This is a genomic window from Streptomyces sp. NRRL S-31, from assembly GCF_000718775.1.
GTDB lineage: Bacteria > Actinomycetota > Actinomycetes > Streptomycetales > Streptomycetaceae > Streptomyces.
On the sequence record NZ_JOCB01000109.1, the window covers coordinates 1 to 51059 of the forward strand.

43 protein-coding genes and 1 pseudogene are annotated in these 51059 nt (G+C 72.8%); 13 read left to right on the plus strand and 31 right to left on the minus strand.

Annotation, left to right across the window (positions count from 1 at the left end):
• From IF37_RS0132400 to IF37_RS0132425, 6 genes are all read right to left on the minus strand, one after another.
• On the minus strand, positions 1 to 696 hold a 696-nt coding region (locus tag IF37_RS0132400), incomplete at its 3' end, for an ATP-dependent metallopeptidase FtsH/Yme1/Tma family protein (protein ID WP_037857560.1).
• Positions 697 to 786: 90 nt separating this feature from the next.
• A complete protein-coding gene (ffh, locus tag IF37_RS0132405; RefSeq protein ID WP_030750852.1) occupies positions 787 to 2337 on the minus strand; it encodes a signal recognition particle protein in 1551 nt (516 codons plus the stop codon).
• An 84-nt stretch (positions 2338 to 2421) separates the two neighbouring features.
• Entirely contained in the window at positions 2422 to 4938 is a 2517-nt protein-coding gene (locus IF37_RS0132410; RefSeq protein WP_030750854.1) for a [protein-PII] uridylyltransferase, read from the minus strand.
• A 28-nt stretch (positions 4939 to 4966) separates the two neighbouring features.
• Positions 4967 to 5305, minus strand: a complete 339-nt coding sequence (locus IF37_RS0132415; RefSeq protein ID WP_030750857.1) for a P-II family nitrogen regulator — start codon at positions 5303 to 5305, stop codon at positions 4967 to 4969.
• Positions 5302 to 6639: an ammonium transporter gene (locus IF37_RS0132420; RefSeq protein WP_030750860.1), complete on the minus strand. Its 1338-nt coding sequence runs from the start codon at positions 6637 to 6639 to the stop codon at positions 5302 to 5304. Before IF37_RS0132420 ends, IF37_RS0132415 begins: the two co-directional genes overlap by 4 nt.
• 333 nt (positions 6640 to 6972) lie before the next feature.
• Positions 6973 to 8451 (minus strand): hypothetical protein, encoded by a 1479-nt coding sequence (locus IF37_RS0132425; protein WP_030750863.1) that lies wholly within the window; start codon positions 8449 to 8451, stop codon positions 6973 to 6975.
• Positions 8452 to 8907: 456 nt separating this feature from the next.
• Here IF37_RS0132425 and IF37_RS0132430 point away from each other — a divergent pair, with 456 nt between their 5' ends.
• A complete protein-coding gene (locus tag IF37_RS0132430; protein ID WP_030750866.1) occupies positions 8908 to 9564 on the plus strand; it encodes a bifunctional DNA primase/polymerase in 657 nt (218 codons plus the stop codon).
• 161 nt (positions 9565 to 9725) lie between these two features.
• On the opposite strand, the gene ftsY is transcribed toward IF37_RS0132430, so the two are convergent.
• A complete protein-coding gene (gene ftsY, locus IF37_RS0132435) occupies positions 9726 to 10928 on the minus strand; it encodes a signal recognition particle-docking protein FtsY (protein WP_030750869.1) in 1203 nt (400 codons plus the stop codon).
• Between the two features lie 170 nt (positions 10929 to 11098).
• Between ftsY and IF37_RS0132440 the strand changes: the two genes are divergently transcribed.
• Positions 11099 to 12544 carry a cytosine permease gene (locus IF37_RS0132440; RefSeq protein WP_030750872.1) on the plus strand — a complete coding sequence of 482 codons (1446 nt, stop codon included), beginning with the start codon at positions 11099 to 11101 and terminating at the stop codon, positions 12542 to 12544.
• Positions 12545 to 12641: 97 nt separating this feature from the next.
• Positions 12642 to 13614 (plus strand): annotated as a pseudogene (locus tag IF37_RS40000) (LLM class flavin-dependent oxidoreductase).
• A gap of 171 nt (positions 13615 to 13785) precedes the next feature.
• On the opposite strand, the gene IF37_RS0132450 reads toward IF37_RS40000, so the two are convergent.
• From IF37_RS0132450 to IF37_RS0132465, 4 genes are all read right to left on the minus strand, one after another.
• The gene (locus IF37_RS0132450) at positions 13786 to 15204 is read right to left on the minus strand and encodes a sugar porter family MFS transporter (protein ID WP_030750876.1); all 1419 of its coding nucleotides are present in this window, start codon (positions 15202 to 15204) and stop codon (positions 13786 to 13788) included.
• Positions 15205 to 15444: 240 nt separating this feature from the next.
• Positions 15445 to 19263 (minus strand): AAA family ATPase, encoded by a 3819-nt coding sequence (locus IF37_RS0132455; RefSeq protein ID WP_030750879.1) that lies wholly within the window; start codon positions 19261 to 19263, stop codon positions 15445 to 15447.
• A 245-nt stretch (positions 19264 to 19508) separates the two neighbouring features.
• On the minus strand, positions 19509 to 19712 hold the full coding sequence (locus IF37_RS0132460; RefSeq protein ID WP_030750882.1) for a hypothetical protein: 204 nt from the start codon (positions 19710 to 19712) through the stop codon (positions 19509 to 19511).
• Positions 19713 to 20092: 380 nt separating this feature from the next.
• A complete protein-coding gene (locus IF37_RS0132465) occupies positions 20093 to 20374 on the minus strand; it encodes an acylphosphatase (RefSeq protein WP_030750885.1) in 282 nt (93 codons plus the stop codon).
• A gap of 391 nt (positions 20375 to 20765) precedes the next feature.
• Between IF37_RS0132465 and IF37_RS0132470 the strand changes: the two genes are divergently transcribed.
• On the plus strand, positions 20766 to 21968 hold the full coding sequence (locus tag IF37_RS0132470; protein WP_253915915.1) for a CAP domain-containing protein: 1203 nt from the start codon (positions 20766 to 20768) through the stop codon (positions 21966 to 21968).
• Between the two features lie 77 nt (positions 21969 to 22045).
• Here the strand turns inward: IF37_RS0132470 and IF37_RS0132475 are convergent, their stop codons facing one another.
• Together IF37_RS0132475 and IF37_RS0132480 are read right to left on the minus strand one after the other, a co-directional pair.
• A complete protein-coding gene (locus IF37_RS0132475) occupies positions 22046 to 22909 on the minus strand; it encodes a hypothetical protein (protein ID WP_158727429.1) in 864 nt (287 codons plus the stop codon).
• Between the two features lie 296 nt (positions 22910 to 23205).
• A complete protein-coding gene (locus IF37_RS0132480; protein WP_030750894.1) occupies positions 23206 to 23790 on the minus strand; it encodes a flavodoxin family protein in 585 nt (194 codons plus the stop codon).
• Positions 23791 to 23958: 168 nt separating this feature from the next.
• Here IF37_RS0132480 and IF37_RS0132485 point away from each other — a divergent pair, with 168 nt between their 5' ends.
• Complete coding sequence (locus IF37_RS0132485; protein WP_030750897.1) at positions 23959 to 24354, plus strand: helix-turn-helix domain-containing protein; 396 nt, start codon at positions 23959 to 23961, stop codon at positions 24352 to 24354.
• On the opposite strand, the gene mutM is transcribed toward IF37_RS0132485, so the two are convergent.
• From mutM to recG, 8 genes are all read right to left on the minus strand, one after another.
• Positions 24327 to 25187 carry a bifunctional DNA-formamidopyrimidine glycosylase/DNA-(apurinic or apyrimidinic site) lyase gene (gene mutM / locus IF37_RS0132490; RefSeq protein WP_030750900.1) on the minus strand — a complete coding sequence of 287 codons (861 nt, stop codon included), beginning with the start codon at positions 25185 to 25187 and terminating at the stop codon, positions 24327 to 24329. The two genes, IF37_RS0132485 and mutM, sit on opposite strands and share 28 nt — an antisense overlap.
• A 92-nt stretch (positions 25188 to 25279) precedes the next feature.
• The gene (gene rnc / locus IF37_RS0132495; protein ID WP_253915916.1) at positions 25280 to 26101 is read right to left on the minus strand and encodes a ribonuclease III; all 822 of its coding nucleotides are present in this window, start codon (positions 26099 to 26101) and stop codon (positions 25280 to 25282) included.
• An 8-nt stretch (positions 26102 to 26109) separates the two neighbouring features.
• On the minus strand, positions 26110 to 26283 hold the full coding sequence (gene rpmF / locus IF37_RS0132500) for a 50S ribosomal protein L32 (protein ID WP_003951102.1): 174 nt from the start codon (positions 26281 to 26283) through the stop codon (positions 26110 to 26112).
• A gap of 2 nt (positions 26284 to 26285) precedes the next feature.
• The gene (locus tag IF37_RS0132505; RefSeq protein WP_030750909.1) at positions 26286 to 26939 is read right to left on the minus strand and encodes a DUF177 domain-containing protein; all 654 of its coding nucleotides are present in this window, start codon (positions 26937 to 26939) and stop codon (positions 26286 to 26288) included.
• 203 nt (positions 26940 to 27142) lie between these two features.
• Positions 27143 to 28201: an ATP synthase F0 subunit B gene (locus IF37_RS0132510; RefSeq protein ID WP_052845494.1), complete on the minus strand. Its 1059-nt coding sequence runs from the start codon at positions 28199 to 28201 to the stop codon at positions 27143 to 27145.
• A gap of 57 nt (positions 28202 to 28258) precedes the next feature.
• Positions 28259 to 28738, minus strand: a complete 480-nt coding sequence (coaD, locus tag IF37_RS0132515; protein WP_030750916.1) for a pantetheine-phosphate adenylyltransferase — start codon at positions 28736 to 28738, stop codon at positions 28259 to 28261.
• A gap of 26 nt (positions 28739 to 28764) precedes the next feature.
• Positions 28765 to 29352, minus strand: a complete 588-nt coding sequence (gene rsmD, locus IF37_RS0132520) for a 16S rRNA (guanine(966)-N(2))-methyltransferase RsmD (RefSeq protein WP_030750920.1) — start codon at positions 29350 to 29352, stop codon at positions 28765 to 28767.
• Positions 29353 to 29434: 82 nt separating this feature from the next.
• Positions 29435 to 31642 carry an ATP-dependent DNA helicase RecG gene (gene recG, locus IF37_RS0132525; protein WP_030750922.1) on the minus strand — a complete coding sequence of 736 codons (2208 nt, stop codon included), beginning with the start codon at positions 31640 to 31642 and terminating at the stop codon, positions 29435 to 29437.
• 196 nt (positions 31643 to 31838) lie between these two features.
• Here recG and IF37_RS0132530 point away from each other — a divergent pair, with 196 nt between their 5' ends.
• Together IF37_RS0132530 and IF37_RS46130 are read left to right on the plus strand one after the other, a co-directional pair.
• Positions 31839 to 33677 carry an HSP90 family protein gene (locus tag IF37_RS0132530; RefSeq protein ID WP_030750925.1) on the plus strand — a complete coding sequence of 613 codons (1839 nt, stop codon included), beginning with the start codon at positions 31839 to 31841 and terminating at the stop codon, positions 33675 to 33677.
• Positions 33674 to 36631: a hypothetical protein gene (locus tag IF37_RS46130; protein ID WP_030750928.1), complete on the plus strand. Its 2958-nt coding sequence runs from the start codon at positions 33674 to 33676 to the stop codon at positions 36629 to 36631. The genes IF37_RS0132530 and IF37_RS46130 overlap by 4 nt, the downstream gene beginning before the upstream one ends.
• A 669-nt stretch (positions 36632 to 37300) precedes the next feature.
• Here the strand turns inward: IF37_RS46130 and IF37_RS0132540 are convergent.
• The gene (locus IF37_RS0132540; RefSeq protein ID WP_030750931.1) at positions 37301 to 38983 is read right to left on the minus strand and encodes a DAK2 domain-containing protein; all 1683 of its coding nucleotides are present in this window, start codon (positions 38981 to 38983) and stop codon (positions 37301 to 37303) included.
• Positions 38984 to 39241: 258 nt separating this feature from the next.
• Here IF37_RS0132540 and rpmB point away from each other — a divergent pair, with 258 nt between their 5' ends.
• Positions 39242 to 39427 (plus strand): 50S ribosomal protein L28, encoded by a 186-nt coding sequence (gene rpmB, locus IF37_RS42910; RefSeq protein ID WP_003993230.1) that lies wholly within the window; start codon positions 39242 to 39244, stop codon positions 39425 to 39427.
• Between the two features lie 197 nt (positions 39428 to 39624).
• Here rpmB and thiD read toward each other — a convergent pair whose 3' ends face one another.
• Both thiD and IF37_RS0132555 read right to left on the minus strand, forming a co-directional pair.
• Entirely contained in the window at positions 39625 to 40419 is a 795-nt protein-coding gene (gene thiD, locus IF37_RS0132550) for a bifunctional hydroxymethylpyrimidine kinase/phosphomethylpyrimidine kinase (RefSeq protein WP_030750936.1), read from the minus strand.
• Positions 40416 to 41381, minus strand: coding sequence for a thiamine-phosphate kinase (locus IF37_RS0132555; protein WP_030750939.1), 966 nt, complete (start codon positions 41379 to 41381; stop codon positions 40416 to 40418). The genes thiD and IF37_RS0132555 overlap by 4 nt, the downstream gene beginning before the upstream one ends.
• A 263-nt stretch (positions 41382 to 41644) precedes the next feature.
• On the opposite strand from IF37_RS0132555, the gene IF37_RS0132560 reads away from it, so the two are divergent.
• Both IF37_RS0132560 and IF37_RS0132565 read left to right on the plus strand, forming a co-directional pair.
• Positions 41645 to 41878: an Lrp/AsnC family transcriptional regulator gene (locus IF37_RS0132560; protein ID WP_030750942.1), complete on the plus strand. Its 234-nt coding sequence runs from the start codon at positions 41645 to 41647 to the stop codon at positions 41876 to 41878.
• A gap of 20 nt (positions 41879 to 41898) precedes the next feature.
• Entirely contained in the window at positions 41899 to 42420 is a 522-nt protein-coding gene (locus tag IF37_RS0132565; protein WP_030750945.1) for a DUF3515 domain-containing protein, read from the plus strand.
• Between the two features lie 12 nt (positions 42421 to 42432).
• Here the strand turns inward: IF37_RS0132565 and IF37_RS0132570 are convergent, their stop codons facing one another.
• The 3 genes from IF37_RS0132570 to IF37_RS0132580 all read right to left on the minus strand — a co-directional run bounded on the left by IF37_RS0132570 (position 42433) and on the right by IF37_RS0132580 (position 45549).
• The gene (locus IF37_RS0132570) at positions 42433 to 43590 is read right to left on the minus strand and encodes a D-alanine--D-alanine ligase family protein (protein WP_030750948.1); all 1158 of its coding nucleotides are present in this window, start codon (positions 43588 to 43590) and stop codon (positions 42433 to 42435) included.
• Positions 43591 to 43717: 127 nt separating this feature from the next.
• Complete coding sequence (locus IF37_RS0132575) at positions 43718 to 44728, minus strand: NAD(P)H-dependent glycerol-3-phosphate dehydrogenase (protein ID WP_030750950.1); 1011 nt, start codon at positions 44726 to 44728, stop codon at positions 43718 to 43720.
• Complete coding sequence (locus IF37_RS0132580) at positions 44725 to 45549, minus strand: 1-acyl-sn-glycerol-3-phosphate acyltransferase (protein ID WP_030750954.1); 825 nt, start codon at positions 45547 to 45549, stop codon at positions 44725 to 44727. Before IF37_RS0132580 ends, IF37_RS0132575 begins: the two co-directional genes overlap by 4 nt.
• A gap of 153 nt (positions 45550 to 45702) precedes the next feature.
• On the opposite strand from IF37_RS0132580, the gene cofC reads away from it, so the two are divergent.
• Together cofC and IF37_RS0132590 are read left to right on the plus strand one after the other, a co-directional pair.
• On the plus strand, positions 45703 to 46341 hold the full coding sequence (gene cofC, locus IF37_RS0132585; RefSeq protein WP_030750957.1) for a 2-phospho-L-lactate guanylyltransferase: 639 nt from the start codon (positions 45703 to 45705) through the stop codon (positions 46339 to 46341).
• A gap of 43 nt (positions 46342 to 46384) precedes the next feature.
• Complete coding sequence (locus IF37_RS0132590; protein ID WP_030750960.1) at positions 46385 to 46588, plus strand: hypothetical protein; 204 nt, start codon at positions 46385 to 46387, stop codon at positions 46586 to 46588.
• Between the two features lie 68 nt (positions 46589 to 46656).
• Here the strand turns inward: IF37_RS0132590 and IF37_RS0132595 are convergent, their stop codons facing one another.
• The 4 genes from IF37_RS0132595 to leuC form a co-directional block, all read right to left on the minus strand.
• Entirely contained in the window at positions 46657 to 47328 is a 672-nt protein-coding gene (locus IF37_RS0132595) for an HU family DNA-binding protein (protein ID WP_030750962.1), read from the minus strand.
• A 136-nt stretch (positions 47329 to 47464) separates the two neighbouring features.
• Positions 47465 to 47695 (minus strand): hypothetical protein, encoded by a 231-nt coding sequence (locus tag IF37_RS0132600; protein WP_030750963.1) that lies wholly within the window; start codon positions 47693 to 47695, stop codon positions 47465 to 47467.
• Between the two features lie 273 nt (positions 47696 to 47968).
• Positions 47969 to 48562: a 3-isopropylmalate dehydratase small subunit gene (leuD, locus tag IF37_RS0132605; protein ID WP_030750964.1), complete on the minus strand. Its 594-nt coding sequence runs from the start codon at positions 48560 to 48562 to the stop codon at positions 47969 to 47971.
• 6 nt (positions 48563 to 48568) lie between these two features.
• Positions 48569 to 49996: a 3-isopropylmalate dehydratase large subunit gene (gene leuC / locus IF37_RS0132610; RefSeq protein ID WP_030750965.1), complete on the minus strand. Its 1428-nt coding sequence runs from the start codon at positions 49994 to 49996 to the stop codon at positions 48569 to 48571.
• Positions 49997 to 50203: 207 nt separating this feature from the next.
• Here leuC and ndgR point away from each other — a divergent pair, with 207 nt between their 5' ends.
• Positions 50204 to 50920, plus strand: a complete 717-nt coding sequence (gene ndgR / locus IF37_RS0132615; protein WP_009320373.1) for an IclR family transcriptional regulator NdgR — start codon at positions 50204 to 50206, stop codon at positions 50918 to 50920.
• Positions 50921 to 51059: the final 139 nt, after the last annotated feature.

Genomic DNA, 51059 nt, shown 5'->3' on the forward strand with positions numbered 1-51059 from the left:
GGCGCCCATCCGGCGGTAGGCGTCGGGGTTCTTCAGGAAGTCCACGACGTCGTTCAGCTCGCCCTCGACCTCGTCGATGCCGGCCACGTCGGCGAAGGTGGTGCGCTTCTGCCCCGGCACCAGCTCCACCGGTTTCGGCGGCGCCTTGCGGCCGAGCATGCCGCCCGGGCCGCCGAGCCCCGCCCGCATCCGCCGCGCGATGAGCACCCACACGGCGATCAGCAGCAGCATCGGGGCCAGCGAGAGCAGCAGGTTGGCGAGGAAGCTCCGGTGCTGGACGACGGGCTCGGCCGTGACGTTGACCTTGTGCTTGGTGAGGTTGGCCCACAGGTCGTCGTGGGCGAAGGACGGCCGCTCGGTGTTGAACTTGGTGTACCCGCCGCCGCCCTCGGGGTTCTTCCGCTCCTTCTTGAGCTGGCCCTGGATGGAGTCGCCCTTGGCGTAGATCTTGTCGACGTTGCCGTCGGTCACCTGTCTGCTGAACTCGGTGTACGAGATCGTCGGCTCGTTGGCCTGGTCGAAGTAGGACAGCACCAGGTTCGCGATCAGGTACACGATCAGCGCGGTGAGGATCAGCCGCCACCAGCCGCCCCCCATCCTCCCCCCGCCGGACGGCTGTCGCTGCGGCTCCTCCGGGGCGCCCTCGGTACGCCAGGGCTGGTCCGGCGACTTGCGCGGCGGAGCGGGGTTGGTCATACCCGGACGGTACGACACCGGCCCGGCCCCGGCACGCCCAGGGGCGCCCCTCCTGAAAGGGGCGCCCCTGGCACGGCGGAACGGGTCCGGTCAGCCCATGAACTTCTTGAACTCGTCGGGCAGCTCGAAGTCCTCGCCGGCCTGCTGCGGCAGCCCGAAGGCGTTGCCGCCCTGCGCGGCGGCCTCGCGGCGCTGGGCCGCCTCCAGCTCCTGCTGCCTGCGCTTCATCGGGTTGCCGGAACGCTGCTTGCCCTTGGCCTTCTTCTGCTGCTTCTTCTGCCGGCCGGGGCCGCCGCCCATGCCCGGGATGCCCGGCATACCCGGCATCCCGCCGCCCTGCGCCATGCGGGACATCATCTTGCGGGCCTCGAAGAACCGCTCGACCAGGTTCTTGACCGCGCTGACCTCGACACCGGAACCCTTGGCGATGCGGGCGCGGCGGGAGCCGTTGATGATCGTCGGGTCCTGGCGCTCGGCCGGGGTCATCGACTTGATGATCGCGGCGGTGCGGTCGACGTCCCGCTCGTCCAGGTTGGCGATCTGGTCCTTGATCTGGCCCATGCCCGGGAGCATGCCGAGCAGCTTGCTGATGCTGCCCATCTTCCTGACCTGCTCCATCTGGGACAGGAAGTCGTCCAGGGTGAAGTCCTGGCCCTTCTTGGACGCCAGCTTCGAGGCCATCTTGGCGGCCTCTTCCTGGCTGAAGGTCTTCTCCGCCTGCTCGATCAAGGTGAGCAGGTCACCCATGTCGAGGATGCGGGAGGCCATCCGGTCCGGGTGGAACGCGTCGAAGTCGTCCAGCTTCTCGCCGTTCGACGCGAACATGATCGGCTTGCCGGTGATCTGCCGGATCGACAGGGCCGCGCCACCGCGGGCGTCACCGTCGAGCTTGGAGAGGACCACGCCGTCGAAGCCGACGCCGTCGCGGAACGCCTCGGCGGTGTTGACGGCGTCCTGACCGATCATCGCGTCGACGACGAACAGGATCTCGTCGGGGCGCACGGCGTCCCGGATGTCCGCGGCCTGCTGCATCATCTCGGTGTCGATGCCGAGGCGGCCGGCGGTGTCCACGATCACGATGTCGTGGACCTTGGACTTGGCGAAGTCGATGGAGTCCTGGGCGACCTTCACCGGGTCGCCGACGCCGTTGCCCGGCTCGGGCGCGTACACCGCGACGCCGGCGCGCTCGGCGACGACGGTCAGCTGGTTGACGGCGTTCGGGCGCTGGAGGTCACAGGCGACCAGCAGCGGGGAGTGGCCCTGCTCCTTCAGCCACCGGCCGAGCTTGCCCGCGAGGGTGGTCTTGCCGGCGCCCTGGAGACCGGCCAGCATGATCACGGTCGGCGGCTGCTTGGCGAAACGCAGCCGCCGGGTCTCGCCGCCGAGGATGGTGACCAGCTCGTCGTTGACGATCTTGAGGACCTGCTGGGCCGGGTTGAGGGCCTTGGAGACCTCGGCGCCCAGCGCCCTTTCCTTGACGTTCTTGATGAACGTCCGGACGACGGGCAGGGCGACGTCCGCCTCGAGGAGCGCGATACGGATCTCGCGCGCCGTGGCGTCGATGTCCGCCTCGGAGAGCCGTCCCTTGCCGCGCAGGTTCTTGAAAGTCGCTGACAGGCGATCGGAGAGAGTGTCGAACACGGCGCTCGCGGTCCTCGGGGTCGGTGACGGTCTTGTAGGAATCGCCCTCCAGGGTATCCCGGCGCCGGAGGCACCGGGGCAGGGTCATCCCCGCAGCGTCTCCTCCAGGGCCCGGGCCGTCGCCACCGCGTCCCGCTCGGGCAGGGGCGCCCCGGCTCCCGTGGTGACGTAGAACGCGTCGACCGCGTTGGCGCCCAGCGTGCTCACGTGCATGCTCCGCACCCGCACCGCCGCCTTCTCCAGGGCCGCGCCGATGCGGTGCAGCAGGCCCGGGGCGTCCTGGGCGCGGACCTCGATGACCGTGGCGTGCCGGGAGGCGGCCGGGGCGACGGTGACGCGGGGCGGCGGAGCGGGCCAGCCGCGGCGGCGGGGGTAGGCCGCGTCCCGTTCGGCGAGGCGGCCGGCGATGTCCAGGGAGCCGTCCAGGGCGCGGGCCAGGTCGGCGCGGAGCCGCGTCGCCTGGGGCAGGGAGCCGTACTCGGCAGCGACCCGCCAGTCGAGCAGGAGGATCGTGCCCTCGTCGTCCACGTCCCGCGGCAGCTCCAGGGCGCGCAGTTCCGCGGTGCGGACGGTGAGGCGGTGCACCGCGAGGACGCCGGCGACCGCGGGCAGCACGCCCGGCCGGTCGGGGACGGCGATGAGCAGTTCGACGCCCAGGGGCTCCGGATCGCCGGGCTGTTCCCCGTCCGGCGCCGGTTCGCTCCGGGCGCGCAGGGCGAGGACCGGGCCGCCGGTGCGATGGGCCTCGATGGCCAGGCGTTCCTGTTCGGCGGAGGGCGCGGCGGGCTCGGGTTCGCCGGGGGTGTCGCCGGCCAGGACGGCGGAGACCCGCCGGACGAGGTCGGTGACGAGGGAACCGCGCCAGGCGGACCAGGCGGCCGGGCCGGTCGCGAGGGCGTCCGCCTCGGTGAGGGCGTGCAGCAGCTCCAGGGTGTTCTGGGTGCCGACCGCCTCGGCGACCGAGCGGACGGTGGCGGGGTCGTCCAGGTCGCGGCGGGTCGCCGTCTCGACGAGGAGCAGGTGGTGGCGGACGAGGGTGGTCAGCACGGTGACGTCGGCGCGGTCGAAGCCGATCCGGGCGGCGACGTCCTTGGCGATGATCTCGCCGGCCACCGAGTGGTCGCCGGGCCAGCCCTTGCCGATGTCGTGCAGCAGCGCGGCGACCAGGAGCAGGTCGGGGCGGCCGACCCGGCGGGTGAGCGCGGAGGCGCGGACGGCGGTCTCGATCAGGTGCCGGTCGACGGTCCAGAGGTGGACCGCGTTGCGCTGGGGGCGGCAGCGGACCCGTTCCCAGTCCGGGATCAGGCGGCTGACCAGGTCTTCCGCCTCCAGTGCCTCCCAGACGTCGATGGTGGGGCGGCCGGAGCCGAGCAGGGTGACCAGCTGTTCGCGGGCCTCGGCGGGCCAGGGGGTGGGCAGCGGGCGCGCGGTGGCGGCCAGGCGCCGTACGGCGTGCGGGGAGAGCGGCAGGCCGGCCTGGGCGGCGGCGGCCGCGGCGCGCAGCGGGAGCACGGGGTCGCGTTCGGGGCGGGCGGTGCGGGCGAGCACGACCTCGCCGTCCTGTTCCACCACCCCCTCGGCCAGCGGTGACCGTTCGGCGGTCGGCTTGCCGCCGCTCCACATGGCGCGCAGGCGCGGCCGGACGGCGCGGGAACGCAGCACGCGCCCCACTTCGCGCCAGGTGACGTCACTGGCGTACGAGATGACCCGCGCCGACTCGTAGACCTGCCGCAGCAGGGTGTCGGCGTCCAGCACCCCCAGCCCGGCGGCCACCTGGTCCTGTTCCTGGAGGGCGAGCCGGTCGGTGGCGCGGCCGGTGGCCAGGTGGAGGGCGTCCCGTACGTCGAGCAGCCGGCGGCGGGCGTCGTCCAGTCCCTCGCGCGGGGCGTCGGCGAGCCAGGAGGCGGCGACGGCGCGCAGGGCGGTGGCGTCGCGCAGGCCGCCGCGGGCCTCCTTGAGGTCGGGTTCCAGCAGGTAGCGGAGTTCTCCCTGGCGTGCGGCGCGCTCCGCGCACAGGTCCCGCAGTTCGGGCAGGCGCCTGGGGGCCTGGTTGCGCCAGTCGGCGAGGGCGGTGGTGCGCAGGCCGGCGGTGAGCCGGGGGTCGCCGGCGAGGTGGCGGGCGTCCAGCAGGCCGAGGTGGACCTTCAGGTCCTCGGCGGCCGTCCTGCGGGCCTCGGCGGGGGTGCGGACGGAGTGGTCCAGGGAGAGGCCGAGGTCCCAGACGGGGTACCAGAGCCGGTCGGCGAGGGCGGCGACCGCGCCGGGATCGGAGCCGTCGTGCAGCAGGACCAGGTCGAGGTCGCTGCGCGGGGACAGCTCCCCGCGGCCGTAGCCGCCGACGGCGACGAGCGAGACGCCGGACGGCGGGCCCTCCCCCCGCCCGTCGGCGCCCTCGCCCGGCGGGCGCTCCGTTCCTGCCCGTCCCTCCCGGCGCACCGCCGTGGTGAACAGCCCCGCGAGCCAGTCGTCGGTCAGTTCGGCGAGGGCCGTACGGCGCGACGGCCCGGACCGCGCCTCCTCGGTGAGGAGGCGCAGCCGGGCCGCCGCGTAGCCGCCGGGTCCCGAGCCTTCCGTCCCTGTGCGCGTTCCCGTACCCGTCACCGAGCGACTCCTGTCCTGTTGCCCCTGCTCAGAGTGCGTCCGGACCGCGTTCGCCGGTGCGCACCCGGACGGCCGTCTCCACCGGCAGCGACCACACCTTGCCGTCTCCGATCTTGCCGGTCCGGGCCGCCTTGACGATGACCTCGATGAGCTGTTCGGCGTCGTCGTCCTCGGCCAGCACCTCGATGCGGATCTTGGGGACGAGGTCGACCGTGTACTCGGCGCCCCGGTAGACCTCGGTGTGGCCGCGCTGCCGGCCGTAGCCGCTGGCCTCGGTGACCGTGAGTCCGTGGACCCCGAAGGCCTGGAGGGCCTCCTTGATCTCGTCGAGCCGGTGCGGCTTCACGACGGCGGTGATGAGCCTCATGCGTCGACCTTCCTGTTCTGCGCGGCGGCCGGGGACGGGGCGGCGGTCCCGATGATCCCGCCGCCGGCGCCGCTGAAGTCGTATGCGGTCTCGGCGTGCTCGGCCCGGTCGATGCCGGAGACCTCCTCGTCCTCGGTGACGCGCATGCCGAGGGTCTTGTCCAGCAGGAAGGCGAGGACGGCGGAGACGACCAGGGAGTAGGCGAGGACCGCGAAGACACCGGCGCACTGCTTCCACAGTTGGTCGAAGGAGTGGTCGCCGTAGAAGACGCCCGTGGCCGTGGACTGGCCCTTGCCGGTGGCGAAGAAGCCGATGAGCAGGGAGCCGATGATGCCGCCGACCATGTGGACGCCGACGACGTCGAGGGAGTCGTCGTAGCCGAACCGGAACTTCAGGCCGACGGCGGCGGCGCACGCGACACCGGCGATGGCGCCGACGGCGATCGCGCCGAGCGGGGAGACCGCGCCACCGGACGGGGTGATCGCGACGAGGCCGGCGACCGCGCCGGAGGCGGCGCCGAGCGTGGTGCACGCGCCGTGCCGGAACTTCTCGTAGGCGAGCCAGGCCAGCATGGCGGCGGCGGTGGCGACCTGCGTGTTGACGAACATCAGCGCGCCGACGCCGTCGTCGTTGCCGAGCCAGGAGCCGGCGTTGAAGCCGAACCAGCCGAACCAGAGCAGACCGGCGCCGAGCATGACCAGCGGGAGGCTGTGCGGGCGCATGGGGTCCCGCTTGAAGCCGACGCGCTTGCCGATGACCAGGATGACCCCGAGCGCCGCCGCGCCGGCGTTGATGTGGACCGCCGTACCGCCCGCGAAGTCGATCACACCGAGCTTGTAGGCCCAGCCGTCGGCGCCCCAGACCCAGTGCGCGACCGGGATGTAGACGAGGGTGACCCACAGGGTGACGAAGAGCGTCCAGGCGGAGAACTTGACGCGGTCGGCGAGGGCGCCGCTTATCAGGGCCGGGGTGATGACCGCGAACATCAGCTGGAAGACCATGAAGACGAAGACCGGGATGGTGTAGCCGTCCCAGAGGTCCGTCAGGCCGATGTTGCTGAGGCCGATCCAGTCGGCGTTCCAGCCGAGCAGGCTGCTGCCCGTGCCGAAGGCGAGGGAGAAGCCGTAGAGCACCCACAGGATCGTGACGATCCCGAGGCTGATGAAGCTCATCATCAGCATGTTCAGGGTGCTCTTGACGCGGACCATGCCTCCGTAGAAGAAGGCCAGGCCCGGGGTCATGAGCATCACCAGGGCGGAACAGATGAGCATGAAGCCCGTGTTGGCTGACGACAGTCTGGGTGCGTCCGCCGCGAGCATGATGGCTGGTGCCATCGGCGTCTCCTCGTCGGTTGGTACGGCGCCGTGCGGGCGGTGCCTGAGCGGTCCGGTCGGTTGAGGGGTGGGCCGGTTATGCGCCACGAGACTGGCGCAGCGCGGTTTCCGTGGAAGCCCCTCGATGTTTCGCCGGGGTGACGAAGACGCCGTGCGTGTTACGCGTCGGTGAAGTGCGAGATGTCCGGCCGCGCGCTCGTTATCGTGGCGCGACCTTCCCTTGGGGGACGGGGAACCGGCCGCGGCGGGCCTCTCGATGACCTGGCATGGGGGAGCCGAGTCGGGCAGTTCGGGAGGCCCGGCCGCGGCCGGGGCTGGTGGTGGCGGGAGTGGTCAGACCGCTTCGGCGGCCTCCGGAAGGTCGACTGTGAGCTTGTCGGAGAGGTCGACGACGACGGCGAGGTCGCCGTGGTCGCGTACGGCTGTGTCGACCGTCTTCCGGATACGGGTGTTCACCCGCTCGGAGCGGACCTTCTTGGCCACCTCCATGGCGCGGACCGCGTACTCCGTGCTGCGCTCGGGTTCCCGCTGGAGCAGTTGCACGGTGGCCATGCCGATCAGGTTGAGCGCGTAGGACCGCTGGTGCTCGGTGTCCTCGGCGAACAGCTCCACGGCCCGCCGCATCAGGGGCTCGGCGAGGGAGGCGTAGGTGGGGCTGCGGCCCGCGACGTAGGCGAGGTCGCGGAAGGAGTGGGAGTTCTCGCCGTACAGCTCGGCCTCGGAGAAGAAGCGGATCCAGTCGGGGTCCGGCTCGTCCCACTCGTCGGCCTCGGCGAAGGTGTCCTCGGCCATCCGGACCGCGCGCTTGGTCTTGCCGGGCTGGCCCATGTTGGCGTAGGCGCGGGCCTCCATCGCATACAGCATGGACTGGGTGCGCGGGCTCGCGCAGTCCCGGCTGCCGTACTGGGCGAGGTGGATCAACTCCAGGGCGTCCTCGGGCCGGCCCAGGTGGATCATCTGGCGGCTCATGCTGGACAGGATGTAGGAGCCGAGCGGCTTGTCGCCCGCCTCCTTGGCCGCGTGCAGGGCGAGCACGAAGTACTTCTGCGCGGTCGGCTGGAGACCGACGTCGTACGACATCCAGCCGGCCAGTTCCGCCAGCTCGGCGGCGATCTGGAAGAGCTTGCGGGTGGTGGCCTCAGGCTGGGGCTCCTGGAGCAGGTCGGTGACCTCGTGCAGCTGGCCGACGACCGCCTTGCGGCGCAGCCCGCCGCCGCACTGGGCGTCCCACTGCCGGAACATGCGGGTGGTGGACTCCAGCAGCTCCAGCTCGGGCCGGGACAGCCGGCCGGGGCGGCGCGCGTCCGGCTCGGGCACGGGCTCGGCCGGGGCTGCGGGGGCCGGGGTGGGCACGAGCCAGCGCTGCATGGGCTCGACGAGGGTGGGGCCGGCGGCCAGGCCGAGCGAGGTCCCGAGGAAGCCGCGCCGGGCGAGCATCAGGTCGCTGCGGGAGAACTCGCCGAGCAGGGCGACCGTCTGCGGTCCGGTCCACGGCAGGTCGACACCGGAGGCGGCGGGCGACTGCCGGGCGGCCCGCAGGCCGAGGTCCTCGATGGAGACCACACAGCCGAAGCGCTCGGAGAACAGCTCGGAGAGGATGCGCGGGATCGGCTCGCGCGGGTTCTCCCCGTCGAGCCAGCGGCGCACCCGCGAGGTGTCGGTGGAGATGTGGTTGGCACCCAACTGGCGTGCCCGGCGGTTCACTTGGCGGGCCAGCTCGCCCTTGGACCAGCCGCTGCGCACGAACCACGAGCCGAGCAGCTCGTTGGGGCGCTTGTCAGCGTTCGTCCCGCCACCGCCGTTGCCGCCCACTGGAACGCCCCCAATCCTGAGACCACTCGCCGTCGAGTGCGCCAAGCCCTATCAGAATGCCGGTAAATACGGTCTCCCGTCCGCCGGTTCTCACCCTTCGAACGAGACGACGGCTTGCCTCCGGCATACCCACGAGTGCGCCGCCTCCGGGGCCCGTGCACTCACAGTAATCCCACGATCACCCGTCCAGCCACGGGGATCCCAGAAACGCCACCATTCGCCACCCCTTCGAATGAACTCCCGGTCAGCCACCCACGGTTCACTTGACAGAGGGCGCGCGGAGGTCGGCGGAGCGATGCGCGCGGGGGCGCGTGATTCCCGGTATGCCACCCGGTGCGCTTCAAGGCGCCGCCTTGTCCGCATCGCCGCCCGGGCAGGCGGAGCCGTAGCGTTACGTTCCGCTTCCGTCTCGCTCCGTGTCGTAACCACCGGCGCGCAGGACCCGTTGGAGGGAGCATGGGTTTCACGATCGGCGGCATGCGCGAGATCCGTTCCGGCACGCGTCGGCGCGGACGCCTGGCGGAGTGCACCGCCGTGGCCGAGTTCACCGGGCTGTGGGGCTGGGACGTGGTGCCGGGGGCGCGGGCCGCCGGGGGCGCCTGTTCGTGCGGGCGGTCCGACTGCGCGGCGCCGGGCGCGCACCCGCTGGAGTTCGCGCCGCCCGTACCGGCCGGGGCCACGCTGGACGAGGTGAGCAAGACCTGGGCCGGGTTCCCGGGGGCGGCGGTGATGCTGCCGGTCGGGCGGGCCTTCGACGTCATCGAGGTCTCGGAGCCGGCCGGCCAGCGCGCCCTGGTCCGGCTGGAGCGCATGGGTCTCCCGCTCGGTCCGGTCATCGCCACCCCGGACGGCCGGGCCCACTTCCTCGTCGCGCCCGGCGCCGCCGCCGACCTCCCCCGGCTGCTCTACCGCATGGGCTGGGACGACCCGGCCGCGCTGGACCTGCGCGGTCTCGGCCCCGGCGCGCACATCACCGCGCCGCCCTCCGACCGGGGCGGTCTCGGCCCGGTGCGCTGGCTGCGCCCGCCCGCGCTGGACTCGGCGACCCGTCCGCCGGCGGCACGCCTGCTGCTGGGCACGCTGGCGTACCTGGCCCACCGGTCGCGCGCGTAGCCGGTCGCGGGGCCTCCAGGGCGGGCGCGACGCGGGGGCGCCCGGCGCGAAGAGGTGTGCGGCAGGCGTACGGCGGCGTGCGGTGGTGAAAAGGCGAAGCGCCCGCCCCCATTGCACCTGGGGGGCGGGCGCTCCTGGGCGGCCGCTGTGTCCAGTGACCGTCAGTCACCGATAAGGGCATCCACGAACGCCTCCGGCTCGAAGGGCGCGAGGTCGTCCGCGCCCTCGCCGAGCCCGATCAGCTTGACCGGCACGCCCAGCTCGCGCTGGACCGCGACCACGATGCCGCCCTTCGCCGTACCGTCCAGCTTGGTCAGCACGATGCCGGTGATGTCCACGACCTCGGCGAAGACCCGGGCCTGCACCAGGCCGTTCTGGCCGGTGGTGGCGTCGAGCACGAGCAGCACCTCGTCCAGCGGGGCGTGCTTCTCGACCACGCGCTTGACCTTGCCCAGCTCGTCCATGAGGCCGGTCTTGGTGTGCAGGCGGCCGGCGGTGTCGATGAGGACGACGTCGACCCCCATCTCCTTGCCCTCCTTGACCGCGTCGAAGGCGACGGAGGCGGGGTCGCCGGCCTCGGGGCCGCGCACGGTGTAGGCGCCGACGCGCTCGCCCCAGGTCTGGAGCTGGTCGGCGGCGGCGGCCCGGAAGGTGTCGGCGGCACCGAGCACGACGCTGCGGCCGTCGGCGACCAGGACCCGGGCGAGCTTGCCGGTGGTGGTGGTCTTGCCGGTGCCGTTGACGCCGACGACCATCACGATGCCGGGCTTGCGGTCCTCGGGCTCGGTCCTGACCGTGCGGTCGGCGTCGGTGCCGACCAGCTTGAGCAGTTCCTCGCGGAGCAGACCGCGCAGTTCCGCGGGGGTGCGGGTGCCGAGCACCTTGACGCGTTCGCGCAGGCGCTCGACCAGTTCCTGGGTGGGCTGCACGCCGACGTCCGCGGTGAGCAGCGTGTCCTCGATCTCCTCCCAGGTGTCCTCGTCCAGGTGCTCGCGCGAGAGCAGCGTGAGCAGTCCCTTGCCGAGGGCGTTCTGCGAGCGGGACAGGCGGGTGCGCAGGCGGACCAGCCGGCCTGCGGTGGGCTCCGGGATCTCGATCTCGGGAGCCTCGACAACGGGGGGCTCCTCGACGACGACCGGTGCGGGGCCGCCCGGGAGATCCACCTCCTCGATCGTCCGGCGCGGTTCGTCGCGCGGCGTCTCGGCCTCGTCGCCGACATGCGGCTCGGCCGGGGGCGCGGTGATGTCGGGCGTCCTGGGGGGCGGCGGGGGCAGCGGCTTCCGGCGCCGGCTGCCCACGATCAGCCCGCCGAGCGCACCGAGCACGACCACGGCGATGACTACAGCAAGGATGACGGTTTCCATAACCCGACCAGTATCGGACATGGGGTCCGCCGGAAGCCCGTATGTGGCTTCCTCCGAGAGACAAACGCCACTTAGCGTGCCGACTCGGAGCAAAGTACGATGGTGGGGGCGCCATCCACGCGCGTAGAGTCCCCACGTCACTCTGTCCCCCCACGTCTGGCACCTCTTCCATGAGCAAATCCGTCGAGACCGAAGGCGCTCTCGAGACGCGCGGTATCGAGCAGGTCCCCGACCACGAGCGCACCGGGAAGACCCGGGAGCTGTTCCCCACCTGGGTCGGCGCGAACATCAGCGTGCTGCTGCTGACCATGGGCGCGAGCCTGGTCGTGGCCTACCACCTCGACATCTGGCAGGCGCTGATCGTCGCCGTGGCGGCGCCGGTCGTGTCGTACGGCCTCGTCGGACTGATCGGCATCGCGGGCAAGCGGGGCGGAGCGCCCGGCATGGCGCTGTCGCGGGCGGTCTTCGGGCAGCGCGGCAACCTGCTGCCCGGCGCGCTGATCTGGGTCGCGCGCTGGGGCTGGGAGACGATCAACGCGGTCACCGGCGCCTACGCGATGCTCACCATCCTGGACATCCTGTTCGGGATCGGGGCGAACAGCGTGCTGGACATGGTGACGCTGCTGGTGTTCGTCGTCGCCACCTTCGCGATCTCCGGGCTCGGCATCAACGCCGTGCAGAAGTGCAACAAGTACGCGACCTACCTCTTCGGCGTCTTCTCGGTGCTGGTGCTGGCGTACCTGGTGGCGAACACCGACTGGTCGAAGGTGCTGGACCACGGCGCCGGCTCCACGGCCTCCGTGATCACCGGTGTCGGCATGATCGCGGCCGGCGGTGTCAGCTGGATCCCGACCGCGCCGGACTTCACCCGCTACCTGCCGCGGACGGCGTCCTCGAAGGCGATCGTGGGTACGGCGGTGGGCGGCGCCGGCGTGGTCGTGCTGCCGATGGTGCTGATGGGCGCGGTGATGGCGGTCTCCACGCCGGACCTGGCCTCGGCGACCGACCCGGTGTCCTTCCTGGGCGAGATCCTGCCGACCTGGATCGCCGTGCCGTACCTGTGCATCGCGCTGATCGGCATGCTGCTGATCAACTCGATGTCGATGTACTCGGCGGGCTTCACCGCGCAGACCCTGGGCTTCAAGGTGCCGCGGCACTGGGCGGTCTCGGTCAACGCCGTGATCTCGCTGGTCTTCGGCGGGGTGCTGATGCTGGTGGCGACGAGCTTCATGGGCTCCTTCATCGCCTTCCTGTCGCTGCTCGCGGTCGCCTTCTCGGCCTGGGTCGGCGTGTTCGGCGCGGACATGCTGCGCCGTACCGAGTACGACGGCGCGGCGATGGCCGACACCACCCGCGCCAGCGCCTACTGGTACAAGGGCGGCTTCTCCCCCGCGGCCGTCGCCGCCTGGGCCGTCGGCCTGGTGTCGGGTCTGATGTTCACCACCTCCGACTGGTTCACCGGCCCGCTCGCGGCGAACAACGTGATCGGCGAGTACGGCCTCGGCTGGGTCGCCACGATCGTGATCTCGGGCGTGCTGTACCTGGTGCTGCCGAAGCCCGCGGAGCGACGGGCCCCGGCCGAGCCGGCCGCGCGGTCGGCGGCCGTCGACGCCTGACCACCGCCGACCGGAGCCGCCCCGTTCCGCGTAGCCATCTGACGCTGCGTCAGCTACCGTCCCCCTCCACCGCACCGCACCGGAGGGGGACTTCTCCATGCCCGTCACGGTCGTCCGTTTCAACCTCGTCGCGCCCGGCGCCGGTCCCGCCGCCCTCTCCGCCCGGCACCGGGCCGCGCTGGAGATGGCCGCGTACGCGGACGAGCACGGGATCGACACCGTGCAGACCGAGGAGCGCCACGGCGCGGAGAACAACTGGCTGCCGTCGCCGTTCGTCTTCACGGGCGCGGTGTTCGGGGCGACCCGGCGGATCACGGTGACGGTGTCGGCGGCGATCGGCCCGCTGCACGACCCGCTGCGGCCGGCCGAGGACATCGCCGTACTGGACCTGCTGAGCGGCGGGCGCCTGGTGACCGTGGCCGGGATCGGGTACCGGCCCGAGGAGTACGCCCTGCTCGGCGTCGACTGGCACCGGCGCGGCCGGCTCCAGGACGAGCTGCTGCGGACGCTGCTGGCGGCGTGGACCGGCGAGGAGTTCACCTACCGGGGCCGCAGGGTGCGGCTGACTCCGCGGCCGTACACCGATCCGCACCCCCTGCTGCTGGTCGGCGGCTCCTCCAGGGCCGCCGCCCGCCGGGCCGCCCGGTTCGGCCTGCCGTTCTTCCCGAGCGCGCACCTGCCGGAGCTGGAGGCCGTACTACCAGGAGCGGCTCGGCGAGTACGGCACCGAGGGCTGGACGATGACGCCGGCCGCGGAGACCCCGCTGCTCCACCTCGCCGAGGACCCGGACCGGGCGTGGGCCGAGTACGGCGGGCACCTCCTGCACGAGGCCCGGACCTACGCCGCGTGGCAGTCGGGCGGGGTCCGCTCGGCGGTGCGGTCGGCGGCCACGACGGTGGCGGAGCTGCGCGCCGAGGGCGTGTACCGGATCGTCACGCCCGAGCAGTGCGTGGCGCGGGGCCTGGACGCCTTGGTGCTGCATCCGCCGGCGGGCGGGATGCCGGTGGCGGAGGGGTGGCGCAGCCTCCGGCTCCTCGCGGAGCGGGTGGTGCCGGCGCTGGGGCACTGAGCGGCGGCGTCCCGCGGTGCCCCGCGCACAGCGGACCGCTGTCCCCGGTCCGGTGCCCCACGTACAGCAGACCGCCGCCCCCGGTCCGGGCAGTGACCGGGCCGGGGGCGGCGGATGGTACGAGGAGAAGGGCAGCGGGGACTTGGCCCGACTCCTCGGGACTGGGGGGTGTCAGCCCATCTCTTCCAGGGACTTGCCCTTCGTCTCCTTGACGAACTTCAGGACGAACGGGATGGAGAGCGCGGCGAACACCGTGTAGATCACGTACGTGCCGGACAGGTTCCAGTCGGCCAGCGACGGGAAGCTCGCGGTGATGGCCCAGTTGGCGATCCACTGCGCGGACGCGGCGACACCGAGGGCGGCGGCGCGGATCTTGTTCGGGAACATCTCGCCGAGGAAGACCCAGACCACCACGCCCCAGGACAGGGCGAAGAAGAGGACGAACACGTGGGCGGCGATCAGGGCGACCCAGCCCTGGGTGCTCGGCAGCTTGCCGTCGACCAGGTGGTAGCTGAACGCCCAGGCCTCCAGCGCGAGACCCACGACCATGCCGACGGAGCCGATGAGGGCCAGCGGCTTGCGGCCGATGCGGTCCACGAAGATCATCGCGATCACGGTGCCGACGATGTTGATGATCGAGGTCGTGAAGGAGTAGAAGAACGAGTCCGACGGGTCGACGCCGACCGACTGCCACAGCGTCGAGGAGTAGTAGAACGCGACGTTGATGCCGACGAACTGCTGGAAGACCGACAGGCCGATACCGACCCAGACGATCGGCTTGAAGAAGAAGGAGCCGCCGAGCAGGTCCTTGAAGGACGACTTGTGCTCGCTCTTCATCGCGTGCTCGATGTCGGCGACGCGGCCGTCCAGGTCGGTGCCCTCACCCTCGACCTCGGCGAGGATCTCCTTGGCGCGCTCACGCTTGCCGACGGAGATCAGGAAGCGCGGGGACTCGGGGATCGCGAAGGACAGCAGGCCGTAGAGGACGGCCGGGACGACCATCACGCCGAGCATGACCTGCCAGGCCTCCAGGCCCATCAGCTTGCCGCGCTGGTCGCCGCCGGCGGCGTTGAGCAGGCCCCAGTTGACGAGCTGGGAGATGGCGATGCCGACGACGATCGCGGCCTGCTGGAAGGAGCCGAGCCGGCCGCGGTAGGCGGGCGGGGCGACCTCGGCGATGTAGGCGGGGCCGATGACGGAGGCCATGCCGATGGCGAAGCCGCCGACGATGCGCCAGAAGGCGAGGTCCCACAGTGCGAACGGCAGTGCGGAGCCGACGGCGCTGATGGTGAAGAGGGCGGCGGCGATCTGCATGCAGCGGATGCGGCCGATCCGGTCGGCTATGCGGCCGGCGGTGGCGGCACCGATGGCACAGCCGATCAGGGCGATGGCGATGACCTGCGCGAGGGCCGCGGAGCCGATGTCGTAGCGGTCGCGGATGGCCTCGACGGCGCCGTTGATGACGGAGCTGTCGTAACCGAAGAGGAAGCCGCCCATGGCGGCGGCCGCCGCGATGAAGATGACGTGCCCGAGATGCTCGGGATGAGTCGATCTGGCTCCTGACTGAGGCGCCTGCGCTGTGCTGGTCACGTGTATCTCCTCGGGCCGCGGCAACGCTGCCGGGTGGGGGGGCGAGCCCTTCCAGGTCTCCAGTGGCGCACATGATCACGCCGCTCACACCTGAAGGTAAAAGCAACGTTGCAGAGACTATGCCTTCAAGTTTCGAAGTCAATACTTCAACTGATGTGAGTTTTCAGATAGGCCCCGTCACTCCGCCTTCAAGAACTGAACACAGAGTGAGATGATCTTGTAGTTGATCTCCCGAAGGCGCTAGCGCAGCCGCTGGGAGATGACCTTCGACACGCCGTCGCCCTGCATGGACACGCCGTAGAGGGCGTCCGCCACCTCCATGGTGCGCTTCTGGTGCGTGATCACGATGAGCTGCGACGCCTCCTGGAGCTCCCGCATGATCCGGATCAGCCGCTGGAGGTTGGTGTCGTCCAGCGCGGCCTCCACCTCGTCCATGACGTAGAACGGGCTCGGCCGTGCCTTGAAGATCGACACCAGCAGCGCCACCGCGGTCAGCGAGCGCTCGCCGCCCGAGAGCAGGGAGAGCCGCTTGACCTTCTTGCCCGGCGGACGCGCCTCCACGTCCACACCCGTGGTCAGCATGTTGTCGGGGTCGGTCAGCACCAGGCGGCCCTCGCCGCCGGGGAACAGCCGTCCGAAGACGCCCTCGAACTCGCGGGCGGTGTCCCGGTACGCCTCCGTGAACACCTGCTCGACGCGCTCGTCGACCTCCTTCACCACCTGGAGCAGGTCGGCACGGGTCTTCTTCAGGTCCTCCAGCTGCTCGCTGAGGAACTTGTGCCGCTCCTCCAGCGCGGCGAACTCCTCCAGCGCCAGCGGGTTGACCTTGCCCAGCTGCTGGTACGCCCGCTCGGCCGCCTTGAGCCGCTTCTCCTGCTCGGCGCGCGCGTAGGGGCGGGGCCGGTTCCGCGGGTGCTCCGGGTCCGCCGGCAGCCGCTCGCCGTCGGCGGGGGGCGAGGGCGGCACGAGCTGGTGCGGTCCGTACTCCGACACCAGCCCCTCCGGTTCGACACCCAGTTCCTCCAGCGCCTTCGTCTCCAGCTGCTCGATGCGCAGCCGCTTCTCCGCTCCCAGTACCTCGCCCCGGTGCATCGAATCCGTCAACTTGTCGAGCTCGGCCTTCAGTTCGCGGCCGGCGAAACGGGCGGCGGCCAGCTCCCGCTCGCCGCGCGCCTTGCCGGCCTCGGCGGCGGAGCGCTCCCGCTCGGCGCGGGCGAGGGAGACCTCGACATGCGCGAGCAGCTGCCGGGCACCGGAGGCGACGGCCTCGGCGACGGCCGCCTCGTGCCGCAGCCGGGCCCTGCGCTGCTCGGCACGCGCGCGTGCCTCGCGTTCGGCGCGGGCCGCCCGGTCCAGCGAGTCGGCCCGTCCGGCGAGCCCCTTGACCCGCTCCTCGTGCGTACGGACCTGGAGGCGGGCCTCCATCTCGGTCTGCCGGGCGTTGGCCCCGTCGGCGGCGAGCCGGTCGCGCACGGAGGTGTCCGGTTCCTCCTCCACCGGCAGCTCCTCGGCCACGGCCAGCCGCTCGGCCAGCTCCTCGGCCTCCCGCACGGCCTTCTCCAGCGCCTCCTGCGCGCGGGCCGCCGCGGCGGCCGACCGCTCGGCCTCGCCGGCGGCGCCCCGCGCCTGTCCGGCCAGCCGGCCCAGCTGCTGCGCCACGGCCGACTTCTCCCGGTCGGCCGCCCGGCGCCGCTCCCCGACCTCCTCCACGAGGGCGGCGGCCTCCATACGCCGGCCGTCCGCCGCCCGCTGCTCCCGGGCCAGCTCCTCGCAGCGCACCGCCAGCTCGGCCAGCTCGGCGGCGGCCTCGTCGACGGAGGCCCGCACCTCCAGCAGGCTCGGGGCGCCGGCGGAGCCGCCGTGCGCGAAGTGCGCCCCGAGGAGATCGCCCTCGGCGGTCACGGCGGTCAGCTCCGGGTGGGCGTAGACCAGTGCCTCGGCGTCCTCCAGGGTGTCGACGACCACGATGTCGCGCAGCAGGCGGTGGACGGAGGAGAGGAGTTCGGCGGGGCCGCGGACGAGGTCGGCGGCGAAGAGGGGGGTGCCGGGGCCGGTGGGGCGGGGACGCGGGGTTCCCGGATGAGCGGGTCCGGGGTGGGGCGTGCCGGGGCGAGGGGTGCCGGGGTGCCGGTCTGCCACGGGTTCGTGGCGGCGGCCCACGGGTTCGTGGCGGCCGGCCACGCCGTTGCCCGCGTCCCCGCGGGGCACCGGCCCATGGTCGTCGGACACGGGTAGGGCGAGGGCGGGTACGTCGGTTCCCCCGCCCCTGCGGAACGCCGCCCCTCCCCCGTCGGACGCGGGGGCGGCGGGGGCTCCGGCGCCGGACAGGGGCTCGGCGGGGGCTCCGGCCAGGAGGAGGGTCGCTCGGCCGCCGTCCTGTTTGCGCAGCAGTCCGATCGCCTCGGCCGCCGCCGCGGGGGACGTCACGGCGATCGCGTCCGCCGCCGCGCCGAAGGCCGCCGCCAGCGGTGTCTCGTAGCCCGGGGCGACCGTCAGCAGTTCGGCGGCGGGGCCGAGGACGCCGGTGAGGCGGTCACGCGCGCCGAGCAGTATCCCGGTGCCGTCCTTGCGGCGCAGGCCCAGCGCCAGCGCCTCGTGGCGGGCCCGGGTCGCGGCGCGCCGGTGTTCGGCCGCGGTGGCCTCCTCGCGGGCCGCGGCCAGGGCGGCCTCGGCCTCGGCGAGCAGCCGCTTGGCCGTCTCGTGCTGTCCGGCCAGGTCGGCGTCGCCGGCGTCGAGGCCGTCGACCTCGGCCTTCAGCGCCTCGTACTCCTCCTGGGCGTGGACCGCGCGCTCCCGGGCCTCGTCGCGGGCCATGGCCAGCCGGTCGATCTCGGCCTGGGCGGCCGCGGCGCGCGAGCGGGCCGCGTTGACCTGTCCGCTCAGCCGGGCGAGGCCCTCCCGGCGGTCGGCGATGGCGCGGGCGGCGTCCTTCAGCCCGCGCTCCTCGGCGGCCAGCTCCCGCTCCAGTTCGGCGCGGTGGGCGACCAGGTCGTCCAGTGCCCGCCGGGACGCCTCCAGGGCGGCCTCCAGCTCGGCCTCCTGCTCCCGGACACGGGCGGCCTCGCGCTCCAGGTCCTCGGGGTTCCGGCCGCGCGGCTCCTCGGGGGGCGCCGAGGTGGCGCTCTTGACCCGGGCGTCGGCCAGCGAGATGGTGCCGCGCACGCGCTCGGCCAGCTGGGACAGCTCGTACCAGGTCTGCTGGGCGCGCTGGAGGCGCGGGGTGAGCCGGCGCACGTCGTCCTCCAGCAGAGCCTCGCGCTGGAGGGCCTGCCTCAGCTCCCGCTCGGTGGTCTCCTTGCGCTCCTTCAGGGCCGTCTCGTCGGCGATCTCGGCGCGCAGGGCCTCGCGCAGCCGGACGAGGTCGTCGGCGAGGAGGCGCAGGCGGGCGTCGCGCAGGTCGGCCTGGATGACGGCGGCCCGGCGCGCCACCGCGGCCTGCCGGCCCAGAGGCTTGAGCTGGCGGCGCAGCTCGTCGGTGAGGTCCTGCACCCGCGAGAGGTTGGCCTGCATCGAGTCCAGCTTGCGGAGCGCCTTCTCCTTGCGCTTGCGGTGCTTCAGGACTCCGGCCGCCTCCTCGATGAAGGCGCGGCGGCCCATGGGATCGGCGTGCAGCACGGAGTCGAGCTGGCCCTGGCCGACGATGACGTGCATCTCGCGGCCGATGCCGGAGTCGGAGAGGAGTTCCTGGATGTCCAGCAGACGGCAGGTGTCACCGTTGATCTGGTACTCGCTGCCGCCGTTGCGGAACATTATCCGCGTGAGGGTGACCTCGGCGTACTCGATGGGGAGCGCCCCGTCGGAGTTGTCGATGGTCAGGGACACCTCGGCCCGGCCGAGCGGCGGGCGGCCGGTGGTGCCGGCGAAGATGACGTCCTCCATCTTGCCGCCGCGCAGCGACTTGGCGCCCTGCTCGCCCATGACCCAGCTGAGCGCGTCCACGACATTGGACTTGCCGGAGCCGTTCGGGCCGACGACACAGGTGATCCCCGGTTCGAAACGGAGTGTGGTCGCGGAGGCGAACGACTTGAAGCCGCGCAGGGTCAGGGCCTTGAGGTGCACGCCGCTGGACTCTACCCGCCGCCGCTATCCCACTCCATGAACCCCCGCAAGCGCTCGGTTTCGCCATTGAACAGGCAGGGCACACCAGACGTTGAAGGAAGTGAAAGGATGTGGGGGAAAGAAAGAAGGGACGCCGAAGCGTCCCTTGCAATTCTGCCGACCGGGTTGCAGTCGGTTGGATCAACTGAGCGGTTGATACGGGCAGCCCGATTCACTGCGACTGCTGTTGTGGAGCGATGCAGTGATCAGGTGAGCGCAGGCTCCGCCTGGTGTGCGTCGATGCTCTCCATGATCCTCTCCTGAGAGGCGGCAGTCGACAGAGCTTCGTTCTCCGCCTGGATTCGCACCAGCTCCGATTCCAGGTCCTGGACACGCTGCTGCAACCGTCGCATCTCGGCGAGGAGTCGAGGGTCGGAGCCGCCGACGTAACCGAGAAGCGCCTTTGCCATGATGGATGGTCCTCCACAATGAGTGACCGACCGATGCGGTGTGGGTCGTGAGGGATTCGCACCCGCGGTGCTTGGCACATCCGGGTGGTGCTTAGGTGCTGCTCCATGCCAAACAGCTAAGGTGCGCGGGGCTTTCAGCGTCTCACCAAAAAGTTTGACGGTCAACACGATCACGCCCTGTATTGGGGGGCGAACCGGGGCGCGCGGCCTTCGAAACGGCTGCGCTGCGACTCCTCCGGGCCCTCAGGGCGTGGCGACCAGCAGTACCAGCGGAGCCTGCCATGCCGCGCCCGTCTTGGCAACCACCAGGGCGTTTCCGCTTTCCGCACATGCCCCTGGCAGCTCGCCGCCCCCCGGGCCGGGGAGCCGGGCGGGACGGATCAGCGGATGGCGAAGCCGTCGTACCCGCCGCGCGGTGTGTCCCAGATCTCGGTGACACCGTCTACACGCCCGGGCGTGTCGCTGCCCTGGAGCCAGTCCAGCAGTCCTTGGCAGCCCTCCCGCGCCCCCTCCGCGACCACCTGGACCCGGCCGTCGGCCAAATTGAGAGCAAAACCACTCAGTCCGCCGATCTCCAGCGCCTTGGCGCGTGTGAACCAGCGGAATCCCACGCCCTGCACGTGTCCGCGCACCCAGGCGATCAGTCGTACATCCTCACTCATGGCTGCAACCTAACCGGCCGGTGTTTCTTCGGACACGTCGCCCCACGGCGAATTCAGGTACGGTCCGGACCCGTCGAATCGCATAAAACCCACTCGATCGAGTGGGTCGGGTTGATCGATGGGAGTCACTCGGCGGCGAATCCCTCGCCGCACGGGCACCGGGTCGACCGCGCGCACGAGGAAGTACCAGGAAGAGGGCAAGGGCATGGGACGCCACCGACGCTCCGCCGCCGGCCGCGCCGCCACGGGCCGCGCCACGGAGGACACGCACACGCAGGGCTCCGGCGCCGGGGGCGACGCACCCGGGCACCCGTCCGCGGGGGAACGCCCGCTGTCCGGGGACGGCGGGCCGTCTCCCGAAGGCCCGCGACGGGCCAAAACCGCACGTCCGGTGCGTACGACCCTGCTCGGGGTCTCGGTCGCCGTCGCCGTCGGCGCGGCCGCGGTGGGCACGGGCGTGCTGCCGGGTCCGGGGCACCACCGGCTCGACGGCGCCACGCACGCCACCGGCGGGGAGCAGGTGCCGGCGACGGACGCCATCAGCGACACGGCGAGGCCGCAGGGCGGCACCTCGGGCAGCGCCGACACCGGTGTGGGCACCCCTACGGCGGGCTCCACCGGGTCCGCCCGTCCTTCGGCCCCCGCGTCCGCCTCCCCCTCCGCCCCCGCCCCCGCCCGGACCTCGGCGTCCGCCGCCCGGACTCCGTCGAGGAAGGCCGCGGAGAAGCCCGCACCGAAGACCGAGCGGCCGACACCGCGGACCCAGCGACCGACGCCCAAGACCCAGCGGCCCGCACCGAAGACCCAGCGGCCGGCACCGGCCGAGCCGGCCGAGCCGGCCGAGCCGAGCAGCTCCGCCAAGCCGACCAGGTCCGCCAAGCCGAGCACGTCCGCCGCGCCCGCGAAGCCCTCGGCGCCCTCGAAGACCCCGGCGCCCACCAAGCCGTCCGCTTCCACGTCCGCGAAGCCCTCGAAGCCCCCGAAGTCCTCGGCGCCCGCCAAGCCGCCCAAGCCGTCCCCCAAGCCGAGCGAGCCGAAGGCCACCGCGTCCCGCACGCCCGCCCCGTCCCGGACGGCCACGCCCCCTACCCCTTCCCCCACCCCCACCCCGTCCCGGTCGACGACTCCGACCCGAACGGCGACCCCCTCCCCCACCCCCTCCCGCACAGCCACCAAGGCGCCGGAGTCGGGCTCCGCGTCGGGGGCGGTGTCGCGGGAGGCCGTCGCCGGGGCCGAGGTGCTCAAGCTGGTCAACGACGAGCGCGCGAAGGCCGGGTGCAGCCCGCTCGCGGCGAACTCCTCGCTGACCGGGCTGGCCGGGGCGTTCAGCGACGACATGGCCGCGCGGGACTTCTTCGGTCACACCGATCCGGACGGCAGGACGCCGTGGGACCGGGCCGCCGAGGCCGGTGTCACCGGCCTCGGCGGCGAGAACATCGCCCGCGGCCAGTCCGGCGCGGCGGCGGTGACAGCGGCCTGGATGGGCAGCCCGGGCGATCGCGCCAACATCCTGAACTGCGGCTTCAAGACCCTGGGTGTCGGCGTCCACTTCGGCCCGGGCGGGCCTTGGTGGACGCAGGACTTCGGGTACTGAGGCCACCGCCGGGAGGGCGCCGGTTCCTGCCGTACGGGGTCTGCCGTACGGGGTCTGCCGTACGGGCTCGGCAGGGGTCAGCCCGTGCAGTTCAGGACGGGGACGTCGCTGCCTGCGCAGTTGGTCGGCGTGTTGCCGTTGACCCGGCTGCCGTTCAGCACGACGAGTCCGCCGGTGTTGAGGACACCGCCGGGGGCCACGTCGGCGACGTTGGAGTTGACGTTGCTGGACGTGATGACCGTCGTACCGCCGCCGAAGTTGGCGACGCCTCCGGCGCGGTGGGCCCGGTTCTCGTTCACGTTGGTGCTGGTGATCTGGAGGGTCCCGTCGTTGGCCGCGCCGCCGCCGGCGCCGTTGACGGCGGTGTTGCCGATGATCCGGCTGCCGAGGATGGTCATGACCCCGTCGTTGGCGACACCGCCGCCGTTCACGTTGGCGGTGTTGTTCATGATGGAGGTCCCCTCGATGCGGGTGACGGTCCCCGAGCCGCCGCCGATCCCGCCCGAGAAGTTGGCGTGGTTGTTGCGGATGGCGCTGTCGGTCACCGACAGCCTGCCGCGGTTGGCGATGCCGCCGCCGAAGTCGGGCGCGTCGCCGTTGGTGATGGTGACCTTCGTGATCGCGAGGTTGCCGCTGGGGCTGACCGAGAGGATGCCGAAGCCGGCCGCGGAAACCCGGGTGATGGTGCTGTTCCGGGCGTCGATGCTGATCGTGCTGGTGATGGCCGGCAACGGCGTGGTGAGCCCGTAGACGCAGCCCGGCGACAGCCGCAGGGCCCCGCCGCCCAGGGCGTTGGCGGTGGAGATGGCGCCGGCCAGGGCAGCGGCGCTGCACGGGACGTCGGTCTGGGCCGCCGCGGGGGTGGCGGTGGCCACGACCGTCGCGACGGCTCCGGCACACATGGCCTGCGCGATGAGTGCCGACGGCATACGAGTCAACATGGACCTGCTCCTTCGGAAGTCCGGGAATCGCGGGGTGCTCCCGGCACCTGGGTCGGGGCGCCGCATCTCGGGGAGCGGAGTTGATGTGCCCTCGCCGGCCGTCGACGGCTACCGGGGCGAACGGATGGTTGCCCCGGACGGGGTAGCCGTTTCCATCCGACGGCCGATGCCCCAGGGGCGCCCACCACACGACGGCACCCCCGCACGGACCGTCTCCGGTTCGTGCGGGGGTGCCGGACGGGGCGCCGGACGCCGGCCGACGGCGGCCGTCGGGCGGGTGCGGCGGCCGGGCTCCGCTACGCGGCGGCGCGCCCGTGCGCGAAGACCCGCGCCGTCTCCGCCACCCGGCGGCCCAGGTGCTCGGCGGTGGCCGTGTCGGCCTTGTGGACGCCCTCGGGGCCCTGGTCGTTGTTGCTCTGGGCGGCGGCGCCGGCGAAGAAGCCGAGGCGGTTGAGGTCGTTCTCGGAGGCGGTGCTGCTGTTCCAGCCGGGCAGCAGGCCGAGGTTGATCCAGTGCATGCCGTGCTGGGCGGCGAGCGTCTGGAAGAACTGGAGGGTGTGCAGCTTGTCGCCGCTCTTGGAGGCCGAGTTGGTGAAGCCGGCGGCCAGCTTGTCCTTCCAGTCCTGGCCGAACCAGCGCTTGGAGGTGGCCTCGGCGAAGGTGTGGAAGGCGCCGGACGCGGTGCCCATGTAGGTGGGCGAGCCGAAGACGATCGCGTCGGAACGGTCCAGCGTCGCCCACTGTTCGTCGGTGATCTCGTCCACCTTGATCAGATGCACCTCGGCACCCGCTTCGGCGGCGCCGGCCCGGACGGCCTCGGCGAGGACGGCGGTGTGGCCGAAGCCCGAGTGGTAGGCGATGGACACCACGGGCGTGGTCATGGGGACTCCTTGTAACAGGCCGGAAGGGCCGGAAGGTGGAAAGGCGGAACGGGTGGCGGGAAGAGCGGCTCGGCGCGGAGCCGCTCGGGCAGCACTAACTTCAGGAAAGCACTAACTTGTAGCTAGTGCAACCTGGTGGGTAGCGCTGTGCGGGCGTACCCTGGTGCCATGAGCTCCGCCACCCAGGACCACGACGGCCTCGCGTACGACGTCTTCGCCAAGGCGTGCCCGTCGCGCGGGACCCTGGAGCACGTCACGGGGCGCTGGGGCGGGCTGACGCTCGGCGCGCTGTACGAGGGGTCGCTGCGCTTCAACGAGCTGCGCCGGCGCGTGGACGGGGTGAGCGAGAAGATGCTCTCCCAGACGCTGCACGCGCTGGAGCGGGACGGCCTGGTGCACCGCGAGGCCCAGCCGACCAACCCGCCCCGCGTGGACTACCGGCTGACGCCCCTGGGCCGCCAGGTCGCCGAGCGGCTGCTGGCGCTCATCCACTGCGTGGAGGGCGCGATGGACGACGTCCTCGCCTCCCGCGCGCGTTACGACGAGGCGCGCGGCGCCCTCTGACACTTCGGGCAGAAGTAGCTGGACCGGTTCATCCAGGGGCGGCGACGCATCGGCGTCCCGCAGCGGCGGCAGGGCTCGCCCTCACGGCCGTAGGCGTCCAGGGACCGGTCGAAGTAGCCGGACTCGCCGTTGACGTTGACGTACAGGCTGTCGAAGCTGGTGCCGCCGACGGCGAGGGCCGCGTTCATCACGTCGCGGATGTGGCCGAGGAGTTCCGCCGTGACCGGGCGGGTGAAGTGGGCCGTGGGGCGCTCGTAGTGGATGCGGGCGCGCCACAGGGCCTCGTCCGCGTAGATGTTGCCGACCCCGCTGATCAGCGACTGGTCCAGCAGGGCGCGTTTGACGGTGGTCCGCTTGCGGCGCAGCGCCTGGTGGAACGCCTCGTCGTCGAAGAGCGGGTCCAGCGGGTCGCGGGCGATGTGCGCGATGACGTCGGGCAGTCCGTCGGGGGTGTTGTCGTGCAGCGACAGCCCGCCGAAGGTGCGCTGGTCGACGAAGCGGAGTTCGGTGCCGAGGGTGTCGGCGAACCGGACGCGGATGCGCAGGTGCTTCTCGTCCGGCGCGTCGTGCGGCTGGACCAGCAGCTGGCCGCTCATGCCGAGGTGGGCCAGGACCGACTGGTCCGTCTCCTCCAGCGGCAGCCACAGGTACTTGCCGCGCCGCTTGGGCGTGCCGATGTGGTGGCCCTTCAGCCGGTGCGCGAAGTCGTCGGGTCCGGCGAGGTGCCGGCGCACGGCACGCGGGTGCAGCACCTCGGTCTCGGCGACGGTCCGGTGGGCGACCCAGCGCTCGAGACCGCGCCGGACGACCTCGACCTCGGGCAACTCGGGCATCGGAACCCCCGTGGGACGCGTACGGACCGGTGGATGAACCGAGCGCCCGTCCCCGACGTGGCCGACGGGGCGGGCGCTCGTGTGCTGCTCGTTCAGGCGGTGGCGGACGACGGGTCGCCGTCCTTGGCGGCGGCCTCCCCGGCCGCCTTGGCGCGCTCGTCCGCCGCGGCCCGGATGGACCGCCAGGCGGACTCGGCGGCCTGCTGCTCCGCCTCCTTCTTGCTGCGGCCGGTGCCGGTGCCGTACGAGACGCCTCCGACGCGGGCGGCAGCAGTGAAGGTCTTCTCGTGGTCGGGGCCCGTCTCCGTGACCAGGTACTCGGGTACGCCGAGTCCCTCGATGGCGGTCAGCTCCTGTAGGGATGTCTTCCAGTCCAGGCCGGCGCCCAGGTTGGAGGACTTCTCGATCAGCGGGTCGAACAGGCGGTGCACCAGTTCGGAGGCCGCGTCGAGGCCCTGGTCGAGATAGACCGCGCCGATCACCGCTTCCAGGGTGTCGGCGAGGATGGATGCCTTGTCCCGGCCGCCCGTGCCCTCTTCACCCCGGCCGAGCCGGATGAAGGCGCCCAGGTCGAGGCCACGTCCGACCTCCGCCAACGCACGCGAGTTGACCACCGCGGCCCGCAGCTTGGCCAGCTGGCCTTCGGGCAGGTCGGGGTGGGTGCGGTACAGCGTGTCCGTGACGACGAGACCGAGCACGGAGTCCCCGAGGAACTCCAGCCGCTCGTTCGTCGGCAGACCGCCGTTCTCGTACGCGTAGGAACGGTGGGTCAGCGCACGCACCAGAAGGGCGGACTCGAGCTGGTAGCCGAGCCGCCCTTCCAGAAGCGTGTGGGACGAGGCCTGGTGGTCCGCCGGGCCACCCCCGCTCACGCGGGAGGAGTTCTTCTTCGCCGTGGACACAGTGCCTCTCACCAGCCCGCTCAGACTTCGAGGACCTGGCGCTTGTTGTAGGTGCCGCAAGACGGGCACGCGATGTGCTGCTGCTTGGGCTCGTGGCAGCGCTCGCACGCAACCAGGGTGGGGACCGCAGCCTTCCACTGCGACCGGCGGTGGCGCGTGTTGCTGCGCGACATCTTCCGCTTCGGAACAGCCACGGCTACTTCTCCTGCTTCTCGTCGGCGCGTGCTGACTGAGGCGCGCCGCCGCTCATCTCGTCCTTCTCGCCGTCTTCGAGTGAACCGGCGAGTCCCTGCAAAGCCGCCCAACGGATGTCGACGGCGTCGTGGTGGTGGTCCGGGTCGTCCGCGAGCCGCGCTCCGCACTCGGAGCACAGGCCCGGGCAGCCTTCCTGGCACACCGGCTGCATCGGCAGTGCGAGCACCACCGCATCGCGCAGCAGAGGTTCGAGGTCGAAGAGTCCGTCCTCGAGGAAGAACCTGTCCTCGTCGTCCTCGGCGTCGTCGCCCGGTTCCGCGATCACGCGGCCCCGGTCGTCGGCGTCAGGGTACGAGAACAGTTCCTGGAAGTCCGCTTCGAGCTCCAGCTCGACCGGCTCCAGACACCTTACGCACTCCCCCTCGGCCTGTGCACGGGCGGTGCCTGTGACGAGCACCCCTTCCATGACCGACTCGAGTCGGAGTTCGAGTTCCAGCGGGGCGCCTTCCGGCACTCCGATGACTCCCTGGATACCGAGGTCCCGGGGGGCGTCGATCGTGCGGGTCAGGCGCTGGAGCGCGCCAGGACGCCGACCCAGCTCGTGCGTGTCGAACACGAGGGGGTTGCGGTGGTCGAGGCGGGCGTTGGAAGCCATTCCTGCTTTCGATCTCGAACTCGGAGGGACGCCGCCCGTCGGTGTTCCGGGCAGCGGTGATCGCGGAGATACGCGCGACCGAAGAGCCAGGATACTGGACCTTTCGCTCAGCGCCCAATCCGGTGCCCGGCCCAGGGGGGTTTCGTTTGGATCAGGTCGGATCAGGCCGCGGCGTCCGGTGCGGTGCATCGCAAGGCGGAGGATCACCCGCGTACTGGGCGTACTCGGGTGGTCGTCTCGTCGAGGGCGTAGCCCGGCCGGGGCTGCTGCTCCGGCTGGTGCTGGGGCTGCTGCGGCTGGGTCTGCTGGGGCTGGTGGGCCTGCTGGGGGTCGTAGGCGCCCTGCTGCGCGTCGTACCCCTGGTAGGCGTAGGGCTCGGCCTGCTGGTAGCCGTACGGGTCCTGCTGCGGGGCGTACTGCGGCTGCTGCGGGAAGTTCGCGTAGGGGTCCGGCTGCTGGTCGTAGCCGTAGGCGGGCTGCGGTTCGTACGACGGCTGGGCCGGCTCCTGGCGCTCCGGCTGCCGCCGGTCCGCGCGGTCGCCCTCGGCCAGGGCCGCGAGGTCGGCGAGGTAGTCGGCGTCGCTGGAGTGCTGGAAGGTCGTGGTGTCGTCGGCGAGGGCGCCGAGGTCGTCGGTGGCGATCCGGCCGTGCAGCGTCTGCCGGCCGCGGCCGACGGCCTGGAGGGTCTTGGCGAGGACCGCCTCGAAGGCGCCCAGCTTGGCGTCCACGTACTGGTCGGCGTTGTGCCGCAGGGTCTCCGGGTCGTGGCTGCGCTCGGGGGCGTCCTCGTCCTCGTAACCGTTCTCGTCCACGCCGGGACCGGTGCCGAGCAGCTTCTCGCGGCCCCGGCCGACCGAGCCGAGGGTCTTGGTGAGGACGACCTCGAAGTTGGCGAGCTTGGAGTCGACGTAGTCGTCGGCCTCGGCTCGGACCTCCTCGGCCTCCTTGCGGGCCTCGGCGAGGATCCGGTCGGCCTCGGCCTGGGAGCGGCGGGCGATCTCGGTGCCGGAGATCAGCGAGCCGCGCTCGGCGTGCGCGCTCTCGATGATCCGGTCGGCCTCCTGCCGGGCCTGCTCGACCATCTGCTCACGGTCGCCGATCAGCTCCTGCGCCTGGGCGAGGGAGCCGGGCAGCGCCTGGCGCAGCTCTTCGAGCATCGCGAGCAGCTCAGCGCGGTTGACCACGCACGACGCCGACATGGGCATGGACCGGGCGCCGGAGACCGTGGAGACGATCTCGTCGAGCTTCTTCTGCACGTCCACCTGTGCTCGCCACTCTCTACAGCCGGGTTGGAGACGGACGGGACGACTGTAGCCCCATCAGCCCTTCGCGAGACGCTCGTTCAGCGCCCGCAGGACCTCGGCCGGCACCAGGTGGGAGACGTCGCCGCCCCAGGTCGCGACTTCCTTGACCAGGGAGGAGGAGAGGAAGCTGTAGGTGGGGTTGGTCGGCACGAACAGCGTCTCCACGCCGGACAGCCCGTTGTTCATCTGGGCCATCTGGAGTTCGTAGTCGAAGTCGCTGACGGCGCGCAGGCCCTTGACGATGGCGGGGATGTCGCGCTGCTTGCAGAAGTCGACGAGGAGGCCGTGGAACGCCTCGACGCGGACGTTGGCGTACTCGGAGGTGACCTCGCGGATCAGCTCGATCCGCTGCTCGACCTCGAACAGGCCCTTCTTGGCCTTGTTGATCATCACCGCGACATAGACCTCGTCGTAGAGACGGGAGGCTCGGGCGATGATGTCGAGGTGTCCGTTGGTGATCGGGTCGAACGACCCGGGACAGACGGCACGGCGCACTTGTGATCCCTCGCTCTCCGGTCCGGTCATCGTGCGTCTTCGCACATAGAGGCGGCGCGACCGTACCAAAACGTTCCCTCGCCGTAGCGACGGGACCGGATCGCCTCGAAGCCGTCCGGCCAGTGGAATTCGCCGCCTCTGGTGCTGCGCTCCACGGTGACGAGGGCATCCGCCGCGAGCCAGCCCTCCGTCCGGAGTGTGAGCAGGATCTCGCGAAGATCGTCGTCCGTGACGGCGTACGGCGGGTCGAGGAAGGCCAGGTCGTACGGGTCGGCGGGGGGTGCGGTCCGGATGACTTGTTCCGCTTTGCCCGCTCTGACCTCCGCGCCGGGCAGGCCCAGGTTCCGCACGTTCTCCCGGACGGTTCGCGCGGCGCGGGCGTCCGCCTCGACCAGCAGGGTGTGGCCCGCGCCCCGGGAGAGTGCCTCCAGGCCCACGGCGCCCGAGCCGGCGTAGAGGTCGAGGACCCGTTCGCCGTCCAGGGGGCCGCCGAGGAGGGACTGCCAGGTGGAGAAGAGACCTTCGCGGGCGCGGTCCGAGGTGGGGCGGGTGCCGGTGCCGGGAGGTACCGAGAGGCGCCGTCCGCCGGCCCGGCCGGCGATCACGCGGGTCATGTGTGGTCCTTCTTCATGGGCGACTTTACGTTCATTGTGGCTGGTCGCGCGGTCCCCCGCGCCCCTCGCGGGGCGCCGGTCCTCACCCCTTCTCCAGGTACTGCTCCCGGTCCTCGTCCAGGAGGGCGTCCAGGGCGGTGCGCAGGGCCGGGAGACCGGTCAGCTCCGGGTCGGCCGCCACGACCGCCGCCGCCTCCTGTCTCGCCTCCGCGATGACCTCCTCGTCCTCGATGACGGCCAGCACCCGCAGGCTGGAACGGGCGCCGGACTGGGCCTGGCCGAGGACGTCGCCCTCGCGGCGCTGTTCCAGGTCGATGCGGGACAGCTCGAAGCCGTCGAGGGTGGAGGCGACCGCGTTCAGGCGCTGGCGGGCCGCGCTGGCCTCGGGCATCTCGGTGACCAGCAGACACAGGCCGGGGGCGGAGCCACGGCCGACCCGGCCGCGCAGCTGGTGCAGTTGGGAGACGCCGAAGCGGTCGGCGTCCATGATGACCATGGCGGTGGCGTTGGGGACGTTGACGCCGACCTCGATGACGGTGGTGGCGACCAGGACGTCCGTCTCGCCGGCCGCGAAGCGGCGCATCACGGCGTCCTTGTCGTCGGGGTGCATACGGCCGTGCAGGACCTCGACCCGCAGGCCCTCGAGGGGGCCCCGGGCCAGTTGCCCGGCCACCTCCAGCACGGCCAGCGGCGGGCGCTTCTCCGCCTCGTCCTCGGGGGTCTTCTTCTTCCCGGCCTTCTCGGGGTCGTCCTCCTCGTCGCCGATGCGGGGACAGACCACGTACGCCTGGTGGCCGCCCGCCACCTCCTCGCGCACCCGCTCCCAGGCGCGGGCCAGGAAGTGGGGCTTGTCGGCGGCCGGGACGACATGGCTGGCGATCGGGGAGCGGCCGGCCGGGAGCTGGTCCAGGACCGAGGTCTCCAGGTCGCCGAAGACCGTCATGGCGACCGTGCGCGGGATGGGCGTCGCCGTCATGACGAGCAGGTGCGGGGGCTGCCTGCCCTTGCCGCGCAGGGCGTCGCGCTGCTCCACGCCGAAGCGGTGCTGCTCGTCGACCACCACCAGGCCGAGGTCGTGGAACCGGACCTTGTCCTCGATCAGGGCGTGGGTGCCGATGACGATCCCGGCCTCGCCGGTGGCCAGGTCGAGCAGGGCCTGGCGGCGGGCCGCCGTGCCCATCGAGCCGGTGACCAGCACCACCTTGGTGGCGTGCTCGGCGCCGCCCAGCATGCCCGGCTCGGCCAGGTCCCCCATCATCTCGGTGATCGAGCGGTGGTGCTGCTGGGCGAGGACCTCGGTGGGCGCGAGCATGGCCGCCTGGCCGCCCGCGTCGACCACGGCGAGCATGGCGCGCAGGGCGACCATGGTCTTGCCGGAGCCGACCTCGCCCTGGAGCAGGCGGTGCATCGGGTGGGCCGTGGCGAGGTCGTCGAAGATCTCGCGGGAGACCTTGCGCTGGCCCTCGGTGAGGGTGAAGGGGAGGCGGTCGTCGAAGGCCGTGAGGAGGCCGTCGGGCCGGGGGGCGCGGGGGACGGCCGGGAGCTGGGTGTCGGCGTGCCGGCGGCGGGCCAGGGCGACCTGGAGGACGAACGCCTCGTCCCACTTCAGGCGGGCGCGGGCGTCGTCGATGTCGGCCTTGGTGTGCGGGCGGTGGATCTTGAGCAGGGCCTCGGGGAGGGTGAGCAGGCCGCGGCCGTCGCGCAGCGAGTCCGGGAGGGGGTCGGCGGCCTCCTGAGCGCTGGGCAGCACCGTCTGGACCGCCTTGCCGATCTTCCAGGACTCCAGCTTGGCCGTGGCGGGGTAGAGCGGGATGAGGGCGCCGGCCCAGGTCTCGACGGTCTCCTCGCCCTCTCCCCGCAGCAACTCGTAGGCGGGGTGGGCGAGCTGGAGGCGGCGGTTGAAGACGGAGACCTTGCCGGCGAACATCGCGCGGGTGCCCGGCAGCAGCTCCTTGTGGGGCTTGTGCACGCCGGCGCCGAAGAAGACGAGCTGGAGCCGGCCGCTGCCGTCCGTGATGGTGACCTCCAGCCGCTGGCCCTTGCCGCGCGGGGCCTTGGCCGAGGCGAAGCTGTGCAGCCGGGCGTCGGCGACCTGGGCGACCACCGTGACGTGCTCGTCCATGGGGAGGTCGGCGAGGTGGGTGAGCTGGCCGCGCTCCTCGTATCTGCGCGGGTAGTGGTGCAGCAGGTCGCCGACGGTGTGCAGGCCGAGGTGCTCGGCCATCACCTTCGCGGTGGCGGGGCCGAGCACCTTCTTGAGCGGTTCTTGCAGTGCGGGCACGCGAACCATTGCACACCACGGCACTGACAATGCCGTAGCCGCCGCCCTGCCGGTTCCCCGCGAGATGCCGTAAACATCAGGGAAACTCCTGGTCAGGCAGGATGATCCGGGCCTAGGATGACGCGCTCCGGCCATCCTTCGCGGTCACCGCCCCGCCGGGACCGCCCGACCCCGCGCCGCCCGCACCGCCTCCGGCGCAGTGACGATGGACTCCCAGACCTCACAGCCGTCCCCGGCATCCCAGTCGCCTCCCCCGTCCCACAGCTTCCAGGTCGACCTGCGCGGTCTGGTGGACCTGCTCTCCCATCACCTCTACTCCAGTCCCCGGGTCTACCTGCGCGAGCTGTTGCAGAACGCCGTGGACGCCGTCACCGCCCGGCGGGCCGCCGAGCCGGACGCCCCGGCGCGGGTGCGGCTGTACCCGGTGGACGGCGAGCTGCGGGTGGAGGACACCGGTGTCGGGCTCACCGAACCGGACGTGCACGGCCTGCTGGCGACCATCGGCCGCAGCTCCAAGCGGGCCGAAAGCCTGGCGCAGGCCCGGTCGGACTTCCTCGGCCAGTTCGGCATCGGGCTGCTCGCCTGCTTCCTGGTGGCCGAGCGGATCAGGGTCGTCAGCCGCAGCGCCCGTACACCGGACGCCCCGCCCGTCGAGTGGACGGCCCGGGACGACGGGTCGTACACCGTGCGGACGCTGCCCGCCGCCGCCCGGCCCGAGCCGGGCACGACCGTGTACCTGACGGCGCGGGCCGGGGCGGCCCAGTGGCTGGCGCCCGAGCGGGTCCGCGACCTGGCCCGGGACTTCGGCTCCCTGCTGCCGTACGACGTCCGGGTCGGCGACGAGCCGGTCACCGAGCTGCCCGCGCCCTGGGACCGCGCCCATCCCGGGCCGGCGGACCGGCGGGCGGCGCTGGCCCGGCACTGCCGGGAGCTGTTCGGGTTCACCCCGCTGGACTCGATCGACCTGCGCGTGCCGCTGGCCGGCATCCGCGGGGTGGCGTACGTGCTGCCGTCGGCGGTCAGTCCGGCGCAGCGGGCGACCCACCGGGTGCACCTGAAGGGCATGCTGCTCACCGAGCGGGCCGAACAACTCCTGCCGGACTGGGCGTTCTTCGTGCGCTGCGTGCTGGACACCGACAGTCTGCGGCCCACCGCCTCGCGCGAGTCGCTGTACGAGGACGAGACCCTGGCCGCCGTCCGGGACGCGCTCGGCGAGCGGATCAGGTCCTGGCTCACCGGGCTCGCGGCCGGCGACCCGGAGCGCCTGTCGGCCTTCCTCGCCGTGCACCACCTGGGCGTGAAGTCGCTCGCCCGGCACGACCGGGAGATGCTGCGCACGATGCTGCCGTGGCTGCCGTTCGAGACGACCGACGGGCGGATCTCCCTGGAGGAGTTCGCGCGGCGGCACCCGGTGGTGCACTTCACGCGGACGGTCGAGGAGTACCGGCAGGTCGCGCCGATCGCCTCGGCACAGGGCGTCGGGGTGGTCAACGGCGGCTACACCTACGACAGCGAGCTGGTCGAGGCGCTGCCGTCGGTGCGGCCGGGGACGGTGGTCGCCGAGCTGGACGCGGACACCGTGACCGCGCACCTGGACGCGGTCGACCCGGGCGAGGAGCTGGCGCTGTCCGGGTTCCTGGCCGCCGCGAGGGCGAGGCTCGACCCGCTGGGCTGTGACGTCGTGCTGCGGGCGTTCCACCCGCTGTCCGTGCCCGCGCTGCACCTGGACGACCGCTCCGCCCGGCACGAGCAGGCCCGGGCCGAGGCCGAGGAGCGGGCCGACGACCTGTGGGCGGGCATCCTGGGGTCGCTGCGCGGCAGCGCCCCGCGCGCGCGTCTGGTGCTCAACCAGCTCAATCCGCTGGTCCGGCGGATCGGCGCGCTCGGCGATCCGGAGCTGATCGGCACCGCGACCGAGTCGCTGTACGGGCAGGCGCTGCTGATGGCGCGGCGCCCGTTGCGGCCCGCCGACTCGGCGCTGCTCAACCGGGCGTTCATCGGGCTGCTCGAGTGGGCGACCCACGGGGAGGGGAACGGGCGATGAGCGGGATCACGGACCTCGACGCGCTGCGCCAAGCGCTGGCGGAGAACGCCGAGGAGCCGGAGGGGCCGGCCCGCAACGCGCGCGCGGAGCACCTGCTGGCGGAGGCCGAGAGGCTGGACGTCCCGCTCGCCGTGATCGAGGCGCTCGGGCACCAGCTGAAGGTCTACAACTACAGCTCCGAGAAGGACAGGATGTTCGTCCCGTTCGCGCGGCTGCTGCGCATGTGGGACGAACGGCCGGAGGACTTCGACGCCTACGAGGCGCACACGCTGCACTGGGTCTTCAAGTGGGTGTCGGCGGGCATGCTGGACCAGCCGCACGTCCCGCTCGCCTCGGTCGAGAAGTGGCTCGCCGAGATGGAGCACCGCTACCGGCTCGCCGGGCACTCCGAACGGGCGGTGCGCGGCGCCGAGTTCACCGTGGCCGCGCACATCGGTGACCTCGCGCGCGCGGAGCGGGCGTACGCCGCGTGGCTGGCCGCCGACCGGGACGAGATGGCCGACTGCGAGGCGTGCGAGCTGCACGGGCAGGGCACCTGGCAGGTCCGCCGCGGCCGGGACGCGGCGGCGCTCGGGCTGTGGCGGCCGGTGCTGGAGGGCGAGCTGGCGTGCGCGCACGAGCCGCACTCCGTGCTGGCCGCCTCGCTGCTCCCGCTGCTGCGGCTCGGCCGCGCGGACGAGGCCCGCGCGCACCATCTGCGCGGCTTCCGGCTGGTCCGCCCGATGGAGAGCATGCGGAGCGCGTTCGCGGAGCACGTGGAGTTCTGTGCGCTGACCGGCAACGAGGCGCGCGGTCTGGAGCTGCTGGCCGAGCGGCCGGCGTACTTCACGGACACCGGGCATCCGCGCAGCCGGCTGGAGTTCATGGCCGTGGTGACGCTGCTGACGGACCGGCTGACCGAGCTGGGGCTGGGCGAGCGGCGGGTGCCGGGGCCGGCCGGGCGGAGCTGGACCGCGCGGGAACTCGCCGCGCACGCGCGCGCGGAGGCCATGGAACTCGCCGGGCGGTTCGACCGCCGCAACGGCACCGGTGACGTCGGCGACCGGATCCGCGCGCGGATGGCGCAGCGCCCGCTGGTGGAGCGGCTGCCGCTGGGGGTGCGGACCGTACGGCCCGCGCCGGCGCCGGTGGCCGCTCCGGCGGTGCCGGACGTCCCCGGCGGGGCCGGTCTGCCCGCCCTGCTGGCCGAGGCGCGGCGGCTGTCGGAGTCCCTGCGGCCGCACGCGCTTGAGGCGTGGGCGGCGGTGGCGCGGGCCGCCGGGGACACCGAGCTGGCGCCGCGCGACCGCGCGGAGATCGCCGACCACGAGGCGATGGCGCGCGGCCCCGAGGGGGTCGCCCTGTTCGAGCGGGCGGCGGAGCTGTATGCGGCTGCGGGCGACCCCGGGGAAGCGCTGGCGGCCCGCGCGCGCGGGGCGTACGTCCGCGCGCTCACCGGCGAGGTCACCGCGGCCCTGGCCACGGTCACGGAGCTATACGACGAGGCGCTCGCGCTGTACGCCGACGCGGGCACCGGGGTACGGCAGACCGCGTCGGTGCTGATGAGCCGCGCGCGGGTGCTGATGCGGCGGGTGCACGAGGCGGCCGGGCAGGGGGCACGGGACGAGCGGGCCGTCGCACGGGCCGTCGCGGACGCGGAGGCGGCCGTACGGGAGGTGCGGGCGCTCGTCGGGGAGCGGGGCGCGGACGACGTGCGGCTGGCGGCGCGGACCGCCGAGGCGCGGGCGATGCGCGCCGAGCTGGCCGGGCTCACCGGGGACGCGGAGCGGGCGGCACAGCTGTTCCGGCGGGCCGCCGACGCGTACGTGGCCGCCGGGCTGCCCTGGTTCGCGGTGGAGTACGAGGTACAGGTCGCCGCACTCGCCCACCAGGCCGGTGACCTGGCCGGGTCGGAGCGGGCGCTGCGGGCGGCCGTGGAGCACGGCGGGCCGTACGTGGAGCCGGTCGGGCGGGCCCAGCTGCACCTCCAGCTGGCCGAGGTGCTCGGCGCGCTGGACGCGCCCGGCGAGGCGGCCGAGCACGCGCTGGAGGCCGCGCACTGGGCCGACGAGGCCGGGGAGAGCGCCACCCTGGGCGCCTGGGCGCGGCAGCAGTTGGGGGGTTTCCTGCTGCGTCTGGGCCGGTACGCGGAGGCCGCCGAGGTGCTGGAGTCGGCGCTGGCCGACCTGAGCGCCGGTACGCACGGCGACGGGGCGGTCGTCCAGGCCCGCTGGTGGCTCGGGGACTGCCTGGGCGAGCTGGGTGAGCACCGGGCCGCGGCCGAGCAGCGGCTCCAGGCCGCCGACCTGGCCCGGCACTGGCCGGAGCAGCAGGACCACGCCACGCTCGCCCACCTCGCCGCCGAGTCGCTGGGCAACGCGGGACTGGCGGCGGAGGCGGGCCGGGCCTACGCGCGCGCGGGCGACCTGTGGCAGGCACTCGGCAACGCCCCGTTCCTGGTCCGCTCGCTGCGCGCCCGCGCGTGGCTGGCGCTGGACGACCCGGCCGGGACGGCGGAGGCCCGCGCGCTGATGGCGCGGGCGGTGCGGGAGTGCGAGACGGCGCTGGCGGCGGCCGAGGACCCGGAGCGGGCCGAGCTGGCGGCGGAACTGGGCGGCACGCACCGGCAGTTCGCGCAGTTGCTGACCCGGGTGGCGGTGGCGGAGACCGAGGAGCCGGGGGACGCGGCGGTCCGGGCCGGGCTGGAGGCGGCGCTGGAGCGGATGTCCCGGGCCGTGGCGGTGTTCGCCGGGCTCGGCGCGGCCGGACTGCACGACCGTACCGGCGCCGAACTGGACGCGGCCCGGCTGGAGGCCGACCTCGGCCGGCCGGAACGGGCGGCGGCACGCGCGCGTGCGGTGCTCGCGGCCTACGCGGGCGCCGACGACGGGGACGACACGGTCCGGTCACGACGGGACGAGGCGACCCGGGTGCTGACGGCGGCCCGGGAGGGGACGGACGCGGACCGGCACTGAGCCCCCGCGGACTCCCGCCGCCCACCACGACCGACGGCCCCCACGCACCGGCCCCCGGCCGCGCGAGCGGCGCCCACGGCCCCGGGACGCCCACCCGCGCACCGGCTCGCCCCGGAGACGCACGGACACCGAAGGAGACGGCCCCGGCCCCACCCCGGCCGAAAACACCGCACACTCCCCACCGCCCACCGCCACCCACGGCACCCACACACCGGCCCCCGGCCACCCGGCCACGCGAGTGGCGACCCGCACTGTGCGGCGCCCACGGCCCTCGACGGCCGGCCGGGCGCCGGAACGGCCAGGCCCCGGGACGGCCGGGTGCCGGGACAGCCAGGCGCCGGGACAGCCGGGTGCCGGAAGGGCCGGACGCCAGAGGGGCGGGGCGCCGGGACGGCCGGATGCCGGGACAGCCAGGCGCCGGAACGGCCGGGCGCCGGGAGGACCGGAGGCCAGGCCAGAACTACCGGGCACCGGAGCAGCCGGACCCCGGAAGGGCCGGACCCCGGAGGGGCCGGGCTGCGGGACGGCCGGACGCCGGGAAGGGGCTGAGCCGGGGTCCGGTCGGTCGGGGCGGAGTCGGGGTCCGGTTGGTCGGGGTCCGGTCGGTCGGGGCGAGTCGCGGTCCGGTCGGGGCGGGCGGGCGTCGGGCGCGGCCCCGGGGCCGGTGGGTCACTCCACGCCGATGAGCAGCAGTGCTCCCTGTCGGCCGCCGCGGTAGACCACCGTGTCCACGGCCAGGTAGGACTCCCGTACCCGGGCCTCCAGGTGCGCGGCGACGCTCGCGGGTGCCTCGTCGCCGATGACGAGGGTGACCAGTTCGCCGCCGGCCTGGAGCATGCGGTCGAGGACGGTCCGGGCGGTGGTCGTGACGTCCGCGCCGATCACGGCCACGTCCCCGTCGATCAGGCCGAGGACGTCCCCGGCCTGGCAGATGCCGGCCGTCGTCCAGGACTGGTGCTCCGCCACGGCGACCTCGGCGTACCGGGTGGCGCCGGCCGCCGAGGTCATCTGGACGACGTCCTCGTCGAACCGGCGCTCCGGCTCGTGCACGGCGAGCGCGGCGATGCCCTGGACCGCCGAGCGGGTGGGGATGAGGGCCACCCGGACGCCCTCGGCGCGGGCCTGTTCGGCCGCCGCGGCGGCGGTGTGGCGCAGCTCGGCGTCGTTGGGCAGCAGCACGACCTCGCGCGCGTGGGCACGCCGTACGGCCTGGACCAGCTCGCCGCTGGCGGGCGGTTCTCCGGGGCGGGCCAGCACGGTGGTCGCGCCGGCCTCGGCGTACAGCCCGGCCAGCCCCTCGCCGGGCACCACGGCGACCACGGCCCGCTGGGCGCGCTCGGGGGACGGGCGTGCGCCGCCGGTGTGCGCGTCGCCGAGCCCGAAGTGGGTGATCCGGATCCGGTACGGCCGTCCGGCCTCCACTCCGGCCTCCACGGCGGCGCCGGCGTCGTCGACGTGCACGTGGACGTTCCACAGGCCGTCGCCGCCGACCACGACCAGGGAGTCCCCGAGGGCGTCGAGCCGCGCGCGCAGCCGGGTCACGGCCGCGTCGTCGGCCTCCAGCAGGTAGATCACCTCGAACGCGGGCCCGCCGGTCCCGGCCGCGTCGGGGCACGGCTCGGCACCGGCACCAACACCCGCGTCCTCGCGCGCGGGCCCGCCGGACGGCGCGTCGGCCGACTTCGCGGGTTCCCGTACGGCTTCCCCGGTGCACGCCTCCACCAGCGCCCCCAGCACCGCCAGCAGCCCCCGGCCGCCCGCGTCGACCACCCCGGCCCGGCGCAGCACGGGCAGCCGGTCCGGGGTCGCCGCCAGGGCCGTGCGCGCGCCTTCGTAGGCGGCCCGCGCGACCGCCCCGCAGTCGCCCTCGGCCCGCTCGGCGGCGACGGCGGCGGCCGAGGCGACCGTCAGCACCGTGCCCTCGACGGGGTGGGCCACGGCCTGCCGGGCGGAGTCGGCGGCCCGGCGCAGGGCCAGCCGCAGCCCGGAGCCGTCGGCGCGGGACGGCTCGGCGGTCTCCGCGAGGACCTGGGCCATGCCGCGCAGCAGCTGCGCGAGGATGGTCCCGGAGTTGCCCCGGGCCCCGATGAGCGCGCCGTGCGCCATGGCCCGCACCGCGTCCGCGAGGGACGGTTCGGCGCAGCCGGTCCCGTACCCGGCGAACACCGCCTCCACGGCCGTGGCCGCCGACTCCAGGGTCAGGTAGAGGTTCGTCCCGGTGTCGCCGTCCGCCACCGGGTAGACGTTGATCGCGTCGATCTCCTCCCGGGCGCGCCCCACCGCCCGGAGCGCCAGACCGCACCAGGTGCGCACCGCGAGAGCATCGAAGAACGTCTGCGGCACCTGCGCCACCTGCGCCTCCCTGAGCTGGCTGGACGTGGGACGCAGCGTAGACCCCGGACCGGTGGCTTCCGGAAGAGGGCCGGGACGGGGCCCCGGTCCGCCGTGGTAGTTTCGTTGTACGGGCGCAGCCGTTGTATGCTGCTCCGGTTGCCCGATCCGATCGGGCTTGTTCCCCTGGCACCGCCACTCAAGATCTCAGGTCTTAGGATCTCGATCCCGGCATGCCGGGATTAACCGTAAGTGCATCTGAAGTCTTTGGAGTGACCCGTGGCTGCCAACTGCGACGTCTGCGGCAAGGGGCCGGGCTTCGGCAACAACATCTCGCACTCGCACCGCCGTACGTCCCGTCGCTGGAACCCGAACATCCAGCGTGTGCGTACCGTGGTCGGCGGGACGCCGAAGCGCGTGAACGCTTGCACCTCGTGCATCAAGGCCGGCAAGGTCTCGCGCTGACGCAACCTCCCCCACTCTCGGCTCCGGCCGGGCGGGGGGACCCCCATCCGCGCGCGGCCACTGCCTGGTTCGCTGCACTGAGCCGGTCCACCTCACGGTGGGCCGGCTTCTTGCCGTACCCGGGAACGGAACGCGGCCGGCCCGCCGGAATCCGGCCGGTGCTCGGGGACCCTCCCGTCTGAGCGCCCGCCCGGCGCTCAGGGGGTCTCCCGCCCGAGCGCCCAGCCGTGATCCACGGGCCCGATGCCGGAGCCGAGGGCGAACCCGGCGGCGATCGCCCCGGTGACGTACTCCTTGGCCGCCGCGACCGCCTCCGGCACGGACCGTCCCTTCGCCAGTCCGCAGGCGATCGCGGAGGCGAGGGTGCAGCCGGTGCCGTGGGTGTGCCGGTTGTCGTGGCGCGGGGCCCGCAGCCAGTGCTCGGCGGTGCCGTCGGTGAGCAGGTCCACGGCGTCCCCGGACAGATGCCCGCCCTTGATCAGCACCCAGCGCGGCCCGTACGCCAGCACCGCGTGCGCGGCCCGGCGCAGATCGTGCTCGGACTCGGCGATCACCCCGGTGAGTTGGGCCACCTCGTCGAGGTTCGGGGTGGCCACGGTGGCCGCCGGCAGCAGCCGGGTGCGGACCGACTCCAGCGCGGAGGCGGCCAGCAGCGGGTCGCCGTGCTTGGAGACGCCCACCGGGTCCACCACGGCCGGCGCGTCCGTGCCGGAGATCAACTCGGCGACCGCCTCGACCAGTTCGGCGGAGGCCAGCATGCCGGTCTTCACGGCCTGTACGCCGATGTCGTCCACGACGCTGCGGTACTGGGCCCGTACGGCCTCCACCGGCAGCTCCCAGGCGCCCTGCACGCCCACGGAGTTCTGCGCGGTCACGGCCGTGATCACGCTCATCCCGTGCACGCCGAGCGCGAGCATCGTCTTCAGGTCGGCCTGGATGCCGGCGCCGCCGCCGGAGTCCGAGCCCGCCACGGTCAGGACCCTGGGGATCACGACTCGATGTCCCCGAAGTGGTCCCAGCCGCCCTTGCTGGTCCAGGGCGCCCCGTCGACCGTCACCTGGGGCAGCGCGGAGGGGTGGAGGACCTCGCCGATGACCTTCCAGCGGGCCGGGAGCTTGGTGTCGGACGGGAAGGTGGCCACGATGGCGTGGTCCTCTCCCCCGCTGAGCACCCACTGGAGCGGGTCCACGCCGACGGCCTGTCCGATGTCGTGCATCTGCGTCGGGATGTCGATCGCGCCGGAGCGGATGTCGATCCGGACCTTGCTGGACTCGGCGATGTGCCCGAGGTCGGCGATGAGCCCGTCGCTGACGTCGCACATCGCGGTGGCGCCGAGCGCGGCGGCGGCCGGGCCCGCGTGGTAGGGCGGCTCGGGGCGCCGGTGGGCCTCGACGAAGGCGCGCGGCGAGCGGAAGCCGCGGGAGAGCACCGCGTATCCGGCGGCGGACCAGCCCAGCCAGCCGGTGACGGCCACGAGGTCGCCGGGCTGGGCGCCCCCGCGCGTGACGGGTTCGTGGTTGCGCAGATCGCCGAGCGCGGTGATCGACACCATGATGGTGTCGCCTCGTACGACGTCCCCGCCGACCACGGCGGCACCGGCGACCTGGCACTCGTCGCGCAGGCCGTCCATCAGCTCGGTGGGCCAGGTGACCGGCAGTTCGGCCGGGACGACCAGGCCGAGCAGCAGCGCGGTCGGCACGGCGCCCATCGCGGCGATGTCCGCGAGGTTCTGCGCGGCGGCCTTGCGGCCGACGTCGTAGGCCGTGGACCAGTCGCGGCGGAAGTGCCGGCCCTCCAGCAGGATGTCGGTGCTCGCCACCACCCGGCGGTCGGGCGCGGCGACCACCGCGGCGTCGTCGCCGGGGCCGACCCGGACCGCCGCGGTGGTGGTGAGACGGGAGGTGAGCTCCCTGATGAGCCCGAACTCCCCGAGCTCACCAACAGTGCCCTTCATGTTCCTAAGCTCCCCTTCTCTCCGTGCAGTGCCCGGTCGCGCGTCATCAGTGTCCCCGATACGGTCGAGGTGTCCGTCGTCGCGGTCGTACCGGCCGCCGACGCGGATGACCGTCGGTACGGTCCGGGTGACCGTCAACGTCCGTCGTGCCCGCACCCTGGCGCGCAAGCCCGGTTCCCGCAGGTCTCCCCGCGGGGAGCGGCGACGCGATACCGTGGCGTTCCTTTCCCCCACATGATCCTCGTGGCCGCCCTGGAGGTTCCGTGGTACAGGCGTACATCCTGATCCAGACGGAGGTCGGCAAGGCGTCGACCGTCGCCGAGACGATCAGCAAGATCCCTGGAGTGATCCAGGCGGAGGACGTGACCGGGCCGTACGACGTCATCGTGCGCGCCCAGGCGGAGACGGTCGATGAACTCGGCCGCATGGTGGTCGCGAAGGTCCAGCAGGTGGACGGCCTCACGCGCACGCTGACCTGCCCGGTCGTGCATCTGTAGCCCCCGTCTACGCTGGGCCGGTGAACATCTTCCGTCACCGGCCGCTCGGCCTGCTCGCGCCGGCCCTGCTCCTCGCCGTCGCCGGCTGCTCCGCGGCCGGCGACGGCCGCACCGTGACGGCGCCCACCCCCGACGCGAGGACGGCCCCGCTCTGCCGGGACCTGGACAAGGCGCTGCCACGCACGGTGGACGGGCGCGACCGCCGGGACCCCGAGCCCCGGTCCGCCTACACGGCGGCCTGGGGAAGCCCGGCGATCATACTGCGCTGCGGCATCGTCCGGCCGCCGAAGATGGTCGATCCCGAGGTGGCGCAGGGCAACGACCCGAACGCGATCGGCGGCGGGGTCGACGGGGTCGACTGGCTGATGGAGAAGGAGGACGACGGGACGTGGCGGTTCACCACGTCCGGTCGCCTCGCGTACGTGCAGGTGACGCTGCCGAAGGAGCTGTCCGGGCCGGACGACAGCGCCCAGGTGATGTCCGATCTGGCGGCGGCCGTGAAGAAGACGGTCCCGACGGGGCTCGCCTCCATGCGGCACTGAGCCGCCACCGGGTCAGCGCAGGCCGGTGGAGCGGCCGAGCGCCGCCTGCACCAGGCGGTCGACCAGCTCGGGGTAGCCGATCCCGGTCGCCTGCCACATCTTCGGGTACATCGAGATCGGCGTGAAGCCGGGCATGGTGTTGATCTCGTTGATCACGAACTCGCCGTCCTCGGTGAGGAAGAAGTCCGCGCGGACCAGGCCCTCGCAGGAGGCCGCCTCGAACGCCTCGACCGCGAGCCGCCGCACCTCGGCGGTCTCCTCGTCGGTGAGCGGGGCCGGGACGACGCCGGGCGTGGAGTCGATGTACTTGGCCTCGAAGTCGTAGTACGCGTGCGCGTCCGGCGGCGGGATCTCGGCCGGGACCGAGGCGCGCGGGCCGTCCTCGAACTCCAGGACGCCGCACTCGATCTCGCGGCCCCGCAGGGCGGCCTCGACCAGGATCTTCGGGTCGTGCTTCCGGGCCTCGGCGATCGCGTCGTCCAGGCCGGAGAGGTCGTCGACCTTGGTGATGCCGATGGAGGAACCCGCGCGCGCGGGCTTCACGAACAGCGGCCAGCCGTGCTCGCCGGCGAAGTCGACGATCTTCTTGCGGGCGGCGGACTCGTCCCGGGCCCACTCGCGGGGCCGGATCACCACGTACGGGCCGACCTTCAGCCCGAAGGAGGTGAACACCCGCTTCATGTACTCCTTGTCCTGGCCGACGGCCGAGGCGAGCACGCCCGAGCCCACGTACGGCACCCCGGACAGCTCCAGCAGTCCCTGGAGGGTGCCGTCCTCGCCGTAGGGGCCGTGCAGCACCGGGAAGACCACGTCGACCTCGCCGAGCGCCTTGGGCACGGAGCCGGGCTCGCTGTAGACGACCTCGCGGTTGGCCGGGTCGACGGGGAGCACCACACCGCCCTCCCGCGACTCCGCCAGCTCCGCCACGCTCGGGGTGCGGCGGTCGGTGATGGCCATCCGCTCCGGCTCGTCGGCCGTCAGGGCCCAGCGGCCGTCCGTGGTGATGCCGATCGGCAGGACGTCGTACTTGGTCCGGTCGATGGCCTTGAGGACAGCGCCGGCGGTGACCACGGAGATCCCGTGTTCGGAGCTGCGACCGCCGAACACGACGGCGACGCGCGGCTTGCGCGACGGCTGCTCAGGGCTCTGGGGAAGGTTCTCGGTGCTCATATCGCGATGAGAGTACCCGCAGGCGGCGCCCAAGTCAGCGCGCGCTCCCGGGCCGTCGCTCAGCGTCGCGCGGACGGTCGCACAGCGTCGCGCGGCGGGCCCGGGAGGGGCGTTCGGAGGGCCGGTGTCAGCGCCGTTCGGGCTTGGCGCTGCGCGCCATCAGCTCCCGGAGCGCGACGACCGGCGGCTTGCCCTCGTGCACGATGCCGACGACCGTCTCGGTGATGGGCATGTCGACGCCGTGCCGGCGGGCCAGATCCAGCACGGACTCGCAGGACTTGACGCCCTCGGCGGTCTGCCGGGTGACCGCGATGGTCTCCTGGAGGGTCATGCCCTTGCCGAGGTTGGTGCCGAAGGTGTGGTTGCGCGACAGCGGCGAGGAGCAGGTGGCCACCAGGTCGCCCAGGCCCGCCAGTCCGGAGAAGGTCAGCGGGTCGGCGCCCATGGCGAGGCCGAGCCGGGTGGTCTCGGCGAGGCCGCGGGTGATGAGCGAGCCCTTGGCGTTGTCGCCGAGCCCCATGCCGTCGGCGATGCCGACCGCGAGCCCGATGACGTTCTTGACCGCGCCGGCGAGTTCGCAGCCGACCACGTCGGTGTTGGTGTACGGCCGGAAGTACGGCGTGTGGCAGGCGGCCTGGAGCCGCTGGGCGACCCGTTCGTCGGTGCAGGCCACGACGGCCAGGGCGGGCATGCGGGCGGCGATCTCGCGGGCCAGGTTGGGGCCGGTGACCACCGCGACCCGGTCGGCGCCGACCTTGGCGGTGTCCTCGATGACCTCGCTCATGCGCATGGTGGAGCCGAGTTCGACGCCCTTCATCAGAGAGACGAGGACGGTGTCCGGCGCCAGCAGCGGGGCCCATTCGGCGAGGTTGGCGCGGAGCGTCTGGGAGGGGATCGCGAGGACGGTGAAGTCCGCGTCCCGCAGCGCCCCGGCCGCGTCCGCGGTGGCGCGCAGGTTCTCCGGCAGCTGCACGCCGGGCAGATAGTCGGGGTTGGTCCGGGTGGAGTTGACCGCCTCGGCCAGCTCCGGCCGGCGGGCCCACAGGGTCACGTCACAGCCGGCGTCGGCGAGCACCATGCCGAAGGCGGTGCCCCACGAACCGGTGCCCATGACGGCCGCCCGCACAGGCTTGCTCACTTGCTCTGCCCTTCCGCTTGCTTGTCCTGCGCCTGCGCCTGCGCCTGCGCCTGTGCCTGCGCTTTCGCCTGTGCCTGCGCCTTCGCCTGCGCCTGGGTGCGACGCCGCTGCTCGATGCGCTCGCGACGCGGGTCGTACGGCGTCTCGGGCGCCTTCTCGCCGCGGATCTCCTCCAGCTGGCGGGTGATGGCCGCCATGATGACCTCGGTGGCGTCCTTCAGCACGTCCGGGGTCATCTCCTTGCCGTAGAACCGGGAGAGGTCCACGGGCGGGCCCGCCAGCACGCGGTGGGTCTTGCGCGGAAGGAGGTTCGGCTTCTTGGCGTACGGCGGCAGCAGTTCGTTGGCGCCCCACTGGGCGACCGGGATGACCGGGCACCTGGTCTGGAGGGCGACCCGGGCGGCGCCGGTCTTGCCGGTCATGGGCCAGCCGTCCGGGTCGCGGGTGAGGGTGCCCTCGGGGTAGAAGGCGACGCACTCGCCGCGCTCCACGGCGTCGATGGCGGCCCGGAAGGCGCTGAGCGCGTCCGTGGACTCCCGGTAGACGGGGATCTGCCCGGTGCCGCGCATGGCGGCGCCGACGAGTCCCTTCTTGAAAAGGCCGCTCTTCGCCAGGAATCGCGGGACCCGTCCGGTGTTGTACTGATAGTGCGCGTATGCGAAGGGGTCCACGTGTGAATTGTGGTTCACCACGGTGATAAATCCGCCCTCGGCCGGAATGTGCTCCATTCCACGCCAGTCCCGCTTGACCAGAACCACCAGCGGCGGTTTGCAGATCACCGCGGCGAAGCGGTACCAGAAGCCGATTCTGCGGCGGGGCACAAGGACACCTTCCTCTAGGACTGCCACCCCGGCGGGGGCCGCACAAGTGTGGCCCCGGGCCGCCGGTCTGTCGAGAACACCGTACGCCCCGCGCCCATCGACACCCGATAGCCCGGGTGACAATGAACGCGACGAGAGAGGGGCGGTACGCCGGTGCAGTGGACCTTGGTCATCCCCCTGAAGCCCCTGCCGCAGGCCAAGAGCAGACTCGCGGACACCGCCGGCGACGGGGTGCGCCCGGGGCTGGCGCTGGCGTTCGCCCAGGACACCGTGGCGGCGGCGCTGGCCTGCGCGGCGGTGGCGGATGTGGCGGTCGTCACGGACGACGAACGGGCCGGCCGGGAGCTGTCGGCGCTGGGCGCGCGGATCGTCCCGGACACCCCCGGCAGCGGTCTGAACGCCGCTCTGGTCCACGGCACGGCCGCCGTGCGGCGGCTGCGCCCCGGCGCCGCGGTCGCGGCCCTGAACGCCGATCTGCCGGCCCTGCGTCCGGCGGAACTCTCCCGGGTGCTGGGCGCCGCCGCCGAATTCCCCCGCGCTTTCCTGGCGGACGCGGCGGGGACGGGCACGACTTTGCTGGCGGCGGCCGGTGATCGCGCCTTGCGGCCGGCGTTCGGTGTGGATTCCCGCATCAGGCACCGGGCCTCAGGCGCGACGGAACTCGGGCTCGCCGGGGTGGATTCGGTACGGCAGGACGTGGACACCGGCGAGGACCTGCGCGCGGCGCTGGCGCTGGGCGTGGGACCGCGTACGGCCGCGGCGTCGGCGGGGCTGCTCATCCCCGGGTCCTGAACGCGCCCGGCGGCACGGCGCGGGAGGCACTACGCTGGCCGCCATGCAGGCCACCGCGTACACCTACGACCCGCAGACCCGCAGCGGCCAGGTACTCCTCGACGACGGCACTCCGGTCCCGTTCGACACCGCCGCGTTCGACGCCGGGGGTCTGCTGCTGCTGCGCGCGGGCCAGCGGGTGCGGATCGAGACCGAGGGGCGGGGCGACGCCCTGCGCATCACCCTGGTAACCCTCCAGACCCTGTAACCCCCTTACACACGCCGCGGGCCGGGCTCCCAGGGGAGTCCGGCCCGGCGCGTGGCTGTACGACGGTCTTACGACGTCGCCTTGCGGGCGGTCGTCTTCTTGGCGGTGGTCTTGCGGGCCGTCGACTTCTTGGCCGGGGCCTTCTTCGCGGTGACCTTCTTCGCCGGGGCGCTCTTCGCCGCGGTCTTCTTGGCGGCGGTCTTGGACGGGGTGGCCTTGGCGGTCGCCGTCGTCTTCTTGGCGGGCGCCTTCTTCGCGGCGGCCGTGGTCTTCTTCGCGGCGGCGGCCGTGGTCTTCTTCGCCGCCGCCTTCTTCGTGGCCGCGGCCGTGGTCTTCTTCGCCGCGCCCGCCGTCTTCTTGGCGGCGGCCTTCTTGCCGGCGGCCTTGGCGATGGTGGGCGGCGGGCCGGACAGGCTGCCCTTCGGCGCCTTCTTCACGGAGACCTCGCCACCGCGCGGGAGCTTCTTCGAACCGCTCACCAGGTCCTTGAAGCCCTGCCCGGCACGGAAGCGCGGTACGGAGGTCTTCTTGACCCGAACGCGCTCGCCGGTCTGCGGATTGCGGGCGTATCGGGCGGGGCGGTCCACCTTCTCGAAGGACCCGAAGCCGGTGACCGAGACCCGCTCGCCCGCGACGACCGCGCGGACGATGGCGTCCAGGACATGATCGACAGCGTCGGCGGCCTGCTGGCGGCCGCCCAACTTGTCGGCAATCGCTTCTACGAGCTGCGCCTTGTTCACGTCTTCCCCTTCGGAGACCTCGCCAGAACGAAAGTGTTCAAGCTTTTTCGCACGTTAGGCAGATATATACCGCAAATCAAACACGAAACGGGCTTATCACCCTTGTGCCGCAACGGACTCGGCCGCGCCGGACGGTTCAGCGGTCCTCCCCGGGGATCCGACCCGCGTCGAGGTCCGCCGCGAACCGTTCGAGCCGCCTTGCCGCGTCGGCGAGATCATGCTTGGCCGAGGCCGTAACGACCAGCAGCTTCCGGGTCAGCGCCATCCGTACGCCCTCCGGGACTTGCAGTGCGCGCACCCCTGCGTGCGCTTCCTTGAGCTGGTTCGCGACCGCCGCATAGAGCTGGAGTTGGCCGTCGTGTTCCATGCACAGATTGTGCCATCTGGGGCGAGTTGTCGCCTGCGCAGGGTATAACTACCGCCTCGAATGGCCTTCCAGGCACTTGCGCCGGAGCCGGACACACCACTCGCCTACCCGGACAACAACCGCCGTAACGTGGGCAGTTGAGCGGATCCGAGGGGGGCGGCAGGGCCGTACGGGTGCAGACATGGCTGTACCCCCAATCGTGGCGATCGGGGGTACAGGCGGGGTGTTGGGGTGGCTGAAACTCGACCTATGCGAGATCGGGTCCGGGCCGGATCAGACCGGGAGCGTCCGCGGCTTGTAGCCGGGCCGGCCGGCCTCGTACCCGGCGATGTCCGCCTCGTTGCGGAGCGTGAGGGAGATGTCGTCCAGGCCGTTCAGCAGCCGCCAGCGGGCGTTCTCGTCCAGCTCGAAGGCGGCGGTGACGTCCCCGGCGCGCACCTCACGTGCCTCAAGGTCCACAGTGACCTCAACCGTGGGGTCCGCCTCGGTCAGCTCCCACAGCGCGTCCACGGTCTCCTGGTCCAGGACGACCGTCAGCAGGCCGTTCTTCAGCGAGTTGCCGCGGAAGATGTCGGCGAAGCGGGCGGAGATCACGGCCTTGAAGCCGTAGTTCTGGAGCGCCCAGACGGCGTGCTCGCGGGAGGAACCGGTGCCGAAGTCGGGGCCGGCGACCAGGACCGTGGCGCCCTGCCGCTCGGGGCGGTTGAGGACGAACTCGGGGTCCTTGCGCCAGGCCTCGAAGAGCCCGTCCTCGAAACCGTCGCGGGTGACCTTCTTGAGCCAGTGGGCGGGGATGATCTGGTCGGTGTCGACGTTGCTGCGGCGCAGCGGGACGGCCCGGCCGGTGTGGGTGGTGAATGCTTCCATGACTGATCAGACTCCAGCGGGCGCGGCGGTTGCGTCGGTCAGGTCGGCCGGGGAGGCCAGGTGGCCCAGGACGGCGGTGGCCGCCGCGACCTGCGGGGACACCAGGTGCGTACGACCGCCCTTGCCCTGCCGGCCCTCGAAGTTGCGGTTGGAGGTGGAGGCGGAGCGCTCGCCGGGAGCCAGCTGGTCGGGGTTCATGCCGAGGCACATCGAGCAGCCCGCGTGCCGCCACTCGGCGCCGGCCTCCTTGAAGACCACGTCCAGTCCCTCGGAGACCGCCTGGAGACCGACCCGCGCGGAGCCCGGGACGACCAGCATCCGTACGCCGTCGGCGACTTTGCGCTCCCGCAGGATGTCGGCGGCGGCGCGCAGGTCCTCGATGCGGCCGTTGGTGCAGGAGCCTACGAAGACGGTGTCCACCTCGATGGAGCGCAGCGGCTGCCCGGCCTCCAACCCCATGTACTCCAGGGCCTTTTCGGCGGCGAAGCGCTCCGAAGCGTCTTCGTACGAAGCCGGGTCGGGGACGGACGCCGAAAGCGGTGCGCCCTGGCCGGGGTTGGTGCCCCAGGTGACGAACGGCGACAGCTCGTCGGCGCGGATGACGACCTCGGCGTCGAAGACGGCGTCCTCGTCGGTCCGCAGGGTCCTCCAGTACGCGACGGCCGCGTCCCAGTCGGCGCCCTCGGGGGCGTGCGGGCGGCCCTTGAGGTACTCGAAGGTGGTCTCGTCGGGGGCGATCATGCCCGCGCGGGCGCCGGCCTCGATCGACATGTTGCAGATGGTCATCCGGGCCTCCATCGAGAGCTTCTCGATGGCGGAGCCGCGGTACTCCAGGACGTAGCCCTGGCCGCCGCCGGTGCCGATCTTCGCGATGATCGCCAGGATCAGGTCCTTGGCGGTGACGCCGTCGGGCAGCTCGCCCTCGACGGTGATCGCCATCGTCCGGGGGCGGACCATCGGCAGCGTCTGGGTGGCCAGGACGTGCTCGACCTGGGAGGTGCCGATGCCGAACGCCAGCGCGCCGAAGGCACCGTGCGTGGAGGTGTGCGAGTCGCCGCAGACGACGGTGGTGCCGGGCTGGGTCAGGCCCAGCTGCGGGCCGACCACGTGCACGACGCCCTGCTCGACGTCGCCCAGCGGGTGCAGCCGGACGCCGAACTCGGCGCAGTTCTTGCGCAGGGTCTCCAGCTGGGCGCGGGAGACCGGGTCGGCGATGGGCTTGTCGATGTCGAGGGTGGGGGTGTTGTGGTCCTCGGTCGCGATGGTGAGGTCGAGCCGGCGCACGGTACGGCCGTTCTTGCGGAGCCCGTCGAAGGCCTGGGGGCTGGTCACCTCGTGCAGCAGGTGCAGATCGATGTAGAGGAGGTCGGGCTCGCCCTCGGCGCGCCGGACGACGTGGTCGTCCCAGACCTTCTCCGCGAGTGTCCTACCCATCGCTTTCCCTCCGGCCGGCAAACGTCCGCCGACCCAACTAGAGATCTCAAGGAGCGGTGACTGCCCGTCTCGGGGCCCCTGAAGTCGTGATTCCGGGCGTCGACCGCCAGGCCCGTTTGGTCTGCGGGCCGCTGTGTGATTCCAGGGTGGCGCGTTCCACGGAAAATTGAACTTGCGTTTCACAGAGTGAGACGTGAGTATCGTTGCATGGACAACAGTAGCGGCGTCGGCGTTCTGGACAAGGCGGCCCTCGTCCTGAGCGCCCTGGAGTCCGGTCCGGCCACCCTCGCGGGTCTGGTCGGCGCCACCGGACTGGCACGACCCACGGCCCACCGCCTGGCCGTGGCCCTGGAACACCACCGCATGGTGGCACGCGACATGCAGGGCCGGTTCATCCTCGGTCCGCGCCTCGCGGAACTCGCGGCGGCGGCGGGCGAGGACCGCCTGCTCGCGACGGCGGGCCCCGTGCTCACCCACCTCCGTGATGTCACCGGCGAGAGCGCGCAGCTCTACCGGCGCCAGGGTGACATGCGGATCTGTGTGGCCGCGGCGGAACGCCTGTCCGGCCTGCGGGACACGGTCCCGGTCGGCTCCACATTGACCATGAAGGCGGGTTCCTCGGCCCAGATCCTGATGGCCTGGGAGGAGCCCGAGCGTCTGCACCGCGGCCTCCAGGGCGCCCGCTTCACGGCGACGGCCCTGTCGGGCGTGCGGCGGCGCGGCTGGGCCCAGTCGATCGGCGAGCGCGAGCCGGGCGTCGCGTCCGTCTCCGCGCCGGTGCGCGGCCCCTCCAACCGCGTGGTGGCCGCCGTGTCCGTCTCCGGCCCCATCGAGCGCCTGACCCGCCACCCGGGCCGGATGCACGCCCAGGCGGTCATCGACGCGGCTGCCCGTCTGTCGGAGGCCCTGCGCCGCTCGGGCTGACGCCCGCCGGGAACACGAAGAGGAGCACTCCGGCCCACTTCGGGGAGGACCCGCCCCAACGCCGCGGCAGGCCCTCCCCACGCCCATGCGCTCCCCGCTCCCCGCCGCCTCGGCGCTTCCCGACCCCCCGTCCCCACGC

Excerpts from the sequence above, each read along its gene's own strand:
- IF37_RS0132465 (WP_030750885.1), bottom strand. The coding sequence starts at position 20,374 with ATGAGTGAGGATGTACGACTGATCGCCTGGGTGCGCGGACACGTGCAG.
- IF37_RS0132570 (WP_030750948.1), bottom strand. The coding sequence starts at position 43,590 with ATGAGCACCGAGAACCTTCCCCAGAGCCCTGAGCAGCCGTCGCGCAAG.
- IF37_RS0132485 (WP_030750897.1), top strand. The coding sequence starts at position 23,959 with ATGAGCTCCGCCACCCAGGACCACGACGGCCTCGCGTACGACGTCTTC.
- IF37_RS46130 (WP_030750928.1), top strand. The coding sequence starts at position 33,674 with ATGAGCGGGATCACGGACCTCGACGCGCTGCGCCAAGCGCTGGCGGAG.
- mutM (WP_030750900.1), bottom strand. The coding sequence starts at position 25,187 with ATGCCCGAGTTGCCCGAGGTCGAGGTCGTCCGGCGCGGTCTCGAGCGC.
- IF37_RS0132530 (WP_030750925.1), top strand. The coding sequence starts at position 31,839 with ATGGACTCCCAGACCTCACAGCCGTCCCCGGCATCCCAGTCGCCTCCC.
- IF37_RS0132505 (WP_030750909.1), bottom strand. The coding sequence starts at position 26,939 with ATGGCTTCCAACGCCCGCCTCGACCACCGCAACCCCCTCGTGTTCGAC.
- IF37_RS0132415 (WP_030750857.1), bottom strand. The coding sequence starts at position 5,305 with ATGAGGCTCATCACCGCCGTCGTGAAGCCGCACCGGCTCGACGAGATC.
- IF37_RS0132600 (WP_030750963.1), bottom strand. The coding sequence starts at position 47,695 with ATGGAACACGACGGCCAACTCCAGCTCTATGCGGCGGTCGCGAACCAG.
- IF37_RS0132420 (WP_030750860.1), bottom strand. The coding sequence starts at position 6,639 with ATGGCACCAGCCATCATGCTCGCGGCGGACGCACCCAGACTGTCGTCA.
- ftsY (WP_030750869.1), bottom strand. The coding sequence starts at position 10,928 with ATGGAAACCGTCATCCTTGCTGTAGTCATCGCCGTGGTCGTGCTCGGT.
- leuD (WP_030750964.1), bottom strand. The coding sequence starts at position 48,562 with ATGGAAGCATTCACCACCCACACCGGCCGGGCCGTCCCGCTGCGCCGC.
- IF37_RS0132555 (WP_030750939.1), bottom strand. The coding sequence starts at position 41,381 with ATGAAGGGCACTGTTGGTGAGCTCGGGGAGTTCGGGCTCATCAGGGAG.
- IF37_RS0132440 (WP_030750872.1), top strand. The coding sequence starts at position 11,099 with ATGAGCAAATCCGTCGAGACCGAAGGCGCTCTCGAGACGCGCGGTATC.
- IF37_RS0132460 (WP_030750882.1), bottom strand. The coding sequence starts at position 19,712 with ATGGCAAAGGCGCTTCTCGGTTACGTCGGCGGCTCCGACCCTCGACTC.
- recG (WP_030750922.1), bottom strand. The coding sequence starts at position 31,642 with ATGGTTCGCGTGCCCGCACTGCAAGAACCGCTCAAGAAGGTGCTCGGC.
- leuC (WP_030750965.1), bottom strand. The coding sequence starts at position 49,996 with ATGGGTAGGACACTCGCGGAGAAGGTCTGGGACGACCACGTCGTCCGG.
- IF37_RS0132430 (WP_030750866.1), top strand. The coding sequence starts at position 8,908 with ATGGGTTTCACGATCGGCGGCATGCGCGAGATCCGTTCCGGCACGCGT.
- ndgR (WP_009320373.1), top strand. The coding sequence starts at position 50,204 with ATGGACAACAGTAGCGGCGTCGGCGTTCTGGACAAGGCGGCCCTCGTC.
- IF37_RS0132475 (WP_158727429.1), bottom strand. The coding sequence starts at position 22,909 with ATGTTGACTCGTATGCCGTCGGCACTCATCGCGCAGGCCATGTGTGCC.
- IF37_RS0132590 (WP_030750960.1), top strand. The coding sequence starts at position 46,385 with ATGCAGGCCACCGCGTACACCTACGACCCGCAGACCCGCAGCGGCCAG.
- rsmD (WP_030750920.1), bottom strand. The coding sequence starts at position 29,352 with ATGACCCGCGTGATCGCCGGCCGGGCCGGCGGACGGCGCCTCTCGGTA.
- IF37_RS0132480 (WP_030750894.1), bottom strand. The coding sequence starts at position 23,790 with ATGACCACGCCCGTGGTGTCCATCGCCTACCACTCGGGCTTCGGCCAC.